At 60.3% G+C, this 56,424-nt stretch carries 52 protein-coding genes, 1 tRNA gene and 1 pseudogene (2 of these 54 running past the window's edge); 31 read left to right on the top strand and 23 right to left on the bottom strand.

Annotated elements, in window-relative coordinates; translation table 11 throughout:
* Together ACIP8I_RS01925 and ACIP8I_RS01930 are read left to right on the top strand one after the other, a co-directional pair.
* Positions 1 to 994 carry the 3' portion of a PAS domain S-box protein gene (locus ACIP8I_RS01925; RefSeq protein WP_400758246.1) on the top strand. It extends 929 nt beyond the left edge of the window, so the window shows 994 of its 1,923 coding nt (coding positions 930–1,923); the start codon falls outside the window, past its left edge; its stop codon occupies positions 992 to 994.
* 67 nt (positions 995 to 1,061) lie between these two features.
* The gene (locus ACIP8I_RS01930; RefSeq protein ID WP_007967008.1) at positions 1,062 to 1,598 is read left to right on the top strand and encodes a hypothetical protein; all 537 of its coding nucleotides are present in this window, start codon (positions 1,062 to 1,064) and stop codon (positions 1,596 to 1,598) included.
* Between the two features lie 53 nt (positions 1,599 to 1,651).
* Here ACIP8I_RS01930 and ACIP8I_RS01935 read toward each other — a convergent pair whose 3' ends face one another.
* The 5 genes from ACIP8I_RS01935 to ACIP8I_RS01955 all read right to left on the bottom strand — a co-directional run bounded on the left by ACIP8I_RS01935 (position 1,652) and on the right by ACIP8I_RS01955 (position 6,422).
* Positions 1,652 to 1,948, bottom strand: coding sequence for a hypothetical protein (locus ACIP8I_RS01935; protein ID WP_007967009.1), 297 nt, complete (start codon positions 1,946 to 1,948; stop codon positions 1,652 to 1,654).
* Positions 1,949 to 2,133: 185 nt separating this feature from the next.
* Positions 2,134 to 3,477 carry a cation:proton antiporter gene (locus ACIP8I_RS01940; protein ID WP_400758248.1) on the bottom strand — a complete coding sequence of 448 codons (1,344 nt, stop codon included), beginning with the start codon at positions 3,475 to 3,477 and terminating at the stop codon, positions 2,134 to 2,136.
* Between the two features lie 36 nt (positions 3,478 to 3,513).
* Entirely contained in the window at positions 3,514 to 4,125 is a 612-nt protein-coding gene (locus tag ACIP8I_RS01945) for a Yip1 family protein (RefSeq protein WP_400758250.1), read from the bottom strand.
* Positions 4,126 to 4,212: 87 nt separating this feature from the next.
* Entirely contained in the window at positions 4,213 to 5,070 is an 858-nt protein-coding gene (locus ACIP8I_RS01950; protein ID WP_400758252.1) for a glucose 1-dehydrogenase, read from the bottom strand.
* Positions 5,071 to 5,267: 197 nt separating this feature from the next.
* A complete protein-coding gene (locus tag ACIP8I_RS01955; RefSeq protein ID WP_400758253.1) occupies positions 5,268 to 6,422 on the bottom strand; it encodes a MalY/PatB family protein in 1,155 nt (384 codons plus the stop codon).
* Positions 6,423 to 6,742: 320 nt separating this feature from the next.
* Here ACIP8I_RS01955 and fdnG point away from each other — a divergent pair, with 320 nt between their 5' ends.
* The 7 genes from fdnG (at position 6,743) to ACIP8I_RS01990 (ending at position 15,814) form a co-directional block, all read left to right on the top strand.
* Positions 6,743 to 9,808 carry a formate dehydrogenase-N subunit alpha gene (fdnG, locus tag ACIP8I_RS01960; RefSeq protein WP_400758255.1) on the top strand — a complete coding sequence of 1,022 codons (3,066 nt, stop codon included), beginning with the start codon at positions 6,743 to 6,745 and terminating at the stop codon, positions 9,806 to 9,808.
* A complete protein-coding gene (gene fdxH / locus ACIP8I_RS01965) occupies positions 9,809 to 10,744 on the top strand; it encodes a formate dehydrogenase subunit beta (RefSeq protein ID WP_400758257.1) in 936 nt (311 codons plus the stop codon).
* Complete coding sequence (locus tag ACIP8I_RS01970) at positions 10,741 to 11,406, top strand: formate dehydrogenase subunit gamma (protein WP_367084489.1); 666 nt, start codon at positions 10,741 to 10,743, stop codon at positions 11,404 to 11,406. The genes fdxH and ACIP8I_RS01970 overlap by 4 nt, the downstream gene beginning before the upstream one ends.
* Positions 11,407 to 11,409: 3 nt before the next feature.
* On the top strand, positions 11,410 to 12,336 hold the full coding sequence (fdhE, locus tag ACIP8I_RS01975; RefSeq protein WP_400758259.1) for a formate dehydrogenase accessory protein FdhE: 927 nt from the start codon (positions 11,410 to 11,412) through the stop codon (positions 12,334 to 12,336).
* Positions 12,337 to 12,385: 49 nt separating this feature from the next.
* On the top strand, positions 12,386 to 13,798 hold the full coding sequence (selA, locus tag ACIP8I_RS01980) for an L-seryl-tRNA(Sec) selenium transferase (RefSeq protein WP_400758261.1): 1,413 nt from the start codon (positions 12,386 to 12,388) through the stop codon (positions 13,796 to 13,798).
* On the top strand, positions 13,795 to 15,711 hold the full coding sequence (gene selB / locus ACIP8I_RS01985) for a selenocysteine-specific translation elongation factor (RefSeq protein WP_400758263.1): 1,917 nt from the start codon (positions 13,795 to 13,797) through the stop codon (positions 15,709 to 15,711). Before selA ends, selB begins: the two co-directional genes overlap by 4 nt.
* 7 nt (positions 15,712 to 15,718) lie before the next feature.
* Positions 15,719 to 15,814, top strand: a tRNA-Sec gene (locus tag ACIP8I_RS01990).
* A 136-nt stretch (positions 15,815 to 15,950) separates the two neighbouring features.
* Here ACIP8I_RS01990 and ACIP8I_RS01995 read toward each other — a convergent pair.
* Positions 15,951 to 17,333 (bottom strand): aspartate aminotransferase family protein, encoded by a 1,383-nt coding sequence (locus tag ACIP8I_RS01995; RefSeq protein WP_400758265.1) that lies wholly within the window; start codon positions 17,331 to 17,333, stop codon positions 15,951 to 15,953.
* 159 nt (positions 17,334 to 17,492) lie between these two features.
* On the opposite strand from ACIP8I_RS01995, the gene ACIP8I_RS02000 reads away from it, so the two are divergent.
* Complete coding sequence (locus ACIP8I_RS02000) at positions 17,493 to 18,101, top strand: TetR/AcrR family transcriptional regulator (RefSeq protein WP_202368229.1); 609 nt, start codon at positions 17,493 to 17,495, stop codon at positions 18,099 to 18,101.
* Positions 18,102 to 18,107: 6 nt separating this feature from the next.
* Here ACIP8I_RS02000 and ACIP8I_RS02005 read toward each other — a convergent pair whose 3' ends face one another.
* The 3 genes from ACIP8I_RS02005 to ACIP8I_RS02015 form a co-directional block, all read right to left on the bottom strand.
* Positions 18,108 to 18,701, bottom strand: coding sequence for a hypothetical protein (locus ACIP8I_RS02005; protein ID WP_400758267.1), 594 nt, complete (start codon positions 18,699 to 18,701; stop codon positions 18,108 to 18,110).
* 346 nt (positions 18,702 to 19,047) lie between these two features.
* Positions 19,048 to 19,719 carry a DUF3313 domain-containing protein gene (locus ACIP8I_RS02010; RefSeq protein ID WP_400758269.1) on the bottom strand — a complete coding sequence of 224 codons (672 nt, stop codon included), beginning with the start codon at positions 19,717 to 19,719 and terminating at the stop codon, positions 19,048 to 19,050.
* Positions 19,720 to 19,754: 35 nt separating this feature from the next.
* Positions 19,755 to 20,078 carry a hypothetical protein gene (locus tag ACIP8I_RS02015; protein ID WP_007967036.1) on the bottom strand — a complete coding sequence of 108 codons (324 nt, stop codon included), beginning with the start codon at positions 20,076 to 20,078 and terminating at the stop codon, positions 19,755 to 19,757.
* A 166-nt stretch (positions 20,079 to 20,244) separates the two neighbouring features.
* On the opposite strand from ACIP8I_RS02015, the gene ACIP8I_RS02020 reads away from it, so the two are divergent.
* The 6 genes from ACIP8I_RS02020 (at position 20,245) to ACIP8I_RS02045 (ending at position 26,859) form a co-directional block, all read left to right on the top strand.
* Positions 20,245 to 20,955: a response regulator gene (locus tag ACIP8I_RS02020; RefSeq protein WP_367084497.1), complete on the top strand. Its 711-nt coding sequence runs from the start codon at positions 20,245 to 20,247 to the stop codon at positions 20,953 to 20,955.
* On the top strand, positions 20,952 to 22,280 hold the full coding sequence (locus tag ACIP8I_RS02025; RefSeq protein WP_400758271.1) for an ATP-binding protein: 1,329 nt from the start codon (positions 20,952 to 20,954) through the stop codon (positions 22,278 to 22,280). Before ACIP8I_RS02020 ends, ACIP8I_RS02025 begins: the two co-directional genes overlap by 4 nt.
* Positions 22,281 to 22,342: 62 nt before the next feature.
* A complete protein-coding gene (locus ACIP8I_RS02030) occupies positions 22,343 to 23,527 on the top strand; it encodes a DUF2252 family protein (protein ID WP_007967039.1) in 1,185 nt (394 codons plus the stop codon).
* Between the two features lie 93 nt (positions 23,528 to 23,620).
* Complete coding sequence (locus ACIP8I_RS02035; protein ID WP_400758273.1) at positions 23,621 to 24,910, top strand: NAD(P)/FAD-dependent oxidoreductase; 1,290 nt, start codon at positions 23,621 to 23,623, stop codon at positions 24,908 to 24,910.
* A gap of 23 nt (positions 24,911 to 24,933) precedes the next feature.
* Positions 24,934 to 25,491, top strand: coding sequence for a helix-turn-helix domain-containing protein (locus tag ACIP8I_RS02040; protein WP_400758275.1), 558 nt, complete (start codon positions 24,934 to 24,936; stop codon positions 25,489 to 25,491).
* Between the two features lie 21 nt (positions 25,492 to 25,512).
* On the top strand, positions 25,513 to 26,859 hold the full coding sequence (locus tag ACIP8I_RS02045) for a glutamine synthetase family protein (RefSeq protein ID WP_400758277.1): 1,347 nt from the start codon (positions 25,513 to 25,515) through the stop codon (positions 26,857 to 26,859).
* Positions 26,860 to 26,943: 84 nt separating this feature from the next.
* Here the strand turns inward: ACIP8I_RS02045 and ACIP8I_RS02050 are convergent, their stop codons facing one another.
* Positions 26,944 to 27,780, bottom strand: coding sequence for a PhzF family phenazine biosynthesis protein (locus tag ACIP8I_RS02050; protein ID WP_400758279.1), 837 nt, complete (start codon positions 27,778 to 27,780; stop codon positions 26,944 to 26,946).
* Positions 27,781 to 27,975: 195 nt separating this feature from the next.
* Here ACIP8I_RS02050 and ACIP8I_RS02055 point away from each other — a divergent pair, with 195 nt between their 5' ends.
* The 3 genes from ACIP8I_RS02055 (at position 27,976) to ACIP8I_RS02065 (ending at position 30,697) form a co-directional block, all read left to right on the top strand.
* Positions 27,976 to 28,800: an AraC family transcriptional regulator gene (locus ACIP8I_RS02055; RefSeq protein ID WP_367084501.1), complete on the top strand. Its 825-nt coding sequence runs from the start codon at positions 27,976 to 27,978 to the stop codon at positions 28,798 to 28,800.
* Positions 28,801 to 28,872: 72 nt separating this feature from the next.
* Complete coding sequence (locus tag ACIP8I_RS02060; RefSeq protein WP_007967046.1) at positions 28,873 to 29,259, top strand: cupin domain-containing protein; 387 nt, start codon at positions 28,873 to 28,875, stop codon at positions 29,257 to 29,259.
* A gap of 454 nt (positions 29,260 to 29,713) precedes the next feature.
* Positions 29,714 to 30,697, top strand: coding sequence for an LLM class oxidoreductase (locus tag ACIP8I_RS02065; protein WP_367084502.1), 984 nt, complete (start codon positions 29,714 to 29,716; stop codon positions 30,695 to 30,697).
* Between the two features lie 89 nt (positions 30,698 to 30,786).
* Here ACIP8I_RS02065 and ACIP8I_RS02070 read toward each other — a convergent pair whose 3' ends face one another.
* The 4 genes from ACIP8I_RS02070 to ACIP8I_RS02085 all read right to left on the bottom strand — a co-directional run bounded on the left by ACIP8I_RS02070 (position 30,787) and on the right by ACIP8I_RS02085 (position 33,608).
* Positions 30,787 to 31,089 carry a putative quinol monooxygenase gene (locus ACIP8I_RS02070; protein WP_400758281.1) on the bottom strand — a complete coding sequence of 101 codons (303 nt, stop codon included), beginning with the start codon at positions 31,087 to 31,089 and terminating at the stop codon, positions 30,787 to 30,789.
* 226 nt (positions 31,090 to 31,315) lie between these two features.
* On the bottom strand, positions 31,316 to 32,416 hold the full coding sequence (locus ACIP8I_RS02075; RefSeq protein WP_400758283.1) for a low temperature requirement protein A: 1,101 nt from the start codon (positions 32,414 to 32,416) through the stop codon (positions 31,316 to 31,318).
* 98 nt (positions 32,417 to 32,514) lie between these two features.
* The gene (locus tag ACIP8I_RS02080) at positions 32,515 to 33,054 is read right to left on the bottom strand and encodes a DsbA family protein (protein ID WP_400758284.1); all 540 of its coding nucleotides are present in this window, start codon (positions 33,052 to 33,054) and stop codon (positions 32,515 to 32,517) included.
* An 11-nt stretch (positions 33,055 to 33,065) separates the two neighbouring features.
* Positions 33,066 to 33,608 (bottom strand): redoxin domain-containing protein, encoded by a 543-nt coding sequence (locus tag ACIP8I_RS02085; protein WP_007967055.1) that lies wholly within the window; start codon positions 33,606 to 33,608, stop codon positions 33,066 to 33,068.
* Positions 33,609 to 34,116: 508 nt separating this feature from the next.
* Between ACIP8I_RS02085 and ACIP8I_RS02090 the strand changes: the two are divergent.
* Positions 34,117 to 34,230, top strand: a pseudogene (locus ACIP8I_RS02090) (FAD-dependent oxidoreductase); the annotation flags it as partial.
* A 341-nt stretch (positions 34,231 to 34,571) separates the two neighbouring features.
* Entirely contained in the window at positions 34,572 to 35,108 is a 537-nt protein-coding gene (locus ACIP8I_RS02095) for a hypothetical protein (RefSeq protein WP_007967058.1), read from the top strand.
* On the opposite strand, the gene ACIP8I_RS02100 is transcribed toward ACIP8I_RS02095, so the two are convergent.
* Positions 35,085 to 35,999, bottom strand: a complete 915-nt coding sequence (locus ACIP8I_RS02100) for a LysR family transcriptional regulator (RefSeq protein ID WP_400758287.1) — start codon at positions 35,997 to 35,999, stop codon at positions 35,085 to 35,087. The genes ACIP8I_RS02095 and ACIP8I_RS02100 overlap by 24 nt on opposite strands.
* 179 nt (positions 36,000 to 36,178) lie before the next feature.
* Here ACIP8I_RS02100 and ACIP8I_RS02105 point away from each other — a divergent pair, with 179 nt between their 5' ends.
* Complete coding sequence (locus tag ACIP8I_RS02105; protein WP_400758289.1) at positions 36,179 to 36,826, top strand: hydrolase; 648 nt, start codon at positions 36,179 to 36,181, stop codon at positions 36,824 to 36,826.
* A gap of 134 nt (positions 36,827 to 36,960) precedes the next feature.
* Here the strand turns inward: ACIP8I_RS02105 and ACIP8I_RS02110 are convergent, their stop codons facing one another.
* From ACIP8I_RS02110 to ACIP8I_RS02130, 5 genes are all read right to left on the bottom strand, one after another.
* Complete coding sequence (locus ACIP8I_RS02110) at positions 36,961 to 38,271, bottom strand: ArnT family glycosyltransferase (RefSeq protein ID WP_400758291.1); 1,311 nt, start codon at positions 38,269 to 38,271, stop codon at positions 36,961 to 36,963.
* A 349-nt stretch (positions 38,272 to 38,620) separates the two neighbouring features.
* Positions 38,621 to 41,242 (bottom strand): EAL domain-containing protein, encoded by a 2,622-nt coding sequence (locus ACIP8I_RS02115; protein WP_400758293.1) that lies wholly within the window; start codon positions 41,240 to 41,242, stop codon positions 38,621 to 38,623.
* 168 nt (positions 41,243 to 41,410) lie between these two features.
* Positions 41,411 to 42,349, bottom strand: a complete 939-nt coding sequence (locus ACIP8I_RS02120; RefSeq protein WP_400758295.1) for an AraC family transcriptional regulator N-terminal domain-containing protein — start codon at positions 42,347 to 42,349, stop codon at positions 41,411 to 41,413.
* 24 nt (positions 42,350 to 42,373) lie between these two features.
* Positions 42,374 to 43,207, bottom strand: coding sequence for an oxidoreductase (locus ACIP8I_RS02125; RefSeq protein ID WP_400758297.1), 834 nt, complete (start codon positions 43,205 to 43,207; stop codon positions 42,374 to 42,376).
* Between the two features lie 171 nt (positions 43,208 to 43,378).
* Positions 43,379 to 44,233, bottom strand: coding sequence for a type 1 glutamine amidotransferase domain-containing protein (locus ACIP8I_RS02130; protein ID WP_400758298.1), 855 nt, complete (start codon positions 44,231 to 44,233; stop codon positions 43,379 to 43,381).
* 101 nt (positions 44,234 to 44,334) lie between these two features.
* Between ACIP8I_RS02130 and ACIP8I_RS02135 the strand changes: the two genes are divergently transcribed.
* Entirely contained in the window at positions 44,335 to 45,249 is a 915-nt protein-coding gene (locus ACIP8I_RS02135) for a LysR family transcriptional regulator (protein WP_400758300.1), read from the top strand.
* A 30-nt stretch (positions 45,250 to 45,279) separates the two neighbouring features.
* Here ACIP8I_RS02135 and ACIP8I_RS02140 read toward each other — a convergent pair whose 3' ends face one another.
* Positions 45,280 to 46,023: an anti-sigma factor family protein gene (locus tag ACIP8I_RS02140; RefSeq protein ID WP_400758302.1), complete on the bottom strand. Its 744-nt coding sequence runs from the start codon at positions 46,021 to 46,023 to the stop codon at positions 45,280 to 45,282.
* Positions 46,016 to 46,528 carry a sigma-70 family RNA polymerase sigma factor gene (locus ACIP8I_RS02145; protein WP_400758304.1) on the bottom strand — a complete coding sequence of 171 codons (513 nt, stop codon included), beginning with the start codon at positions 46,526 to 46,528 and terminating at the stop codon, positions 46,016 to 46,018. Before ACIP8I_RS02145 ends, ACIP8I_RS02140 begins: the two co-directional genes overlap by 8 nt.
* A gap of 153 nt (positions 46,529 to 46,681) precedes the next feature.
* Between ACIP8I_RS02145 and ACIP8I_RS02150 the strand changes: the two genes are divergently transcribed.
* The 8 genes from ACIP8I_RS02150 to ACIP8I_RS02185 all read left to right on the top strand — a co-directional run bounded on the left by ACIP8I_RS02150 (position 46,682) and on the right by ACIP8I_RS02185 (position 55,081).
* A complete protein-coding gene (locus ACIP8I_RS02150; RefSeq protein WP_400758306.1) occupies positions 46,682 to 47,650 on the top strand; it encodes a metallophosphoesterase family protein in 969 nt (322 codons plus the stop codon).
* Between the two features lie 14 nt (positions 47,651 to 47,664).
* Entirely contained in the window at positions 47,665 to 47,973 is a 309-nt protein-coding gene (locus tag ACIP8I_RS02155; protein WP_007967109.1) for a plastocyanin/azurin family copper-binding protein, read from the top strand.
* A gap of 238 nt (positions 47,974 to 48,211) precedes the next feature.
* Positions 48,212 to 48,880: a GntR family transcriptional regulator gene (locus tag ACIP8I_RS02160; protein WP_007967111.1), complete on the top strand. Its 669-nt coding sequence runs from the start codon at positions 48,212 to 48,214 to the stop codon at positions 48,878 to 48,880.
* Positions 48,881 to 48,959: 79 nt separating this feature from the next.
* A complete protein-coding gene (locus ACIP8I_RS02165) occupies positions 48,960 to 49,766 on the top strand; it encodes an ABC transporter substrate-binding protein (RefSeq protein WP_400758309.1) in 807 nt (268 codons plus the stop codon).
* 11 nt (positions 49,767 to 49,777) lie between these two features.
* Positions 49,778 to 50,554, top strand: coding sequence for an amino acid ABC transporter permease (locus ACIP8I_RS02170; RefSeq protein WP_007967116.1), 777 nt, complete (start codon positions 49,778 to 49,780; stop codon positions 50,552 to 50,554).
* Between the two features lie 2 nt (positions 50,555 to 50,556).
* Complete coding sequence (locus tag ACIP8I_RS02175; protein WP_400758311.1) at positions 50,557 to 51,336, top strand: amino acid ABC transporter ATP-binding protein; 780 nt, start codon at positions 50,557 to 50,559, stop codon at positions 51,334 to 51,336.
* A gap of 168 nt (positions 51,337 to 51,504) precedes the next feature.
* Positions 51,505 to 53,115, top strand: a complete 1,611-nt coding sequence (locus tag ACIP8I_RS02180; protein ID WP_400758313.1) for a gamma-glutamyltransferase family protein — start codon at positions 51,505 to 51,507, stop codon at positions 53,113 to 53,115.
* A gap of 106 nt (positions 53,116 to 53,221) precedes the next feature.
* On the top strand, positions 53,222 to 55,081 hold the full coding sequence (locus ACIP8I_RS02185) for an ABC transporter ATP-binding protein (RefSeq protein WP_400758315.1): 1,860 nt from the start codon (positions 53,222 to 53,224) through the stop codon (positions 55,079 to 55,081).
* Here the strand turns inward: ACIP8I_RS02185 and ACIP8I_RS02190 are convergent.
* A protein-coding gene (locus ACIP8I_RS02190) for an amino acid permease (RefSeq protein WP_400758317.1) crosses the window boundary here: on the bottom strand, positions 55,072 to 56,424 show its 3' portion. 54 nt of this gene lie beyond the right edge of the window; only the last 1,353 of its 1,407 coding nucleotides appear in the window; its start codon lies beyond the right edge, outside the window — the gene reads right to left on this strand; it ends in the stop codon at positions 55,072 to 55,074. The two genes, ACIP8I_RS02185 and ACIP8I_RS02190, sit on opposite strands and share 10 nt — an antisense overlap.

Here is a 56,424-nt window from a genome sequence, read left to right on the forward strand (position 1 = left end):
CGGTGACGATCCGAAAAACAGTCGTCTGCTGGAGAACGCCACGCAGGGTGCATTGCGTGGCGTATCGCTGACCCAACGCATGCTGGCCTTCGCCCGCCGTCAGGAACTCAAGACCGAGCCGGTCGATATCCCGCAACTGGTGCAAGGCATCACCGGACTGTTGCGCAGCTCGATAGGCCCGGGGATTCGCATCGAGACACGCTTTCCCGAGGATCTGCAACCGGTGCTGGCCGACAGCAACCAACTGGAACTGGCGCTGCTCAATCTGGCGACCAATGCCCGCGACGCCATGGTCGACGGCGGCAGCCTGTGCATTACTGCGCAGCCGGAAGTCGTGCTTGAGCAAAGCCATTCGTCAATGGCGGCGGGACGCTATGTGTGCCTGAGCGTGATCGACACGGGGGAAGGCATGGACGAAGCCACACTGGGTTCGGCCAGGGATCCGTTTTTCACCACCAAGGGCGTGGGCAAGGGCACCGGGCTGGGCTTGTCGATGGTGCATGGCTTTATCGAGCAACTGGGTGGCCGTTTCATTCTCAAGAGCGAAAAAGGCCATGGCACCCGCGCTGAAATGTGGATACCGGTGGCGCTGGCCGGGGAGACGGCAAAAAACCTTTACCCGGCGGTCAAACCGGTGTTGGTGCCACGCCTCAGCGTGCTGGTGGTGGACGACGATTCGCTGGTGATGACCAGCACCACGCTGCTGCTCGAAGACCTAGGCCATCGTGTGATCAGCGCCACCTCCGGCGCCAGTGCGCTGGCGTTGTTCGAGCAGGGTGAAGTCATTGATCTGATGATCACCGACATGGCCATGCCGCAGATGAGCGGCGCGCAACTGGCGCATGCGGTGCGCCTGCTCAAGCCGGATCTGCCGATCATTCTGGCCACCGGTTACGCCGAACGCCTGGAAGGCTTTGCCGCGCAATTGCCGCGTCTGCCCAAGCCGTTCACCCAGCTCAACCTGGTGGAAATCATCGCGCAGTCGATGAAGTGAATCCGCCTGAACTTGTCCGTGGCGAGGGCCTTCTAAAGGGTTTCCCCCGCCACGGAGCGCGCGCCCCTTGCCACGCATACTGACTGAGCCCAGCGCTGAAGAGCACCTGACTGAACACGACGCCAAGATGTTCGGCTCACCCAAGGAACGGCTGGATTTCTATCGCAAGGAAATCCAGTACGAAACCAGCATCCTCGCCAACCGCACCGATGCCTATCTGGCGGCGCAGTCGTTCTTGGTGATTGCCTTTGCTTCGTGCATGGCCAACCTCAACCCCGAGTGGGGCAAGTTGTTCACGCTGGTGGTGCCGCCGTTTCTCGCGCTGCTTGGGTTGCTCAGCTCGCTCAACGCCTGGCCGGGGATACGGGCGGCGTACGACATCATTGATCACTGGCACTACAAGCAGAGCGAGTTGTTGCGCAGCGAGCCGATCATGGGCATGGCTTACGACGAGTCGCCGCTGTTCAGTGAAATGGAGTCGAGCCACAAGGGCTATCGCAAGTCGTTGTTGTTTTCGGTGCGCACGCCATGGATTTTCGCCACGTTCTGGATCTTGCTCGGGGCTTATGCGGTGTTCATTCAGGTGACCAACCCCGGGGGCTGAACGCCGCACAAGAAAAAGCCCGGACTTTGCAGCCGGGCTTTTTCTTGTGCGCGTTATTCGACGGTTTCAAGCTGTCGACGCAATTCCTGCGAGTGATGCGGTGACATTGGAATCGGCGGGAAGTCTTCGTTGAGGACGCACAGATGATCGATTGCTTCCTCGAACTTCGCATCGGCTTTGCGGCGCAGTGCTCGATAGTGCTCAAACTGTTCGAGGTCCAGATTGTCCGCTTCCAGCAGCTCGTAAGCCGCTCGGTTGAGGGCGTGGGCATCTTCGAACAGTTGACGATTGCGTTCCAGGGCCAAAGCCCTGCAAGCCTTGATTTGTGCAGGAGTCGAGCATTCTTTCATGACCGTGACCTTGTTATCCAAAGATTCCTATTCATGGGCTGCAAGCCGCAGGGGAACCGAACCTGCCGGACCCGCCGAGTGCTTACAGCGAGGGTTATGGTTGTGACTGCCGGTATTGGCCGAGGGATCCATTTATTTTCAGAAAAAACTTCGATGGATTTCCGGAGATATTGCCGCTGGAAAAATCAGTTTTTTCGTTTTTGCCGTTGTTCGTAGCGCGCCAGCAGCGGTTGCGTGCTGATGCCATGCAGCAAAATGCTCAATGCCACCACCGACAGGGTGATGTTGGTGCACAACGTCGCGACTGAAGGACTCAGGCCGTGGTTCAAGGCATAAAACAGATAGAACAGGCTGCCGATCCCGCGAATGCCGAACCAGCCGATCAACAGGCGCTGACCGCGGTCAAGCAAGGTGCCCCAAGGCATCAACGCCACGCAGAGCGGACGCACCACGCAGAACAGCACCGCGCCAATGACCAATGCGCGCCAGTCCCAATGCGGCACCAGCACCACGCCGAGCAGGGTCACCAGAAACACTTCCATGGCGCGTTCCACCAGACTGCCGAACGAGAGCATGTCGCCCATCATGATCCCGGCCGCAACCTGGCTGCTTTCCAGTCGTTCGGTATCACCGTGCACCGCGTGCTGCGGTTCGATGTTCTGATGGCCCACCACCGGTTGCACCAGATGTTCGGCGGGTGGCTGGCTGGCGCCGGTGGATTTGACTTCTTCCTGGCGCAAGCCGAGGCCGGCGGCGAATACTGACAGAAAACCATAACCGCCAATCGCATCCGCGCCGACGTAAGCCAGGGCAATCAGCGACAGCGCCAGATAATCATTCGGGCTCAGGGTGCTGTCGTCGTTGCGGATGCGCAGCGACAGGGTCAGCCGGCCAATGCCGCGTCCCATCCAGTAACCGGTGAGCAGACCGACCGGCACCGCCCAGAGCAAACCGTGCAGCACCCAATCGGTCAAGGCGCCGGGTTGCGCGTCGGCCTGCAACAGCAGCAAGCCGAGAATCACGAACGGGAACGCGATGCCGTCATTGAGCCCGGCTTCACCGGAAAGACCGAAGCGCACGCTGTCGACATCCCGCGCATCATTGACCTGCACCAGCGCGGCCAGTACCGGGTCGGTGGGCGCCAGCATCGCCCCGATCAGCAGCGACGGCCCCCACGACAGTTGCAGGCCCCAGTGCAGCAATACGCTGACCCCGGCGATGGTCAAGACCATCACCGGGCCAGCCAGCCCGAACGCAATCCGCCAGCGCTTGTCGCGCAGTGGCAGACGCAGCTTCAGCCCGCAGACAAACAGCGAAAACAGCACCGCGACTTCCGTGAGGTGTTCCATCCACACCGAGGCGTTTTCCAGGGGCAGCTTCAGCAGATCCAGACCGCTCGGACCGATGCCGATCCCCAGCAACAGGCACACGGCCGAAGTGGTGACCGGCATCCAGCGCAGGTACGACGAGGTGAGCGCCAGGGTCAGCAAGACGGCGCCAAGCACCGCGACCCAGATGACGAAGCTCATGTTCGGTCGCCCATCGACGACAGCGTCGGCACCGGGTTAAGCAACGGTAGTACGCAGGTACTCGGGCGCGAGCACGTTGAACCACAGCAGAATCATCGACACCAGAATGGTCACCATCACCAGCAGGCCGACGCCCCAAACGCAGGCCGAGTACAGCAGGCCCTGTTCCTTGCGTTCATGCATGAACGTCGGCAGACCAACGAACAACAGGAACGTCGAATACACCGAAGCGGCACCCAGTACCAGAATCGCCAGCCAGCGACTTGGATAAAGCCCGGCGATGCCAGCGACGAAAAACGGCGTCACGGTATAGGCGGCAAAGCCGATGCACTGGTTAAGCGTGGGGCGCGCGTCGAACGTACGCGACATCCAGCGGATGAACCCGCCGATGACCGCGACCCCGGCGACAATGGCCACATACAACATGATGCTCAGTTGCAGCGCACTGGCCGTGCTCAAGCGCACGATCTCGCCGGCTGCCAGACTCCAGCCGACATACGTGGTACCGAAGAACAGGCACACGGCGGGAATCAGCGCCAATAGCAGCAGATGCGCAAGGTAGTGACGGGGATGGGCCTCTTCCTCGCGGCGGATGTCGGTCCAGGCGAAGTTGGGCTGGGTGAAGAGTTTAATGAGAGGGGCGGACATGACGACCTCCTGATCCTGCGGACCGGTTGGGACTCTTAAAGGTATGGAGGGACGTCATGCCGCCAGGTTCAGTTTTTATCGCGCTGCTCAGAGCATCGGCTTGCCGCCGGTCACGCCATAGCGCTGCCCGGTGATGTAACTGGCTTCATCGGAGGCCAGCAGCACGTAAATCGGCGCCACTTCCACTGGTTGTCCGGGGCGACCGAGCGGGGTTTCGCTGCCGAAGTTCTGCACTTCTTCATCCGGCATGGTCGAGACGATCAACGGTGTCCAGATCGGCCCGGGGGCCACGCAGTTCACGCGGATCTCTTTCGGCCCGAGTATCTGCGCCAGACCGCCGGTGAAGTTGGCGATCGCGCCCTTGGTGGTGGCATAGGCCAGCAGGGTCGGTTTGGGCATGTCCGAGTTGACCGAGCTGGTGTTAATGATCGAGGCGCCGGGGCGCATGTGCTTGATCGCCGCCTGACACAGCCGGAAAATCGCCGTGATGTTGACGTCGAAGGTCATCACCCATTCTTCGTCGGGGATTTCTTCGAAAGTTTCGTGGGTCATCTGGAACGCCGCATTGTTGACCAGAATGTCGATGCGCCCGAAGCGTGCGACGGTCTTGTCCACCAGTTCCTGGCAATGGGCCTTTTGCGCCAGATCGCCTGACAGCAACAGGCACTGGCGGCCTGCCTGTTCGACCCAGCGTGCGGTCTCTTTGGCGTCGTCATGTTCATTCAGATAGGCCACGACCACGTCTGCGCCTTCACGGGCGAAGGCAATCGCCACGGCGCGGCCAATGCCGCTGTCGGCGCCGGTGATCAGCGCAATCTTGCCGGCCAGCCGCCCGGAGCCGACATAGCTTTGCTCGCCACAGTCGGGGTACGGCTGCATTTTGCTTTGCGCACCGGGGACGGCTTGGGCTTGTGCGGGGAAGGGTGGTTTTGGATAGTCGGTCATCATCAATCTCCGAGGTTCTCAGGGCAGGTATGGGTGGTTGACCCGGACGGTTTGCTGTGAGTTCGATCGGATTTTGGATGACCACAAAACCATTGTAGGAGTGAGCCTGCTCGCGATGGCGGTGTATCAGCCGACATTGATGTTGTATGTCAGTCAGCTATCGCGAGCAGGCTCACTCCTACAGATTGGTGGTGTTTTCAGGATTTGCGGTTGGTCAGGGCGCGCTCCATGCGGCTGATGCCTTCTTCGAGCAGCGAGCGCGGGCAGCCGAAGTTCAGGCGCACGAACTGTTGGTGCTGGTCACCGAAGTCCAGACCGGGGCTCAGGCCGACTTTGGCCTGTTCGAGGAAGAACTGCTGCGGATTGTCCAGCTCCAGCGCCGAGCAATCGAGCCACGCCAGATAGGTTCCCTGCGGCACATTGATCGTGACGCCCGGCAGGCGACTGCGCACCGCGTCCACCAGCCAGTCGCGGTTGGCTTGCAGATAGGTTTTCAGTTCGGCCAGCCATGGCGCACCTTCGCTGTAGGCAACGCGGGTGGCTTCCATGCCCAGCGGGTTGACGCTGTCGACCATGCCGCAACGGGCGTGGTTGACGCGCTCGCGCAGGGCGGCGTCCTGGATGATCATGAACGAGGTCTTGAGGCCAGCGATGTTGTAGGCCTTGCTCGCCGACATCAGGGTGATCGTGCGCCTGGCGATTTCCGGGCTCAGCGAGGCGGTCGGAATGTGCACGCGGCCGTCGAAGCACAGCTCGGCGTGGATCTCGTCGGAGATGATCCAGGCGTCCTGTGCCGCGCAGATATCCGCTACGGCTTGCAGTTCTTCACGATCGAACACTTTGCCGATCGGGTTGTGCGGATTGCTCAGGAGCAGCGCACCGCCACCGTTCAGCGACTCGCGCAGGGTCTCCAGCGGGGTGGCGTAGGTGCCATCGGCCTGGGCGACGAATTCCAGCTCGACCTTGTTCAACCCCCAATGCCCCGGCGCGTGACGCAGCGGCGGGTAGTTCGGCACCTGCACCACGACGTTCTGCTGCGGTTTGACCAGCGCCTTGAGGGCCATGTTGAAACCGGATTCGACGCCCGGCAGGAAGATCAACTCCTGCGGTTTGACCTTCCAGGCGAACTTGTTCCACAGATCAGTGACGATGGCTTCACGCAGGTTGTCCTGCGCCACGCTGTAACCCACCAACGGATGCAGCAGGCGCTGCTGCAATGCCTCGATGACGACCGGCGGCGCGGCGAAATCCATGTCAGCGACCCACATCGGCAACACGTCGGCCGGGTAGCGGCTCCACTTGGTGCTGCCGGTGTTGTGGCGGTCGAATAGCTGATCAAAATCGAAAGTCATGCGCGGTCTCGTGAAGGCGGGATGGGTCCTGGGCGCCATTCTAAGCCCAACGCGACCCATGTGGGAGCTGGCTTGCCAGCGATGGCGTCGTCACTGTCGCTATTGGTGTTGACTGATCCACCGCATTCGCTGGCAAGCCAGCTCCCACAGGGTTTTGTGTTCGTTGGCGAATAGACCGACAAACGGCCGACGGTCGGTTTTCACACAGAGTGTGTGGTCATTGTCTACAGTGAAAAAGTCGGCAGCCATTCTGCCGTAACCGTGTTTGTCCAGAAAAAGCCCGGCTCAAGTACCGGGTTCCACCTGATCAGGAGTGCACGATGGATCTCAGCCGTCGTCAATTCTTCAAGGTCGCCGGTATCGGCCTTGCAGGCTCTAGCCTGGGCGCGTTGGGCATGGCCCCGACGCTGGCCTTCGCCGAGCAGGTGCGTCACTTCAAGCTTGCCCACACTCATGAAACCCGCAACACCTGTCCGTATTGCTCGGTCGGTTGCGGCTTGATCATGTACAGCCAGGGCGATGCCGCGAAGAACGTCGCGCAAAACATCATTCACATCGAGGGCGACGCCGACCACCCGGTCAACCGCGGCACCCTGTGTCCAAAAGGCGCGGGCCTGCTGGACTTCATTCACAGCCCGGGCCGCCTGCAATATCCGCAGGTGCGCAAACCCGGCAGCAGCGAATGGACCCGGATCAGTTGGGACGAAGCGCTGGACCGTATCGCCGACCTGATGAAGGCCGACCGCGACGCCAACTTCATCGAGAAGAACGCCACCGGGCAGACGGTGAATCGCTGGCTGACCACCGGGTTTCTCGCCGCGTCGGCAGCGTCCAACGAAGCCGGTTACATCACCCAGAAGGTGATTCGCAGTCTCGGCATGCTGGGGTTCGATAACCAGGCGCGTGTCTGACACGGCCCGACGGTGGCAAGTCTTGCCCCGACGTACGGCCGTGGTGCCATGACCAATACCTGGACCGATATCGCCAACGCGAATCTGATCCTGGTAATGGGCGGCAACGCAGCAGAAGCGCATCCGTGCGGCTTCAAATGGGTGACCGAGGCCAAGGCGCACAACGCTGCCCGGCTGATCGTGGTCGACCCGCGTTTTACCCGGACCGCTTCGGTGGCCGACTATTACGCGCCGATCCGCACCGGTACCGACATCGCCTTCATGGGCGGGCTGATCAATTACCTGCTGACTCAGGACAAGATCCAGCACGAATACGTGCGCAATTACACCGACGTCTCGTTCATCGTCAAAGCCGGCTATGGCTTTGAGGATGGCATTTTCAGCGGCTATGACGCGGCCAAACGCAGTTACACCGACAAATCCGGCTGGGGTTACGAGCTGGGCGAGGATGGCTTCGTCAAAGTCGACCCGACCCTGCAGGATCCGCAGTGCGTCTATCAATTGATGAAGCAGCATTACAGCCGCTACAACATTGAGCTGGCGAGCCAGATCTGCGGGATGCCGGTCGATGCCATGCAAAAAATCTGGGATGAGATTGCCACGTGCTCCACGCCGGGCAAGACCATGACCATCCTGTATGCACTCGGCTGGACGCAGCACTCGATCGGCGCGCAGATCATCCGCAGTGCGGCGATGGTGCAACTGCTGCTGGGCAACGTCGGCATGCCGGGTGGTGGCGTGAATGCCTTGCGCGGCCACTCGAACATTCAGGGCCTGACCGACCTCGGGTTGTTGTCCAACTCGCTGCCGGGCTATCTGACCCTGGGCAGCGATGGCGAGCAGGACTACAACGCCTTCATCAAAAAACGCACACAGGTGCCGCTGCGTCCGGGGCAATTGTCCTACTGGCAGAACTACAGCAAATTCCACGTCAGCCTGATGAAGTCGTGGTACGGCGCCAACGCGACGCTGGAGAACAACTGGAATTACGATTACCTGCCGAAACTGGACATCCCCAACTACGACGTCCTGAAAATGTTCGATCTGATGAGCCAGGGCAAGGTCAACGGCTACATGTGCCAGGGTTTCAATCCGATCGCTGCGCTGCCGGACAAGAACCGGGTGATGGGCGCGCTGGCCAAGCTCAAATGGCTGGTGGTGATGGATCCGCTGGCTACCGAGACTTCGGAATTCTGGCAAAACGTCGGGCCGTACAACGACGTGAAAAGCGCCGAGATCCAGACCGAAGTGATTCGCCTGCCGACCACCTGCTTTGCCGAGGAGGACGGCTCGCTGGTCAACAGCAGCCGCTGGCTGCAATGGCACTGGAAAGGTGCCGACGGCCCGGGCGAAGCGCAGACCGACATTCGCATCATGAGCGAACTGTTCCTGCGCCTGCGCAAGCGTTATCAGGCCGAGGGCGGCAAGTTCGCCGATCCGCTGCTGAACCTGTCGTGGCCGTACAAGATTCCCGACGAGCCATCGCCGGAGGAGCTGGCCAAAGAGATCAACGGCAGCGCCATGGTCGATTTCACCGATGCCAGCGGCGTGGCGGTCAAGGCCGGCTCGCAACTGGCCGGGTTCGGCCTGCTCAAGGATGACGGCAGCACCGCGTCCGGTTGCTGGATCTTCGCCGGCAGCTGGACCGAGGCCGGCAACCAGATGGCCCGGCGCGACAACGCCGACCCGTATGGCATGCACCAGCATCAGGGCTGGGCCTGGGCGTGGCCGGCCAACCGGCGGATCCTCTACAACCGCGCCTCGGCGGATGTCGCGGGCAAACCGTGGGATCCGAAAAAACGCCTCGTATGGTGGAACGGCAAGGCCTGGGGCGGCACCGATGTGCCGGACTACAAGGCCGATGTGCCGCCGGAAGCCGGGATGAACCCGTTCATCATGAACCCCGAGGGCGTGGCGCGGTTCTTCGCCGTCGACAAGATGAACGAAGGGCCATTTCCCGAGCACTACGAACCGTTCGAAACGCCGATCGGCATCAACCCGCTGCACCCGCAAAACAAGAAAGCCACCAGCAACCCGGCGGCGCGGATCTTCGATTCGGTCTGGGAAAGCCTCGGCGAAGCCAAGGATTTCCCCTACGCCGGCACCAGTTACCGGCTGACCGAGCACTTTCACTTCTGGAGCAAGCATTGCAAGTTGAATGCGATTGCCCAGCCCGAGCAGTTCGTCGAAATCGGCGAAGTGCTGGCGAAGGAGAAGGGCATCGCGGCTGGAGATCGGGTGCGGGTCAGCTGCAAGCGCGGGTTCATCGAGGCGGTGGCGGTGGTGACCAAACGCATCCGGCCGCTGCAGGTCAACGGCCAAGTGGTGCATCAGATCGGCATCCCGCTGCATTGGGGGTTCACCGGCCAGACGCGCCACGGTTACCTGACCAACACCCTGGTGCCGTTCCTCGGCGATGGCAACACACAGACCCCGGAATCCAAGTCATTCCTGGTCAACGTGGAGAAACTGTAAATGGCCAGCCAAGACATCATTGCCCGCTCGGCCACCACCACGGTGCCGCCCTCGGTGCGGAATCAGCAGGCAGTCGCCAAGCTGATCGACACCACCAAATGCATCGGCTGCAAGGCCTGCCAGGTCGCCTGCTCGGAATGGAACGAGCTGCGCGACGAGGTCGGCCACAACCACGGCACCTACGACAACCCGCAGGACCTGAGCGCAGAAACCTGGACCCTGATGCGCTTCACCGAACACGAAACCGACGCCGGCAACCTGGAGTGGCTGATCCGCAAGGACGGCTGCATGCATTGCGCCGAGCCGGGGTGCCTCGCGGCTTGCCCGAGTCCCGGGGCGATCATCAAACACGCCAACGGCATCGTCGATTTCGATCAGGATCATTGCATCGGCTGCGGCTATTGCATCACCGGTTGCCCGTTCAACATTCCGCGGATTTCGCAGAAGGATCACAAGGCCTACAAATGCACATTGTGTTCCGACCGCGTCGCGGTAGGGTTGGAGCCGGCCTGCGTGAAAACCTGCCCGACCGGGGCCATCGTCTTCGGCAGCAAGGAAGACATGAAGGAACACGCCGCCGAACGCATCGTCGACCTGAAAAGCCGGGGCTTCGACAACGCCGGGCTGTATGACCCGGAAGGCGTCGGCGGCACTCATGTGATGTACGTGCTGCACCACGCCGACACGCCGAAGATCTACGCCGGGTTGCCGGATGCACCAGCCATCAGCCCGCTGGTGGGTCTGTGGAAAGGCATCAGCAAACCGCTGGGTCTGCTGGCAATGGGCGCGGCGGTGCTGGCCGGGTTCTTCCACTATGTGCGTATCGGGCCGAATCGCGTCGAGGAAGATGAACATCCGGCGCCACCCGATACCTCAGTGCATGTCGTTGATCCGGCGGTGCACACCTTCGATCCACGCGGGGAGAACCGGCCATGAGCAACAAGACGATCCTGCGTTACACCGCCAACCAGCGCACCAATCACTGGCTGGTGGCGATTCTGTTCTTCATGGCCGGGCTGTCCGGGCTGGCGTTGTTTCATCCGTCGATGTTCTGGCTGACCCACCTGTTCGGCGGCGGGCCGTGGACACGGATTCTGCACCCGTTCATGGGCGTGCTGATGTTCGTGTTGTTCCTCGGTCTGGTGTTCCGTTTCTGGCGTTCGAACTTCTTCATCGACAACGACTGGAAGTGGATGCGCCGCATCGATCGGGTGCTGGTCAACGATGAAGAAAGCGTGCCGCCGGTGGGCAAGTACAACGCCGGGCAGAAGATGCTGTTCTGGACTTTACTGCTGTGCATGCTTGGCTTGCTGTTCACCGGGCTGGTGATCTGGCGCGCGTATTTCAGTGCGTACTTCGGCATCACCGTGATCCGCTGGGCCATGCTCCTGCATGCGCTGGCCGGGTTTGTGCTGATCCTCAGCATCATCATTCACATCTACGCCGGCCTGTGGATCAAGGGCTCGGTGGACGCGATGCTGCATGGTTGGGTCAGCCGCGCCTGGGCGAGGAAACACCACGAACTCTGGTATCGCGACATCACCCGCGATGAACGCAATCCGGACGTGCCGGAGCGACCGATCACCAAAAAGGGCTGACCTTTGGCAACCATTCTTGAACCCGGGGAAATCGAAGCGGCGGCCAGTTCGCCGCCGTTTCTGCACCTGCCACCGCACAACCTGTTCACCTTGCGCGCCCAGCGTCTGGAGCAATTGGCTCAGGGGCATCCGCTGGCCGATTACCTGCGGCTGATCGGCGGATTGTGCCGGGCTCAGCAGCAGGTTTTCGACGATCCACCGCTGACGGCACCGTTTGATCAGCAAAGGATCGAAGCCTGTCAGCAACATGGTTTACCGCCGTTTGCTGCCGACACATTGGTGCGCGAAGATGCCTGGCAGGCTTATCTGGATGCTTTATTGCAACGTTACGTGGCGCCCGATCAACCCGCCGTAGTCGACGCGCTCGCTACACTGCGTGGCGCCAGTGCCGGGCAGTTGCGTGCGTGGGCCGTGGCGCTGGTCAGCGGCCAGTATTCGATGGTGCCGGCGCAGTTGGTGCCGTTTCTCGGTGCCGGGTTGCAAGCGGCGTGGAGTCACTGGCTGCTCAGCGCACCCAACCTGCAACTGAAACCCGGCGACAGCCTCAGCCAGTGCCCGGGCTGCGGGTCGCCGGCGATGGCCGGGGTCATTCGTCATCGCGGCAAACACAACGGCCTGCGCTATCTGGTGTGTTCGTTATGCGCCTGCGAATGGCATGTGGTGCGGGTCAAGTGCGTGTATTGCGAGTCGAGCAAGGGCCTGGATTACCTGAGCCTTGAGGATGATCGGCATGCGGCCAATCAGGCGCCGATTCGGGCGGAGGTCTGCCCCAGCTGCAACAGCTACCTGAAACTGGTCTATCTGGAGAACGATGCCGAAGGCGAAGCGCTGTCGGCTGACCTCACCAGCCTGCTGCTCGACATGCGTCTGGCGCAGGACGGTTATCAGCGCCTGGCACCGAATCTGTTGCTGGCGCCGGGAGACGAATGACCAGAGCGTCTACACTCGCCGGACAGTCTTGTTTTTTCGGGAGTGGCTGATGTCTTCGAGCGTTGCCCTGCGGTTGCCTTCCATTGATGGGTTGTTGCGTCACCCGGCCTGTGTGCCGTTGGCCGAGCGTTATGGCCGCGAGTCGTTGCTGGCCAGCTTGCGCCAGTTGCTTGATGAGTTGCGTTCCAGCGTGTTGAACGGGCAATTGTCAGCCGTCGAAATCAGCCCTGACGTGCTCGCCGGGCGGGTTGGCGAGCGTCTGGCCCAGCAGCAGCGCAGCAACGTGCGGCGGGTGTTCAACCTGACCGGCACGGTGCTGCACACCAATCTTGGCCGGGCGCTGTTGCCGGATGAAGCCATCGATGCGGTGCAGATGGCCGCCCGTTATCCGCTCAATCTGGAATTCGATCTGGCCAGTGGCAAACGCGGTGATCGCGATGACCTGATCGAAGGCCTGATCCGCGAACTGACCGGTGCCGAAGCCGTTACCGTGGTCAACAATAATGCAGCTGCGGTGTTGCTGACGCTGAACAGCCTCGGCGCACGCAAGGAAGGCATCATCTCGCGCGGCGAGTTGATCGAAATCGGCGGCGCGTTCCGCATCCCCGACATCATGGCCCGCGCCGGCGTGCGTCTGCACGAAGTCGGCACCACCAACCGCACCCACGCCCGCGACTACGAAGCGGCGATCAGCCCGCGCAGCGGTTTGATCATGCGCGTGCATGCGAGTAACTACAGCATCGAAGGTTTTACCGCGCGGGTGCCCACCGCCGAACTGGCCGAGCTGGCTCATCAACACGGCTTGCCGCTGCTGGAGGATCTGGGCAGCGGCAGTCTGCTGGACTTGACCCGCTGGGGTCTGCCGGCGGAACCGACGGTAAGGCAGGCGCTGCTTGATGGCGCGGACATCGTCACCTTCAGCGGCGACAAATTGCTCGGCGGGCCACAGGCCGGGTTGATTGTCGGGCGCAAAGATTTGATCGCGAAGATCAAGAAGAACCCGTTGAAGCGCGCCTTGCGGGTGGACAAGTTGACCCTGGCCGCACTGGAAGCGGTGCTCGGCCTGTATCGCGATCCCGATCGCCTCGCCGAACGTCTGCCGAGTTTGCGCCTGCTGACTCGCCCGCAAGCGGAGATCCTCGCCCAGGCTTCTCGCCTGCAACCGGCGATGGCGGAAGTCTTGGGCGAACCGTGGCAGGTCAGCGCCGTGCAGGCCTTGGGCATGATCGGCAGCGGCAGCCAACCGGTGGCGCGTTTGCCGAGTGCAGCGCTGTGCCTGCGCCCGCAAGTGTCCAAGCGACTGCGCGGACGCTTTCTGCTCAATCTGGAGACCGCGTTGCGTGCGTTGCCGATCCCGGTGCTCGGGCGCATTGACGACGATGCGCTGTGGCTCGATCTGCGGCAACTCGACGACGAGCCGGCGTGGCTGGCGCAGTTGCCGCAGTTGCAGGTCGAGTCGTGATCGTTGGCACCGCCGGGCACATCGACCACGGCAAGACCTCGCTGCTGCAAGCCCTGACCGGGCAAACCGGCGACCGCCGCCCGCAGGAGCGCGAGCGCGGAATGACCATCGACCTCGGTTATCTCTACGCGGAGCTGGAACCCGGCGCCGGGCTGACCGGGTTCATCGATGTGCCGGGCCACGAGAAATTCACTCACAACATGCTCGCCGGGGCGCAGGGCATCGATCTGGTGTTGCTGGTGGTGGCGGCGGACGACGGGGTGATGCCGCAGACCCGCGAGCATTTGGCGATTGTCCAGTTGCTGGGCATTCCCCGGGCGCTGGTGGCGATCACCAAGTGCGATCGGGTTGAAGCGGGCAGGGTGGCGCAGGTTCAGCGGCAGATTGTCGACCTGCTCGAGGCCGGGCCGTATGCCGACGCGCCGATCCTCGCCGTATCGAGCGTGAGCGGGCAGGGTGTCGATGAGCTGCGCCAGAGCTTGCTGCAGTTTCAACGCGAAATACATGAACGCAGTCGCGAGGGTGGTTTTCGCCTTGCCATCGACCGCGCCTTCAGCGTGGCGGGCGCCGGGATTGTGGTCACTGGCACGGCGTTGTCGGGCACGGTGTGTATCGGGGACAAACTGACCCTCGCAGCGTCCGGCAAATCGGTGCGGGTGCGAGGCTTGCACGCGCAAAACCAGCCCGCCGAACAGGCCTTCGCCGGGCAGCGGGTGGCGCTGAATATCAGTGGCGATCGACTGGCGCTGGAACAGATCCATCGCGGTCAATGGCTGTTGGCGGAGTGGCTGCACGCACCGACGCAACGGGTCGATATCGAGTTTCAGTTGTTGCCCGGTGAGCGCACGTTCGAACACTTTCACCCGGTGCACGTGCACCTCGGTACGCAAGACGTCATCGCCCGCGTGGCGTTGCTCGAAGGTCCGCGTTTGCGTCCCGGCGAACGGATGTTTGCGCAACTGCTAATCAATGCGCCGGTGCATGCGGTAAAGGGCGATCGCTTGATCCTGCGGGATCAGAGCGCGCAACGTACCCTTGGCGGCGGTCAGGTGCTTGACCCGTTCGCCCCGGCCCGACAACGCCGCAGCCCGGAACGGCTGGCGCAACTGCAAGCGCTGGCCGGCAGCGACAGTCTTGAACAGGCGCTGCCGCTGTTGCTCGACCACAGCGCTGGCGGCCTCGATCCGCAACGGCTGGAGCGTCAGTTCAATCGCCCGCGTGAAGACTGGGCGTTACCGGCCAACGTGCGCCTGATCGACACCCGCCAGGGCCCGGTGCTGTTCAACGTGCAGCGCTGGGCGCAGCTGAAGTTCACCCTGTTGGAGCAGTTGGCCAAGTTGCATGAACTGGAACCGGACCAGATGGGACCGGATCGCGATCGCCTGCGCCGCTTCAGTGGTCTGGCGCTGGAGCGTTCGACCTTCGGCAGCCTGCTGGAAGAACTGCGCGCCGCCGGATCGATCAACGCCAGCGGGCCGTGGTTACATCTGCCGGATCATCAGGTGCGCTTGAATGCTGAAGACGAAACCCTGTGGCAGCGTATACAGCCGCTGCTCGAACAGGCCGGGTTTGATCCGCCGTGGGTGCGCGATGTCGCCAAAGTGTTGGGCGTGGACGATGCCGTGGTGCGCCTGTTGCTGCGCAAACTGGCGCGCCTGGGGTTGATGCATCAGGTGGTGCGCGACCTGTTTCTGAGCGATGTGCAACTACGGCGCATGGCCGACATTCTGTTGCAGCTGGAGCAGGAAAATCCGTCGATCCAGGTGACAACCTTCCGTGATGCGCTAGGCTTGGGACGCAAACGCTGTATTCAGTACTTGGAATACTTCGACCGCCTCGGCCTGACCCGACGCATCGGCGAATCCCGGGTGATCCGCCATGACAACGCGCTGGCCAGTGCCGACGCACCCTGAGTTCAAAGGAAGGCAATCGCGCCCGGTGGCGCGGCCGGGCTTCAAACCCGGTTGGGGACGGCATCCGTTCCCGGGCAGGTTCGACTCCGGCTGCCTTCCGCCAATTACTACAGCATCCTCGACGCACTGAATTCCCTGTGGGGGGCGAGCCTGCTCGCGAATGCGGTACGTCATTCAACATCTATGTCGACGGATCGACCGCTTTCGCGAGCAAGCTCGCTCCCACAGTGGGTTATGGGTTAGAGGCGGCCGTATTCGCGGGCTGTGCGATCCACGGCGATGCGCGTCTTGTCCACCAGTTCATCCAGCTCCGCCCGCGTGGCGATCAGCGCGGGAGCCATGATCATCCGGCCCAGCGTCGAACGAATGATCAGGCCTTCTTCAAAGCCAATGGTGCGGCAGCGCCAGGCGATGTCGTTCTCGTTGGCGAAACGCTTGCGGGTGGCTTTGTCTTCGGCGAACTGCAATGCCGCCACCAGCCCCACGCCCTGAATCTCACCCACCAGCGGGTGGTTGCCGAACACCTCGCGCAGGCAGTTCTGCAGGTACGGGCCGGTGTCGGTTTTCACCTGAGTGACCACGCCTTCATCGCGCAACGCCTTGAGGTTGGCAATCGCCACCGCAGCCGCCACCGGGTGGCCGGAGTAGGTCAGGCCGTGAGCGAACACGCCGCCTTTTTCCACCAGTGCCTCGGCCATGCGCCGCGACAGGATCAAGCCGCCCATGGGGATGTAGCCGGAGGTCAGGCCCTTGGCGATGGACAGGGTGTCCGGCTCGAAACCGAAGGCCTGATGCGCGAACCATTCGCCGGTGCGGCCAAATCCGCCGATGACTTCGTCAGCACACAGCAGCACGTCGTATTGGCGGCAGATGCGCTGGATTTCCGGCCAGTAGGTGGCGGGCGGGATGATCATGCCGCCGGCGCCCTGGAACGGTTCGGCGACGAACGCGGCAACCTTGTCGGCACCCAGTTCGAGGATCTTGTCTTCCAGTTGCCGCGCCGCCCGCAGGCCGAATTCTTCGGGGCTGAGGTTGCCTTCGTGGGCGAACCAGTACGGTTCGTCGATGTGCGCGACGTCCGGGATGGTACCGCCCATTTCGTGCATGAATTTCATGCCGCCCAGCGCCGTGGCGGCCAGGGTCGAGCCGTGGTAGCCGTTCCAGCGGCCGATCATGATTTTCTTCTCGGGCTGGCCCATCACCTGCCAGAACTTGCGCACGGTGCGGATCAACACCTCGTTAGCTTCGGAGCCGGAGTTGGTGTAGATCGCGTGGCTGTAGTGCTTCGGTAGCAGGCTGAACAGCAGCTCCGACAGCTCGATCACTTGCGGGTGAGTGGTGTGGAAGAACATGTTGTAGTAGGGCAGTTGTTGCAGCTGCGCGGTGGCGGCAGCGGCCAGGTCCTTGCGCCCATAACCGAGGTTGGTGCACCACAGGCCGGACATGCCGTCCAGGTAGCGATTGCCGTCGTTGTCCCACAACGCCAGGCGGTCACCGCTGACCATTACCCGCGGGCCTTCTTCGTTGAGGGCTTTCTGATCGACGAACGCGTGAATGTGGTGGGCGGCGTCGGCAGCCTGGTAATCGCGGGTGCTGCGGGTCGGATCGAATTCGGCGGACATGGCGGTTCTCCAGAGAAACGGGGCAAGTGGGTGCGCGTTCATTCCAGCGGTGCACGGTTTATATTTGTCACTTAAAAATATTTTTGTAAAGAAAATATTTGTCGGTGAAAAAATAAATCCGTAGGCTGACGACCATCAGCAAGTCAGGACAAAGGCACCATGAGCGGGCTCAGAGAGCGGCAGAAGGAACAGCGCAGGGAAGTCATCGCGCAGGCAGCGCTGGAGCTGTTCAAGACCAACGGTTTTGCGGCCACCACGCTGGACCAGATCGCGGTCCAGGCCGGGGTGTCTGCGCCGACGGTGGTCAATTACTTTGGCGGCAAGCAGGAGATCTTGCTGGCCTTGCTCAAGCAACCGGACGAGCAGGCCATGCGCGAGGCGCGGGCCAATCTGGATGACGACAGCGATCCGCTGGAGGCGTTGTGCGAGTTCGAAGGCTTGATGACCGACTATCAACTGCAAGCCATGCCGGCCTCGCTGTGGCGTGAATTGGCACCGTTTCTACTGACCGGTGAGTTGGCGCTGGCGTTGAGTCCGTGGAATGCGGCGGTGATCGAAGAGACCAAGGCCCTGCTCGGGCATTTTCAGGCGCAGGGAAAGGTGCGGGCGACGGTAGATCTGGACGTGGCGGCGACGTTGTTCAATCAGTACGCGAACATGGCGTTTATCCGTCTGGCGACCGAGCCTGAGCCGGACCGGGCGGCACATGCCGAACACATGCGCGGTGTGCTGGGTTTGATCTGTCATGGCATTTTGAGCAGCGAGTAGTGGTTTTCAGGTTTTCGGCAACCACGGCTGCATCAACTCCAGCATCCCGCGTCCGCCTCGGCGGAGCCCGGCGGCCATGGCCAGCCACGACAGCTCGGTAATGATCACTTCGCGGGCGTGCAGCAAGCGCACTTCGCCCGCCGTGCCACCGGCCGTTCCGCCATCGGGCATGTACACGGTCATCCAGTCACCGAGACTTTCCACCACCAGACACAGGCGCCAGCCCTGTTCCTCGGCAATCAGGCCAACCTTCGAGCCGTCAGGGTTTTCCATCCCGGCAAAGCGTGTGGTGGTGTCCTTGAGCAACTGGTAACCCGGCAGATTGCTCAAGACCTTGTCTACGCCGTTTTCGATCGCTCGGGCGGCGGTGGAAGTGCGGGCCAGCAGCCCGGCGAGAAAACACAGCACAATCAAACCGAACAACGTCGCCAGCGTGATCAGGGTCACGCCGGCAACGTCGTGCCCGGCAAACATCGGCAGCAGCTTTTCCACGGGGCCACGCAACAGGTGGATGGCTTTTTCCAGCAGGACGAAAACCAGCACCAAAGGCAGAATGAACAGCAATCCGCCAATCACGGTGGTTTTGATGAACTTGAACATGGCAGCTCCTTGCTGAATTCCTTCAGTGACACAAAGCAAGGCTAGCTGAATAAAATGCCGAGACAGATCGGCAGCGAACAAGGAGCGGGGCGCATGAGCGCTGGCGCGACATCTGGCTCGATTGCACCCAGAGCATGAGTGGATTCAGCGATTGCGACCGACTGAAAAATACTCCCAACTCAACGAATGACTGTGGCGAGGGAGCTTGCTCCCGCTGGGTGCGCAGCAGCCTTCTCTGAGAAGCGGGACCGCTTCGCGCTCCAGCGGGAGCAAGCTCCCTCGCCACAGGCTACTTCTGTTCAGCAAGCTCCCTCGCCACAACAGACTTGTTCATCAGTAGATATGGCTAACGACGGGTCGCCAGGTAGGACTGCCCAAGATCGCTGGCCCAACTGTCCAGCACCGCTTTGACGTCATCGGCGGTCAGCACCTGTTTGTCGTTTTCCAGCGGCAGCCCGGTGCCCTTGCGCACGACTTCGGCGACCACTTCGCCGGTGGAGCCGTCCTCGAACGAGACTTCGGTGGTGATTTCGCTGTCCTGATCGCGGATGCCGGTGGCGGTGCTCACACCTGCAGCGACCAGCGTCACCGGTAGCCATTCATAAAAGCGCAGGCCCTGGGTGCTGGCGGCGACGCGGGTGATCGCCGGTCTGACCGTCAGGGTGTTCGGGCCGGGTTGCGGCACCAGGCGCATGACCTTGCCCAGTTCCAGCCTGAGCGCGGCGTCGTAGTACTCGGTGACGCCGGACAGCGTGCTCAGCGGGATCCGCTCGCTCGGCGCGGCGCTGGGGTAGAACTGGCTGGGCGCCAGATAGACCTGGGTGTAACGCCCCCGGGCCAATGCCGGGCTGACCCAACTCAACACCGTCTGCCCCGATGGCGACTGGTGCTCGCTGAGCACGCTGTAATCGTGCAGGAATCCGGTGTACTTCTGCGGTTCGACGGTTTTGCTGCTGCAGGCCGACAGGCTCAGGGACGCCGTACACAGCACCGACATCAAGCAATGGCTTCTGATCATGCGAATCCTTGTTTTGCGCTGTTGCCCCGCGTGGTTCAAGCGCGGGCAGTGATGGGGGAGGAGAGCGGCGGGGTGTTGTCCGAGCATTCGATGTGCAGACGGCCGTGGCTCATGATCCATTGGATGAGGTCGGCGGTCGGAATCGAATGCACGTACTCGACCCATTGCGAATCGCTGGGGCCGTACTGCTCGAAATAGCGGCGCAAGACGATACGGCTTTGGTCATCTGACAGGCCCAGGCAAAACTCCTGGAACAGCAGCGGCGTATCCTGCTCGGGCGCGCTGGTGCGCTGGCTGAGAATCAACGGATAGCGGGCGTCGTGGCCCTCGGCGGTATAACGGTTGTGCAATGCGCTCATTGAAAGCCCCCCGGTTGTCGATGGCGTGCAGGGTGCCCGAGGGGTTTTGCCGCAGAATGTCCGCTTGATGTCCGGGACGACGGAATGTTGCTCGATTGAAATATATGACCCGCCCGCCAGAATAGTTTTAGATGCGTTCTTTTTTTGGCCTGAGGATCCTGTGCCCGTGAGCAGATTGCTGATCGTCGACGATGATGTGGAAATTCTCGCCCTGCTGAAGAAGTTCTTCGTCCAGCACGCCTACGAGGTCGATGTTGCCGCCGACGGCGCAGCGATGTGGGCGGCAATTGCCCAGCAGCGCCCGGACACGATCATTCTCGACCTGATGCTGCCCGGTGAAGGGGGCCTCAGCCTGTGCCAGAAAGTGCGGGCGCAGATGGGCATTCCGATCATCATGCTGACCGCCATGGGCGAATTGAGCGACCGGATTGTCGGCCTCGAACTGGGCGCCGATGACTACGTCACCAAACCGTTCGCCCCGCGTGAACTGTTGGCCCGTCTGCGCGCCGTGCAGCGTCGCGCCGGTGAGCAGGTCAGCCCGGCGAGTGAACCGGCGCGGCCGGTGATCGCCTTCGCCGGTTGGCATCTGGATATCACCTGTCGCGAGTTGCGCTCCCCGGAAAACGTGATGATTCCGCTGTCCGGTGGCGAGTTCGATCTGCTGGTGGTGTTTCTCGAACACCCGCAGCGCATTCTTACCCGCGAACAATTGATCGACCTGTCTCGCGGTCAGGGCCACGACGCCTTTGATCGCAGCATCGACGTGCAGGTCAGCCGCCTGCGGCGCAAGATCGAGCCGGACAGCAAACGCCCGGACCTGATCCGCACCGTGCGCAACGGCGGTTACATGTTCACCGCCAAGGTCACTCGTTCATGATCCATCGATTCCTGCGCCGTGATCCGCTGAGTCGGCGGATCGCCCTGACCATCGTCGCGGCCATGCTCGCTTCGCTGGCACTCAATTTCCTGTTCGTGGAGGTGGCCGGGACTTGGGCGCGGCCGCCGATTGAACGCACCGGGTTGCTGGAGCAGATTGCCGCGACCGTCAAAGTGATCGAGGCTGCACCAGCGCCTTTACGCCCGAAACTGGCGCAGGCGGCAACCGGCCCGGCGCTGGAGGTGACGTGGCATGCACAACGGGGCGAGTTCGGATTGCCAACGGCGGGTACGCAGCTTGTCGCCGACAAGACGTCGGGCTTGCATCAGTTGTTGGGCGATGAGCGAGACATTCGGGTGTTCAATCCCGCTGACTGGCCGAGCGGCAGCCCGCTGGGCCGCTATGCGGCACTGATTCAACTGCCGGATGCCAGCTGGTTGCTGTTCTCTTCGCCCGAGCGCTCCTGGGGCCTGGATATCGGCACGCGCATCGCGATCATCATCGCCCTCGGCCTGATCGCTACCGTGCTGGTGGCCTGGCTGGCCACGCAGCAACTGGCCAAGCCACTGCAACGCTTTGCCAGCGCCGCCCGGCGCTTTGGCGGTGATCTGCGCGCACCGCCGATCAAAGTCGAAGGCCCGGACGAGATCCGTCAGGCGATCATCGCCTTCAACACCATGCAGGCGCAGATTCAGCACTACATCAGCGAGCGCACGCACATGCTCGCGTCGATTTCCCACGACTTGCGCGCACCGCTGACCCGCATGCGCCTGCGCAGCGAGTTCATGGAGGATCTCGATCATCAGGACAAACTGATTCGCGACATCGAAGAAATGCGCCTGATGATCAACTCCGCGCTGGCGTTTTTCCGGGAGGACACGCAGCCGGAACCCACCACCGCGTTCGACCTGTCGGAACTGCTGCAGACGATCGTCGACGACTATCGCGACCAGAACATCGCAATCGACTTCAGCGGCCCTGCGCATCTGGTCTACGAGGGCCGCCCGCTGGCGATCAAGCGAGTGATCGTCAACCTGCTGGAAAACGCCGAAAAGTACGCGCAGCAGCCGGCGATTGCCTTGAGCCGTGATGGCCTCGGCGTCTGTATCGACATCACCGATGACGGGCCGGGGATTCCCGAGGCGTCATTGCAGCAGGTGTTCGATCCGTTTTTCCGTCTGGAAACTTCACGCAATCGCGAGACCGGCGGGGTCGGGCTTGGGCTGTCGGCGGCGCGGGCGATTGTGCGCGAGCAGGGCGGTGAACTGACATTGAGCAATCGCAGCAGCGGTGGTTTGCTGGCGCGGGTTGAGTTGCCTTTGTAATACTTTGAAACATTTGCGAGCGGCCGGCGGTCAACAGGAAACATTCACTGCAAGAAGCGTCCATGAAAACCCCACGGCCCTCCGCACGTCTTGAACCGCTGTCGCAACTGCGCAATCTGAAAATGGCCCGTTCTGCCCACGCCTATGTCCGTGGCAGTACGGTGCAGTTTTATGAGTGGCTGCACAGCCAGCCCGGGCGCAGCCTGCCGAAAGGGCCGGCGGTGTGGATCTGCGGCGATTGTCACGCCGGCAATCTCGGACCGACCGGCGATCTGAAAGGGCGCATCGACATTCACATCCGCGACCTCGACCAAACCGTTATCGGCAACCCTGCGCATGACTTGGTCCGGCTGGCACTATCGCTGGCCACCGCCGCCCGTGGCTCCGATCTGCCGGGTGTGGCCACGGCACGAATGCTCGAAGAGATGATGCGCGGCTATGAACAAGCATTCGAAGACGACGTCGACAAAGAGCCGCCAAGGCCCGCGCAAGTCAAGGCCGGGATGCGCAGCGCGGTGCAGCGCACCTGGAAGCATCTGGCGCAGGAACGCATCGAGAACACCAAACCGACCATTCCGCTGGGCAAGCATTTCTGGTCGCTGTCACGGGAAGAACGCAGCGCGCTGAAGTCGCTTTGCGCGACACCTGACGTCCATACGCTGGTGACGTCCTTGAAGGGCCGCTCAAAGGACGACCGAGTGAAAATGCTCGACTCGGCCTATTGGGTCAAAGGCTGCAGCTCACTGGGGCTCAAGCGCTATGCGGTGTTGCTGGGGGTGGGCGAGGGCGATGATCAGGAATATTGCCTGCTCGATATCAAAGAGGCGGTTGCCGCCGCAGCACCCCGGGTCGCCCGCGCCGCGATGCCCCGCGACAACGGCAAACGTGTGGTCGAAGGCGCACGTTTTCTTTCGCCGGGACTGGGCAACCGGATGATTGCGACCCGCGTGCTCGACCATGGTTTCTTCATCCGCGAACTGCTGCCACAAGACATGAAACTGGAACTGGATCAGTTGAGCCAGACTGACGCGATGCTCGCCGCCGGGTATCTGGCCCGGGTCGTGGGGCTGGCCCATGCGCGGCAGATGGACATGAGTACCCGCGCCGAATGGATGCGTGAATTGCAGACCTGTCGCTCGAAAACACTGGATGCGCCGTCGTGGCTGTGGACGAGTGTCGTGCAGTTGGTGGGCAGCCATGAGAAAGGCTATCTGGAGCATTGTCGGCGCTATGCGCTGGAGCACTGATTTGCGTGCGTGAAACAGTTGCCGGTTGCCGGTATGAAATTTGTTCTGTAGATTTTCATGAAATTACAAGAACAGAATTTCACGAGGCGGCAAATGTTTCAGCACTCCCAGCGCCATGTCGACAGCTATTACGCGCACAGTTGCGCCGATATCCTGAGTCACCGACCTGCACTCGAAGGCGCGCAGGCCTGCGATGTGGTGATCATCGGCGCGGGGTTCAGCGGTTTGCACACAGCGTTACGACTGGCGCTGGCCGGCAAGCGCGTCACCGTACTGGAAGCCAGTCGCGTGGCGTGGGCCGCGTCCGGGCGCAATGGCGGGCAGGCGATTCTGGGCTGGTCGTGCGACATGCCGCCGCTGGAAGCAGCGCTCGGATATGAGCGCGCCCGGCGTCTATGGGACGGCATGCGCTGGGCCGCACAGGAGCTGCGTGAATTGCCCGGGCGACACGGCTTCGATTGTGACTATCGCCGCGGCCATTTGTGGACGTCGGTGATGCCGCGTCGTGTCAGCCTGCTGACTGAATGGCAACACGAAGCCAGTCACAAGTGGGGCCATGACGGGTTGCAATTCATTCCCCGTGAAGACTTGCCGCAATGGGTCGCCAGTGATCGTTATCAGGCCGGGCTCTTTGACGCCGAGGGCGCACACCTCAATCCGCTGAAACTCGCGCTCGGGCTGGCCGCCGCCATCGAACGCGCCGGCGGGCATATCTACGAACAAAGCAAAGCGCTGAGCTATCAGCGCGAAGGCGACGGTTACCGGGTCAACACCGAGTACGGTTCGGTGAAGGCCGATGTGCTGGTGCTGGCCTGCAATGCCTATCTCGATGAACTCGATCCGCAACTCTCAAGCTGCATCCTGCCGGTCGGCACTTATCAAGTCGCCACCGCACCACTGGCACCGGAGCAAGCCACCGCGCTGCTGCCGAGCAACGTCTGCGTGACTGACAACCAGTTCGTTCTCGATTACTTCCGTCGTACCCCCGACAACCGCCTGTTGTTCGGCGGTGGCTGCACTTATCTGGGCGGTATGCCCAAGGACATTGCGGCGGCTACCCGACCGTTTCTCGAACGGGTGTTTCCGCAACTCAAGGGCGTCGAGGTGGAATTCGCTTGGGGCGGGCACATCGATCTGACCATGAACCGTACGCCGGATGTCGGCGGCGAGGGCAATCGTTATTGGCTTCAGGGGTATTCGGGCCACGGCGTGCTGCCGACGCTGGCCGCCGCCCGTGCGGTGTCCGATGCGATTCTTGGCAAGGATGATGAGTTGGCGTTGTACCAGGGCCTGAGCAATGGCCGTTTCCCCGGTGGCAAGCACTTCGCCGCACCGCTGGAGGCCATCGGCAAGGCCTGGTATCGGCTGCGCGACAGCATTTGACGAAATTTTCTGGGAACCCCGGCATGAACAAGCAAGAAGAAATCGCTGCGCTGGCGATCCTGATCCACGACCTGCGCAAGCACAAGAAATACACCCTCAAGGATCTGGCCGACAAGATCGGCCGTTCGGTGGGTTTTCTCTCGCAGGTCGAACGTGGGCTGTCGCGCCCGACCGTGGCCGACCTCACCGCGATCAGCGAAACCCTCGGTGTGCCGACCACTTATTTCTACAGCCTGCCCAAGCCCAAGGAGTTGCCTTGGGTCACCCGCCCGGACGAACGCCGCACGTTGTATTACGCCAACGGCATCACCGACATTCTGGTGTCGCCGCAGATGCGTGCCTCGTTCTCGATGCTCGAAAGTCATCTGGAACCGGGCGCGAGCAGCGGCGACCGCCACATGAGCGACAGCTCGGAGCAGGGCGGTTACGTGCTCGAAGGCGAACTGACCTTGTGGCTGGGCAACGACGACGAGCCGGTGACCTTGAGGGCCGGCGACAGCTTTCAATTCGACAGTCACACCCATTGTCGCTACGGCAACCTCACCGGGCAGCTCACCCGTGTGCTCTGGGTCTACACCTGATAACAACAAAGGATGAACACGATGGACGCTGTCTGCTCTGACCTGCTCGCCGAAGTGCGCGCGTTTCGCCAACGCTACCCCGAGGTGCGTTATGTCGACCTGATTTCCCTGGACATCCCTGGGCACTTCTACGGCAAACGTTATCCGGTGGACATGCTCGAAAAAGTTGCGGCGGGCAGTGCGCTCAAACTGCCGCAGAATTGCGTGCTGCTCGGCGTGCAGGGTGGGTTGTTCAAGATCGGCGATTACTGCTTCAACGACGGCGACCCGGACGCTGTGCGTCGCTTGGTGCCCGGCACCCTGAAGCCCGTGACCTGGGAAAGTCAGCCGCTGGGGCAGATGCTGATTACCTCCGACGGCACCGCCAAACCGATCGAATTCGAACCCCGCGAGGTATTGGCGAAAGTGCTGGATAGACTGGCAGCCAAGGGTATTCATCCGGTGGTGGCCTTCGAACTGGAGTTCTATCTGTTCGAAAAAAAACTGCGCAACGGGCTGCCGCAATTCCCTCGGGATACGCTGAGCGACGATGCCGATGATCAGCCGAACATGCACATCGAACGCCTGTCGCGCTTCGCTCCGGTACTCGATGAAATGGTGGAAGCAACGCGGGCTCAGGGCATCGACGCCACGGTGATCACCTCCGAGCTGGGGCCGGGTCAGTTCGAGATCAATTTCGGCCATCTGGACGACGGCTTGCGCGCTGCGGACTGGGCGGCGCTGTTCTGTCGCAGCACCCGTGGAGTCGCGCTCAAGCACGGCTACCGCGCCAGTTTCATGGCCAAGCCGTACGTGGAGCATCCGGGCAGCGGCATGCACGTGCATGTCAGTTTGTATGACGCCGCCGGCAACAACCTTCTGGCGGCCAATCACCAGCAAGCACTGCGCCATGCGGTGGCCGGTTGCCTGGATCTGCTGCCGCACAGCATGCCGATCTTCGCCCCGAACCAGAACGCCATGCGCCGCCTGAGCGGCACGGTGAACACCGCGACCAAGGCGAGCTGGGGTTACGAGGATCGCGACGCCTGCCTGCGCATCCCCGAATCGGACACGAAAAACCTGCGCATCGAATACCGGCTGGCCGGCGCCGACGCCAACCCGTATCTGGTGCTGGCGGCAATTCTGGTGGGTCTGGAACATGGTCTGGCATCAGGCAAGGAGCCGATCTCGCCACTCAACGACGATCGCAACAGCGGTATCGATTTTCCGACGGAAATCCTCGACGCGGTGCGCGCTCTGCAGCACCAGCCGCAACTGCGTGCGGGACTGGGTGCCGAGTTCGTCGACGTGTATTGCGAGAACAAGCGTCAGGATCACCTGGCATTCATGCAGGAGATCAGTGCGCGGGAGTATCGCTGGTATTTGTGATTACTGGTTCAGCGCCACACTTGAGTCAGGTGCGGGGGCCGCGATGACCGGATGGAATTCAGTACCGGTGAATTCCATGGTTCATCAAAAGACCACCCGCCCCGAAACACAGTGCTGTACTGCTCCGCCAACCCATACGGTACCGTCGACGTTTTCGATGTGCAGTCGCCCGCGGCGCCCGATGGCGCTGCCCTGGCTCACGCTGTAGCGGTCGTTCAGGATGCCCGCGCCGATCAGCCACTGAGCCAGGCTTGCATTGAGGCTGCCGGTGACCGAGTCCTCGTTGCATTCTTCCCCCATGAAGGCTCTGACTTCCACGTCGGTTTCGGCCTGCGGCCCATTCCATGGCGCAATAACCCCGACATTCAACCCCTGCAGCGCCGCGTAATCGGGCTTGATCGCCAGCACTTCTTCGCGACTCCCCAGCAATACGCCCGCCCAGCCGGGGCCGTTGTCTACCCACTGGCTGGCCCGGATCTGCCCGGCGGCGAGTCCGAGCCCTTGTTCGATCAGGTTTGACGTCATCGCATCCAGCGGCCCGCTGCGCACCAGTGGCGGCGCGCAAAACGCCAGGTGAGGGCCTTGCCTGCGTACCCGAATCAAGCCTGCCGGGCATTCCTGAATAATCTCGACTTGCCCGGGATTTCCATTTCGGGCCAGCCATACTTTGCAGCTGCCCAGGGTAGGGTGGCCAGCAAAGGGCAGCTCGCGCAGCGGAGTAAAAATCCGTACGCGGTACTGCGCTTGCGGCGTTTGGGGTTTCAACAGAAAAGTGGTCTCACTGAGTTGCGTCCACCGGGCGAACGCCTGCATCTGCTCGGTTGTCAGCTCATCGGCATCCGCCACGACGGCCAGCGCGTTACCTTCGCAAGGGTGATCAGCGAATACATCGACTTGTTCGAACGGCAAAGAGAGCGGCATTAAGTATCCTTCACAGGTAGAGGCGGTGCACATCTGCACTCGGCGGCCAAGGCTAGTCGTTGCACGGTAATAATTAAAGAATGCGTGGGTTCTGAGAGGTGGGTTTCGGCCAGAAGCAGACATCCAAATCCTGCACTTGTATATTCCCGACAGGGTCTTCACCAGCACCGTGCAGAAGCGGGAGGCGACAAATTCATGGATCAGAAAAAAGGCCAACCTGGCGGCGCCGACTGGATCATCCGCAGTGTTCAATCCGAAGGGATCGAGTGTATTGAAGCGTGGTTCGGCAGCCACGGCTACGATCCCCATCGACACGACACCTACTCGATCGGCCGTACTTTGGCGGGCGTCCAGAGCTTTCACTATGCAGGTTCGCTGCGCCATGGCGTTCCCGGCAACACACTGGTGCTTCACCCCGATGAACTCCACGATGGTATGGCCGGCACCGATGCAGGCTTTCGTTATCGTATGGCCTACGTTGATCCGGCATTAATCCAGAACATCCTGGGGGGAGAACCGTTGCCCTTTATCGCGGGGGGAATTTCCAGTGATCCGCGTCTGTTCCATGCCAGTGCGGCGTTCGTACAAGCAGTGGATCATCCACTGGAAACACTGGAGCAGCAGGACGCGCTCTATGACTTGGCAATGGCATTGCGTGCCGTCGGTGGTAAGCCGCGCGGGCGCAAGCGCCTGGATTATCGCGCAGCCGAGCGCGCCAGAGCGTTTATCCTGGAACATCTGCATTCATCCATTACGCTGGAGATGCTGGAGCATGCCAGTGGACGCGAATGCTGGAGCCTGTCACGCGACTTCAGAACACTTTACGGTACCAGCCCTTACCGATTTGTCACCCTGCGCCGCCTGGATCGGTTCCGCGCATTGGTGCTTGAAGGGTTCACCCTGGTGGATGCGGCCCTCGTCGCGGGTTTCCACGATCAAAGTCATATGACGCGACACTTCACCCGTTGCTACGGAATACCGCCCATGCGCTGGCTGGAGCGATTGCGAGCTGCACGCTGACTTGCAGGATCGTACAAGAACCCTCTGCTCAATGCTCTATAGGCTGGCAACTTCAACCACAGAGGATTTGTCATGTCAGAGCTGCATCAGCAACACTCATCGTTTCCTGTAAACCTGGCTCATAAGGCTTCGCTCATCGAACAGCACTGGAGCCCCAGAGTTGTTGCGGAAATGAATGACTACCAGTTCAAGGTTGTGCGAATCGAAGGCGAATTCATCTGGCACTCACATCCCGAGACCGACGAAGCATTTCTTGTCCTGGAGGGCACCTTGCGCATCGACCTGCCGGAAGGCTGCGTCTATGTGAATCCGGGTGAACTGTATGTGGTGCCCCGTGGCGTTAAACATCGCACGGCTGCCAAAGGTGAAGTAAAACTGATGATGATCGAGCCACGAGGGATTTTGAACACCGGGCATGAAGAGGGCGAAAGAACAGCGTTGAACGACGTCTGGATATAAACCAGCGTCATCCCGGGCAAGGTCTGCGTCGAGTTGAAAATAGTGGGCTTTGGTTGGCTGCTATCGGCCAATAGCGGCCGTTCTGGAATGGCAGGAAACGACCGATAACTGCCTTCGATACGCGACTTTCGCCCGCCAGCGGCTCGATTGTAAGAATATGGCGGAGAGCTGCAAAACCGCCTACGCTTATAGAATGATTCCTCGAACGCCTTGCCCATCTGGTGCTATAGAGCCGAGAGATCTGACTTCCTTTGACCGTCCACTTAACACCCACCCGGACCGACCCGCGCCTATCGCCAGCAACTGCCCCCTGAATCCGGTCCACACGACCAGCAGTACGGCGCAACGGGTAAAAGCCAGACCCAGTCCCCCACCTGTCGTTCAAAAGCGACCGATGCCGCAGCACCTCTGGAAACGGGGGCGCTGTTCACGTTCTGCCATGAGGTCAATCCGTATGTATCGGCCGAGCACGATTCCTTACCAGCAGCATCGAGGGTTCAGCCGAACCTTCACTCAGGGGCATTTGAGCCTTGGATTATTCTTTCCCATGGAGGCGTTCGACGGGGACACTCCGAGCATGCTCAACCAGGTCACACTGGCTAAACAAGCCGAGGCGCTGGGCTTCTGCGCGCTCTGGTTTCGCGACGTGCCGCTTCGCGACCCTGGCTTCGGCGATGTCGGCCAAGTCTTCGACCCCTGGGTGTACCTGGGCTATATGGCTGCCCATACCTCGGAGATTGCGCTTGGCACCGCTTCCATTGCCATCCCTTTGCACCATCCCCTGCACACGGCCAAGGCGTCAGCCAGCGTCGATCAGTTGAGCACAGGTCGCTTGATTCTGGGGGTGGCTTCGGGAGATCGACCGGTGGAGTTTTCGGCTTTTGGTGTCGATCCCGAAAGGCGTGGAGAGATCTTTCGAGAACACTACGAAGTGATTCGGCAAGCCCACAGCACCAGCTTTGAGCCCATCCACTGGAGCACTGGCGAAATGCACGGCGCAGACCTGATTCCGAAACCCACCACCCAATTCATTCCAATGCTGGTGACCGGCAACAGTCGCCAGTCACTGGATTGGATCGCGCGTGAGAGCAACGGATGGATCAACTATCCACGCATACCGAATATGCAGCGGCTGGTCGTGGAAGATTGGCGGCTGGAGGTCACCAGGCAATGTGGCTCTGTGTACAAGCCCTTTACTCAGTCGCTGTACATCGATCTCGATGAGAATCCGTCCACGCCACCCACACGTATCCATTTGGGGTTCAAACTTGGACGTTACCATCTACGTTTTTTGCTGGAGTCGCTTGAGGAAATCGGCGTGGACCACGTCATTCTCAATCTCAAATATGGCAAGCGCCCTGCGGCGGAGGTTATTGAGGAATTGGGTACGCACATCGTTGCGCAGTTCGGAGTGCAGCCGCGTCCGGCAGCGCATTGAATATCGGTCACTGCTACGCCGACGGATGCTCACTTGACGAAACCATCGTGAGCCTCCCCGAACTGAATGGAACTTCCTGTTGGATTTGCTTAACCGGGCAGCTTGGCCGCAAGGACGTCAACCTTCTCGATTGATGGCGGTTCGGCAAACAGCTCGGCAGCGGTTGCCATAAGCGCCGCCGCGACCTTGCCCGAAAGATGAGCCTGCCGGCCCGCTTCATCCGGGAATGCGTCAAAGATGCCAAAGGTAGACGGCCCCAAGCGGATTCCAAACCAGGCTGTAGTGGCTGGCTCCTCCTCCACTAAAGGAAGGCCGCTCAAGAGAAAGCGCTCCACCTCTTTCTCTTTCCCAGGTTTTGCTTCCAGACGAACGAACAACGCTACTTTGACCATGACGTGGCTCCTGTTGTTACGATGCGGCTGGTGCTATCTGGTCGCAATAGCTAAAAGGGGCATCCGGCTATTAACTATGGTCGACGACACCAGGATTACAAACCCAAAGAGACCAAGGGTAGCGTCGCATGTCGCTCGGACACTGAGAATGACGTAGTAGGCAGCGCGCAAACCGCAGACCAGCCGCGTGATCACTTTTCCCGAGCTGTGGCCTGATAATCAAGACTCAACGATATCTGAAATTCAGGAGAACATAACAAATCATGGTGACTGTCAAGCCGACCAATATGTACTCGACACGTGGTAGAAATATAACTAACCCACCTAAAGAAAACACGATCAAGGTGTTTTGCAGTATGTATTTCCTTATTCGACTCACAGCTATGAAATAGCCATATTGCTTCCCCAGGAAGAACAAGACCATGCCGGTGATCGACATAATCTGGAAATCGCGCATCGCAATGTCGTTCAGGATCGCATGCCTGATCAAATTTGCCAGAAGTGCCAGCCCCATAAAAAGAAAAAGGTGCGAGTAGATTAAGGCGTGCCCACTCATAATGCTTTTATGTTTGTTCAATAAGTAAAAACTATCAAAATAGATCCACCAGATACTGCAAATCATGATGAATCCGGTGATGGCCGCCATCACATTGTAATAACCCCAATGAATGTTAGATAAGCCTCCGGAAAGGCTAATAATTGACTCCCCCAATAAGATTAGGGTGAGTAGGCCTATGCGCTCAACCAAGTGCTCTGTGTGTGCTGGCAACGGTTTTAATTTAGTCCAGAAAAATACAGGAAACAGAATATCAAGAACAATCCCAATATAAGCAACAAGGTAACGCAAGGGCGGGTCAAAAATAACGGATGAAAGGCTAATAACTGCGCTAACTAATAGGGCGAAGCCGAGCCTTGAGGAAAGCTCGCCGCGAGAATCGAGTTTACTAATGGACGAAATATACATAACACTGATGATCGCACGTATACCAAAATAGCAGGCAATAATAAGCGGGTAGTTCACTTCCAGGTCTTCCCCGATCCGTGCCGATAGCACAATGAGCAGGAGCATTATGAATAATGTTGCCAAACGGTGAAGATTGCTGTCTGTATCAAACCTGTTGGAGTAAATCGTGTGACTGGACCAGATCCACCACAACGGTACAAAAAGCAGTAAGAATGTCCATAATTGCTTATGTTCAAAGTGGCCGTCATGAACATGTCCGAGCGTGTGCGTAACCTGGCCTATCGTAACAACGAAAGTCAGGTCAAAAAACAACTCCAACCATGTGGCGTGTCGATTTTCTTCATAATACTTCAAAGATTTCATTAGTTGCCGGCTCCGTGTCCACCTCTTTAATGTAAAAGGAAGCTAACGTTGGTTTTTTCTCGGCTCCGATGTGGGTGATGCCAAGCCGATTTGGCTCTCTAGCGATTTCGTCCACGCACTAACAAAAGCTCAATCATCTGACTCATCCCGATGAACTCTGGAACTCCGTCATAGCGAAGCCCGTCAATGTAAAACGCTGGGGTGCCATTCACGCCGCTGCGTACACCGCCATTGAAGTCGGATTGTATTTTGGGGATGTAAGTGTCCTCTCGCATGGCAACGTCGAGTTCCTCGCTGGAAAGGCCGTGTTTTAGAACAATGGCGCGATACAGCGGCAGGCCCAATCGATCTTGATTTTCATACAATTCGTCGTGAGCCTCCCAGAAGAACCCTCGACTCCCGGCATGCTCCGCGGTGACCGCTGCACCCAGCGCATGCGGGTGAGCGGTGGTCAGAGGAAAGTTACGGAACACGAACAGCAAATCATCGCGAAAATGCTGTTGCAGATTCTTGACCATCCAATACGCTTCACCGCAATAAGGACATTCATAGTCACCAAATTCCACCAAGGTGACCTTGGCATGCGCACTTCCCTGGCGATGGTCGTTGGCACTTACCGGGACTTTGAGAGTGGCCATGTAATCACCTGTTAATTTTTGGTTGGCGTGCTTTGTGGTGAATTCGCCAGAGCATCCAGCGCATCCAGAATGCCGTCCGCCCCAGGGTTGATTGCCATTGGTGAGATGTAGCTCCAGGCGACCACCCCCTCCTTGTCAATCACGAACAGTGCCCTCTTACAAACTCCGAGCTGGGACTCGTACGCTCCATACTGTCGTGCCACCGCCCCTTTGGGCTCGAAATCGGCCAGCAGGCTGAAGTGGAAATTTCGATCTTTGGCAAAGGCCTGATGACACCAGGCGCTGTCAACCGAGATACCCAATAGCACCGCACCGTATTCTCTGAATGTGGGTAGCAACTGGTTGTACAAGGTCAGTTGGTCACCACACACCGAAGTCCAGTCAGCGGGATAAAACGCCAATATCACGGGATTTCCCTTTAGCTCACGCAGCGACAACTGTTGATCAGGGGTTGCGTGAAGAGTGAAGTCGGGCGCGACAGTACCGGCCGGCAGCGGACCCTGAACCAGGTCGCCATTGGTTTTTTGTGCATCATCGAACTCTAAAGTATTCATTGCTTGAACCTTGATAGATGGGTGGTTGGGACGTGCTCAGTGGGATGTGACGTGCCCGGCGGGATAACTCCATCCACCATCAAGGGGTTCAAAAAAGACAACGCTGCCTCGAACTCAGCCTGAGCCTGAGTGATTTCGGCAGCGAAACGTTGACGTTCCGCATTAAGGAACACAAGAAGATCCGCCGTGTAATCGCGGAATTGGATTAGGCCAGGTTGGCAGGGGAATGGTCGGATTCGCTCTGGCTCACCAATGACTATAGTCGTTGATGACGCTTACCGTAGTCGCTGAACGAATTTTCGATACCCTCACGTGCCAACAACACTCACGCGCTTATCTTGCTGCCATTTCAGGCGGCGTTTTAACACGATGATTTTGGCAGCTATTTCGCCACTTCAGACAAATCTACATCTGCTTTCTGGACGACAACTGCTGCCCGTTACGACAAGCAGAAATCGACCAGAGGCAGACAATGAACCGCCTCCAGGTCGACATAATGAAGGTTGATATGGGAAATGCTCTGGACAAACGAATCGTTGTCATTAGCGCCGGCATCGTGGGCGCTTCGCTGGCGTATCACGTGGCTGATAAAGGCGCGAATATCACCTTGGTTGAGGCTGAAGGTAATCAAAGATGCGGCTCGTGCAGCGATGGTGCTGTACCTAACGAATAGTCGAGATCGGTCTTCGGGAAGCTGAGCGGTAGCCTATGCGAATATTGTCACTGACCGCTTTTGGCCGGAAGCAGTAGTTCCCGGATGTCCGCTACTGGCCGGTAGCGGTCGCCTGCCGACGTCCGCTTTTGGCCGAAAGCAGCCACTCAACGATGGCGGCACGTTGCCCGACCTGCAAAAAACAAAACAGCCCGCAAAAACTTACGTCGATGGCGCGGTTATCTATCAGTCTTTAACTGACCCTGCAAAAACCGCACAATTGCCGGCTTTTTTCTCGACAGGAAGTTCCCATGCAACGGATTGTAATTCTTGGCAATGCCGGCAGCGGTAAATCTACCCTTGCCCGCGCCTTGGGCAGGCGTCTCGATCTGCCCGTGGTGCATCTGGACACTTTGTTTTGGGAACCCGGCTGGATCGAGCCAGACGCCGAGCAGTTTCGCGCACGCGTCAGAGAAGCGATATCAGCAGATGTCTGGATCTGTGAGGGCAACTATGCCCGGCGCACATTCGACCTGCGCCTGCCTCGTGCCGATCTGGTCATTTGGCTCGATACGCCGCGGTTCACCTGCTTCACTCGGGTGATCTTGCGCAGCGTATTGAATCGACCTCGTGCAGACCTTGCTGCAGGTTGTACGGAGAAGCTTGATCGGGCGTTCCTGACCTTCCTGAACTTTGTATGGAATTTCGATCGTGGTTATCGCCCTGGTATCGAGGCCGTGCGTCAGGCCATTGGCCCGCAGGTCCCGACGGTGCACTTGCGATGCAAGCGCCAGATTGGCGCATTTCTGGATAGCTTGCCCGCATCACCTGAAGTCTGCCTGATGTGACAGCGGCTGCACCGCCAAGTGTGGCGTTTCGCCGAAGAACTCGATCAGCAGTTCTGTGAGCACACGGATTTTGCGCGCAGGGTGGGGACCCGGCGGGCGGATGATGTAGGCACCGGCCGGAGGGGGAGGATGGTTTGTCATGATCGGCACCAGTGCGCCGGATGCCACCTGTTCATGGGTGAGGCAGTCGGGCAGGTAGGCGCCGCCGAGGCCTGCGGTCGCGGCGGCGACCAGGGCAATGCCGTTGTCGGCCTTGAAGCGGCCTTGCGGACGAACCGTGATGACGTTGTCGCCATCCATGAATTGCCAGGCTTCGGTGCCCTGCATGAGCGCCTGATGGGCCATCAGTTCATCCGGCGTCTCGGGCTCGCCGTGCGCGTTGATGTAGGCGGGGCTCGCGACGAGCTTGCCGTAGACCGGGCCAATTCGTCTGGCGATCAGATTGGAGTCCTGCATATAGCCCACCCGGATGGCGCAATCGTACCCCTCGGCAATCAGGTCAACGAAGCGATCGCTGTAACAGGTCTGGATGTGCAGCTGCGGGTGCCGACGCGCCATTTCTGCCAGCATCGGGGCGAAGTGACTCGGGCCGAACGACAGCGGCACGGCCACGCGCAAGCGGCCGCGGAGGGCGCCGGCAGGCAGGATCGTTTCCTTGGCGATGTCGATCTCGGTGCAAACCCTGGCGGCGTAGTCCCGGAACGTCGCACCGGCCTCGGTAAGCGCCGCCCCGCGCGTGGAGCGTGCCAGCAATTGCACACCCAATTCGGTTTCAAGCCGAGCCAGGCGGCGGCTGACGATCGATTTCGACACGCCAAGCCGCAGGGCTGCCTGTGAAATGCCCCCGGCATCAGCCACTTCCACGAAGGTCTGCAGTTCTTCGATATCCACTTTTGCGTTCCTCTTTTCGCGACACAGCACGTCGCGCAATGCTACTACTGCGTCGAACATGGGAACAGCACAATGGATTTTCCGGGCATGGCGTCATTCGCACATGTTTCGGAACCCATCACCCGCACAGGCTCCGGCCTGATTCACAAACGTGCGTCACCCATGAAAAGGATTTGCCAATGGCAAGCGAGACTCTCCGCAACCCCCATACCGATCAACTACTGACCCCGGAAAACTCGGCGTTGATCATCATCGATTATCAGCCTGTTCAGGTTTCTTCGATCCGCTCGATGCCGCGTGATGAACTCGTCTTCAACATAACCAGCGTCGCGAAGGCGGCGGTCAACTACAACCTTCCGATCATCCACTCGACAGTCAATGTCGCGACCGGCCGCAACAAGCCGCCGATTCAGGAACTGCAGAAGGTCCTCGGCCATCTGCCGACCTATGACCGCACATCGATCAACAGTTGGGAGGACACGCAATTCAAGCAGGCGGTCAAAGCGCTCGGGCGCAAGAAGCTCATCATGACTGCACTCTGGACCGAAGCGTGCCTGACATTCCCGGTGCTCGACGCGATCCAGGAAGGTTATGACGTTTATGTGCCGATTGATGCGGTCGGCGGCACATCGCTCGCCGCGCACGAGGCGGCGTTGCGCAGAATGGAACAGGCGGGGGCGAAGCTCATCAGCCGGGTGCAAATGTACTGCGAACTACAGCGCGACTGGGCGCGGGAAGTGACCGTACCGGGCTTTCTGGGCGTATTCGAGAACTTCGACGGGTTCAACGCTGAAAAAGCGCTGGAAGAGGCGAACAACAAGGCCTGATTAGCGGGCAGTGGATGAAGGTGTCGCTCGCGAAAGCGGGCGATACCTTTATTTTTTTCCTGCTGCAGATGACTGCTTTTGTGTCGGCCCTATCGCCGATTCAGTGTCGCTAACTCATGTGTCAGGAAGAGGCTTCACCAAAACCAATATGGCAGAAACTTTGGCGTGGGTTCGATCATGAGTTCCAAGTGGTAGGTGATCGGGTTGAAGAAAAACATGTCCAGTATCAAAAAGGCTCCTACCCCATAGGAAAGTGTCATGAACTCACGATAGGGGTGTTCGACAAAGTACTCCTGTTTAACACGGTAGAAGCTCAACAACGCAGACAGCCCCAGGCCTGCGCCGAGGTAGTTGGGCTGTAACGGGACTTCGGCGAAGTTGTTATAGACCAGCACCGCAACCAGCATCCCCAACCCCAGCAGGGGCAACTTCAGGCAGAAATTCATCAGACCGTTTCTGGCGCGGACGAAGCTGGCTTCCTTGCTGACGAAGAGGTAAGCGGCCAGCAACGAAATCGCCGGGGTGATTGCCAGGATGTAGCGCGCTTTCTTCGAGCTTGGAATTGTGAACAGCACCAGCAGCACCAACAGCCACCCGGTTAGATACAGCAGCAGGTCGATGTCTTTATCGCGGGTCGAGCGGAAGAACTGTTGGTACTTCTTGAGAATTACATTAATGGCGTAAAACACCGTGATGCCGTAGGTAAACAGGCCTGCGGAGAAGTAGAAGTAATAGCGTGGCGCGTGGTCGGAACCGAAACGTCCGATGCCTTGCATGTTCAGCACGTCGTCGAGGAACGCTTGCCCCCCTTGCAAGTAGGCCGCCCATGCCAGCAGCGCAACCCCCAAAGCCAGAATCACGCCCGAGAGCAATGAAAACAGTAGCAACATGCGCCACTGCCGGCTCAGCAAGTAATAAGCGCCAATGACACTCGCCGGTCCGATCAAGCCAATAGGCCCACGAAAGGCGAAACCCAGCGCCAGGCCGAGGTACAGAAACACCAGGCGCCGCGGGTCCTTTTTCATTTCCGCCGAATAGGCAAAATAGAAGCACATCACCGTTAACAGCGCCGGATAGATATCCAGGGCCAGCGAGTTGACGCCGTCAAGAAAGGCCCAGGTCAGCAGGCTGAAAAGCACACCATACGCACCCCATTTCTTGCTGTGCAGCGCCCCCAGCCGATAAATGAATACCAGCATCAGCGACGCGGCTACGCAGGACGGAATACCCATGGAAAGAACGGACACCCGGCCGAACGGCAAGGAAACCAGATAGACCAACAAGGTATTGAGGACCGTGTAGTCGGGATAAGGCTTGAGATCGTCGGCAATCGGGAACAGCGTGACGCCGTGCTGCAACATGTACTCGGCAAAGTCGACAAAGCGTGTTGTGTAGTTGAGGACAGCGGGTTTGTACTGCAACGCCATGAACACGGCCAGTGTCATGAAAAAAATGCTCAGGCATGGATTTCTCGTAATCAATCCCGTCAACATTCCAGCCCGCGAAGTGCGTTCTACAACAAGCGGGGCATCATATCGATCCATCGTTAACCCTTTAGTGAAGTTGTTCTTTTGACCGTAATCCTGACAGTCCGGTGACGCCTGCATTGAACTTGTGTGTGGCGCGAAATAGACGTTGAGCCTGGCCCGCGGCGAGGACTATTCAAACATGACGGCCCTAAACACACCCTGAACAAAACCCATTGAAGTCAACACGAACACCGTATTAACGAAGCGTGTCGAGCCGGGCTGTGTGCATTTCGATGATTGATTATTGCCGGCGATGCAAGGCCGGCTAAATGACGCGTCCTTTCTTTGGCGACGGATGATCGGCCGGTTCGGCCCTGGCGCTTTTCAACAACTGCGCAAACGCGCTCTTGTCGATCGGCCTACTCATGAAATAGCCCTGCACCTCGTTGCATTGATCCTTGCCGAGAATCTCCAGTTGCTCCTCGGTTTCCACGCCTTCGGCGGTCACGGTCAGACCCATGGCTTTGCCCAGGCCGATGATCGCCTGCACCACCGCGCGGTCATTGGCGCCGTGGCTGATCGAGGCGATGAAACGCTTGTCGATCTTGATCCCGTCGAACGGGTAGGCGCGCAGGTAACCGAGGGACGAGTAGCCGGTTCCGAAGTCATCCATGTTCAGGCGCACGCCCAGTTGCTTGAGCGCATTCATCGTGGCCAGCGCGCCGTCGGTGTCGACCAGCATCACGTTTTCGGTGATTTCCAATTCCAGGCGACTGGCCGGGAAACGGGTCTGGATCAGCGCTTCGCGAACGTCTTCGACGACATCGCTGAGGGCAAATTGCGCCGGGGACAGATTGACCGAAAGCAGAATGTCCGACGGCCAGCTCAGTGCCGTTTCACAGGCTTCGCGCAATACCCAGCGCCCCAGCGCCACGATCAGGTCGGTTTGTTCCGCCAGGCCGATGAACACGTCCGGCCCCAGCAGGCCCTTGGTCGGATGCTGCCAGCGCACCAATGCCTCGACCGAAACGATGTGCTTGCCGTCGACGGTGTAGCGCGGCTGGTAATGCAGGATGAATTCGTCGTTCTTCAGCGCACCGCGCAAATCGCTTTCCATTTGCCGGCGGGTCTGGATCTGGTCGTTCATGTGCGCTTCGAAATAGCACCAGGTGCTCTTGCCCTCGGACTTGGCCTGATACAGCGCGATGTCGGCGCAACGGATCAACTCGCTGGGCACGAAGCCCTGGCGGCGGCTCAGCGCGATGCCAATGCTGGCGCCGACGTGCAACGGATGGTGCTCGAAGACCATCGGCTGATGCAGGCTCTCGACCAGCCGGGTGCAAAAGCGGTCGACCTCCTGTCGAGTGTCCATACCATTGAGCACCACGACGAATTCGTCACCGCCCAGGCGCGCGACAATGTCGAGCTCACGGGTGCATTCGCGCAGGCGACTGGCGACTTCCTGCAACACGGCATCGCCGGCCGGGTGGCCGAGGGAGTCGTTGATCGGCTTGAAGTTGTCCAGATCGATCACCAGCAGCGACAGCGCTGGCGCATGCTCCTTGAGCTGCAGCGCATCATCCAGATAACGCGCCAACTGGTTGCGATTGGGCAGGCCGGTGAGGGCGTCGTGCATGGACAGGTGCTGGATCTGCGCATGGGCGGCGACTTCGTCGGTGATGTCGCTGGCGGTGCCGCGATAGCCGCTCACGGTGTGCTTGTCGAGGATTGGGCGTGCCGACAACCGGCAATGACGTTGCTGCCCGGCGTGATCGCGGTAGGTGCAGCGCAGGTCGCTGGCATTGCTGTCTTCGGTGAGTTTTTTCAGCCACAGCTCCAGCGGCGTGGTATCGCAGGACACCAGTTGCCCGATGCCTTGCCCCAGCCACTCGGTTTGCGGGTAACCGGTCACCTCGCTGAAGCGCGCTGAGAGATAGGTCAGGCGCAGTTGATTGTCGACCTCCCAGATCCAGTCCGACGCTGCTTCGGCGACCGCGCGAAAACGTTCTTCACTGGCTTCCAGCGCATGATTGGCCGCTTCCAGCGCCTGATTCGAGGCCTGCAGCGTGCTGAAGCTGTGGTCGACGTAGGTCGAAGATCGCAAGGCGTGACGCAAGAAATACCCGGTCAACAGCATCAGCACCGCCATTACCCCGCCGAGCGTTGGCAGCAGCGACCACAGCAGTTGCCGGCCCGGGCGTTCGAGGTCCGCGCTGAGGCTGTAACCGGTGCTGTCCAGCGGCACCCGAGGCTGTTCCTCGCCGAGCGTGTCATCCGGGGCAAGTTTCAGGTTCTGCAGGCCATAGGCAGTGCCGATCGCCTGCAGTTTGCTCGGCGTCAGCTTGTCGACGAACACCAGCACCGAGGTCTGTTTCGGATCGCCCAGCGGCCGCTCGTCGTTGGGCAGGATCGCCGCGGCCGTGACCAGTGCCGGCGAGCCGTCGAACAGCGAGTAAGCACTGATCGGCACCGTCAGATCGGTCTGGGTTTGCACCTGATCGATCAGTGACGCGGCAGAGACCTTGAGCAGGGCGTTGATGTCGACGTCGTCGAGTTGACCCTGCACGACGGCGTACTTCGTGCGGCCCCGATCCAGCACAAACACACCGTCATAGCCGTCGCTGGTGAACAGGGTCTTGCCGATGTTCTGCTGGGTGTAAGCCCAGTCGGTATCGATTTGGGTATGCAAGTGTTCGTAAGCCGTGGTCCAGTCGGCGTAGCTGGTGATGTAGCTTTTGGAGGCGGCGATGCGATTCTCCAGCGCACGGGCCGTATAGAAACGGGTTTGTTCGACATCCTCGCGATCCAGGCGAGCGGCAATGCCGAGCAGGGTGCCAATGGCGGCAATCACCCCGACGATAAACAGCGCACCGACCGCAAACGCCAACCGGCGGGTGATTGTGCTTTGCTGAGGCGGAACAGGCGCAGCGGGAGCGAAGACATCCATATGTTCGTCCTTGACTCTCTGTCTGAATCATCTGGAACAGCGGCCCGCGTGCAATGTTCAATGTGTTTGCCGGGCTTGCACCGAGGCGGATTTCTCAAGCGTAGTGAATGCGCGGGGATTTTGCCTTGAGACTGCGGCGGGCGTGCGATGGCCGGGAGCGATTGGTGCTCAGTGCGAAGACACGTACAGGGAGGGCGTGGTGGATTGGGGCAGCGCATACGTGGCTTTCATCCACGCAATCTCGGCCAGCGGTGTGCGGCCGAAGAAGCGCTTGAATTCGCGGCTGAACTGCGAGGCGCTTTCATAACCGACGTTGAACGCTGCCGTCGCGGCCGGCATGGCGCCACGCAGCATCAGCAAGCGCGCCTGATGCAGGCGCGTGGCCTTGAGGTATTGCATCGGCGATGAGTCGGTGACGTTGCGAAAATGCACATGAAAGCTCGGTACGCTCATTCCCGCTTCCTCGGCGAGGGACTCGACATCCAGGCGTTGCTCATAGCTGCTGTGAATCCGCCGGATCGCCCGGCTGACCTTGCCGAAATGCCCTTGCTGCTGGAGCGCCGCACGCATCGAACCGCCCTGGGCACCGGTCAGGATCCGGTAGTAGATCTCCCGAACCAGCGCCGGCCCGAGGATCTGCGCGTCGCCCGGATCGCTCATCGCTTCGAGAAAACGCAGGGTCGAGGCGCGCAATGGATCATCCATCGGCGAGGCGTACATGCCCTTTGGCGGAGCGTCGCTTGGCCCAAACACCTCGTCGACCTGCAGCATCAACTCGCTGGCCAATTGCAGGTCGAGGCGCATATACACCGCCAGCATCGGCTCAGCCCCACTGGCCTCGGTTTCCATGGTGAACGGCACCGGCACCGAGACCACCAGATAATGCTGAGCGTCATAGACGTAGACGTCATCGCCCAGAAAGCCGCGCTTGCGCCCCTGACAGATAATCACGATGCCCGGGTCATACAGCACCGGGGTGTTGCTCAAAGGCCGATTCGAGCGCAGAAACCGCACGTCCTCCAGCGCACTGAGGTTGTAGCCCTCCAAGGGTGCGAGTTGTTCGAGCAACTGCACCATGCGCGCGGTGTACGGATCGGATGGACTCATGGGCATTGATCTCTGTGCCGGGACTCAGCCATCGGTGGAGCGGGTCAGGGTTTCCCATTGCTCGATGTCGCTGAGGCTGCGTTGCAGTTTATCGCGCACCAGATTCAGCGCATCGCTGCCCAATAGCAAGTGTGCGGGCGGTGCGGCGCTGGCGATCAGTTGCAGCATGGCCTGCGCAGCCTTGCGCGGATCGCCCAACTGCTTGCCGCTTTTCTCCTCGCGGGCCTTGCGCACCGGGTCGAAACTGGCGTCATAGTCGGCAATGCTACGCGCCGTGCGCTGCATCGAACGCCCGGCCCAATCGGTGCGAAACGAACCAGGTGCCACCGCCGTGACAAAGATGTTGAACGGCTGCAATTCCTTGCTCAGCGTATCGGAGAGCCCTTCGAGGGCAAACTTGCTCGAACAGTAATAGGCAATGCCGGGCATGGTGATGGTGCCGCCCATCGAGGTGATATTCAGAATGTGCCCGGCTCGCCGCTGCCGGAAATACGGCACGAACGTCTTGATCATCGCTGCCGCGCCGAACACGTTGACGTCGAACTGTCGCCGCATGTCCGCCAGCGGTGACTCCTCGAAAACGCCCTCATGCCCGTAACCGGCGTTGTTCACCAGCACATCGACCGGACCCAGTGTGGCTTCGACGTCGGCGATCACCCCGTCGATGCGTTCGAAATCGGTGACGTCGAGCAACACCCCGTGTGCCCGATCCGCTGACAGGGCCTCGAATGACTTCAGGTCGGCGTCATTGCGCACGGTACCGATCACCCGGTGACCGGCGCTGAGGGCCTCCTGTGCGAGCGCGCTACCGAAGCCGCTGCTGACACCGGTGATAAACAGGGTTTTGCTGCTGTGCATGGCAATCTCCGACGGATAAGTGAGAGGCCATGGTAGGCAGCCTGGGGCGAGAGGGGTATGCCGGTTTATCTGTGAGGATTGCCTGTTCCTATTGGCAGACCGGTGGGGAAATGGCGCTCCACCAGATAACAACGCCGCTCATTGAGCGGCGCGGTAACAGAAGAATCAGCCCTACGCTGGGTCAAGGGGCTTGAGCCGTTCGAGGATGACGTTGCCCACATCCAGCGCCGAGCCAGGATTCTGGCCGGTAATCAACTCGCGGTCAGTGACGACGTGAGACGTCCATGGCGCCGTGTTGCTGCTGAAGATGCCTCCGGCTTTTTCCAGCGCCGTTTGTGGATAGAACTTCATCGCGCCGCCATTCAACAGTCCCTTGGCGAGTTCTTCCTCCTGATTACTGATGACCGTGAACTTGTAGCCTGCGTAGGCCCAACCGGCGGCCGTGGTCTGGCTGCCAGTCTCGAGCTGGCGGGTGAAGGTTGTCGGGTCGTTGAGCGTCGACAGCAAGGCGATCGGCCCATGGCAGACGAGGGCAGTGGTCTTGTTGTTGGCGTGGAAGTTGTTCAGCAGCTTACCCAATGCCGCGCTGTGCAACAGGTCCTGCATGGGAGCGTGGCCGCCGGGTACGTAGACCGCATCGAAATGCTCGTAGCCGATCTGTTCGACACGCGACAGGCTGATGACCGGGGATTCGCCCGGCGCGGTGATCCGCAGTTTCTCCAGCAGCGCCTTGTGCTCCTGCAGTGCCGCGACATCGTTGTTGAAATACATCTTGTCATTTGACGACGGGTCCAGCGTAGGCGCCTTTCCCGTCGGCGTTGCAAAGGTCACCGAGTGCCCGGCATCGAGCAGCAGCTTCACCGGTTGCATCAGTTCGTTCAGGTAGAAACCGGTCGCAAAGACTTTACCGTCCTTGAGGTCGAGGTGGTTGGCGTCAGACAACACGACCAGTACGTTGCCGGCCTGGGCGTTGAAGGCGCCAGTGCAAAGGGTCATTGCCAAAGCGATTCGGGTGATGGGGCGCATGGGATTTCCAGGGGGGGAATGAGCGTTGCGACAACTGTATTCATGCCCATGCAGGCGATAAACTGGCTCGCGGGAACATCACTTGTTCTTTGGAGGTAAAGGTGAGCCGGCGATTCGATTATCTTGCGGATGTTGAGGTCTTCGTCACCGTGGTGGAGAAAGGCTCACTGAGCGCGGGTGCCGTGTCACTGGCCACAACGCCGTCGGTGGTCAGTCGGGCGATTTCGCGTCTGGAAACGCGTCTGGGCGTTCAGTTGCTGCGGCGCACCACGCGACGCCTGAGCCTGACTGATGCGGGTTTGCTGTACCTCGAACAGTCCCGTACGGCGTTCTCGTTGATCGATGACGCAGAGCGGGCGATTCTCGGGCAGGAAGGTACGTTGAGCGGTCGGGTACGACTCAGTGTCCCGACCACTTACGGGCATTACCGGCTACCGGCATTACTCTCTCGCTTCAATCGCCAGTATCCGCAAGTGCGCATCGAACTGAGCATCAGCAATCGCAATGTGGATCTGGTGGCCGAAGGGTATGACCTGGCCATTCGCCTTGGGCCATTGCCGGATAGCGGCCTGATTGGACGCAAGCTTGAGGACGCGAATCTGTGCGTGGTCGCCTCGCCGGATTACCTGCAGCGTGCCGGCATTCCTCGCAGCGTCGATGAGCTGGCCGGGCATGCCTGTCTGTCGTTTGTGATGCCCAGCACCGGCCGGGTCGGGCCCTGGCTCTTCCGCGAGCATGGCGTTGACCGCGATTGGATACCGCAGGCGAACGTTCAACTGTCTGATGACGTGCTCGGCACTGTCTCGTTGGCCGAGCACGGTATGGGCATTTGCCAGACGTACGACTTTATTGTTCGGGAACGGATTAAGAGCGCACGTCTGATCCCGTTACTCGAACAGGCTGGCGGTCGCTCCCGACCGTTCTCGGTGATATACCCGCCCCATCGCCAGTTGTCGGCGGCGTCCCGGGCGCTGATCGACTTTCTGACCCAGGAAGTGGCAGACGAAGCACTCTGAACGTGATGCTGACTCGGCACGCCGCCCGGATCAGGAGCCATTCCGGAGCAACTGCCCCAGCGCCTCCAACTCAGTTTTCTCTACGTCCGACACCAGCACGAAACGCATGTGAGCGGATTGCCACGACACCACGTTGAACCCGCGCAGGCTCTGGCTCTGCACGGCTTTATCAGCCTCGCTCGTCGGCAGGATGAACACGTTGATGATGTGCTTGGCATGCCCATAGCTCAGGGCAGCGGTGGTCTGGTGCTGCAGGTAATCCAGGCGCCCGCCGAGCAGGGGAAAGCCCTGCGCCGAGTAGTCGGAAACCGGGGGCGAGAAGTCGAGTTTGCCGGTGAACCAGGGCTTGACGGTGTGGCGGTCGGAGGACACCACGTCGTTGAGGTGTTCGCCCATCAACGAGCGCACGTGGCTGGACACGGCCTCGTCGATCAAGGGTTGCTCGCTGCCCGGAGTGGCGACATACAGCACCATCGCCAGGGCCAGCGCTGCGGCGGAAAAGGCCGGAGCCAGCCATTTTTGCCAGCGCTGGATCAACCCCGGCGCAGGTGTGTCGGCGGCGAACACGCTGGCCGTCAGTGAGGCGGGGGCGCGGTAATAGGGGGCATGGCGCTTCACGCTGACCTTGAGCAACTTCGCTTGCTCGTGCAGCCGCGCGCACTCGGCGCAGATGCTCAGGTGCGCGGCCACCTGCGCCGTCGTCGCCGGATCCAGCTCCTGATCCAGATAGCCGTGCAGTTGGGTCTGGCAAACCTTGCAGTCGAGTTCATTCATGATCGTGCAACTTCAGCAGTTCGAGCTTGAGCAGGGCCCGTGCCCGGGCCAGCCTGGACATGACGGTGCCGATGGGAATATCGACCACCAGGGCGATGTCCTTGTAGGGCAGGTCTTCGAGTTCCTTGAGCACGATCACCTCGCGAAACGCCGGCGGCAGAGCGCACAGCGCTTGCTGCAGCAACGCGGCGTTTTCCGTATGAATGGCCAGCAGTTCCGGGGTCTGGCCATGGCTCAGGGGGCCGTCGTCAGTCACCATGTCGTCATCGATGGCGACCCAATGGCGTCCGGCCGAGGCCTTGAGCCAGGTGTAGCTTTCGTTGCGCACGATAGTCAGAAACCACGCTTTGGCGTTGCCATCGGCGAAACGCTGCAAAAACCGGAAGGCGCGCAGAGCGCTTTCCTGCACCACATCGCGCGCAGCGCTGTCGTTGCCGGTGAGCCAGCGCGCAAGGTTGTAGGCCGCGTCCAGATGGGGCGCAATCAATTCCTCAAATCGCTTCATGGTCGGTTCCGCACCGTCACACCCCTATAACCGTGCAGCGGCAGGTTTTATTCGCGCAAAAACATTTATTTTTTGCCGTGGAATAAAGCCTCGCGCCGCCAGGTTTACCTCGTGTCAGCTACCTCACTGTAGTTCGCCCGCGAGGACATACCGATGGACATTCAAGCAAAACATCCGCTGCGTACCGACGGCCCGCTCAACCCGGACCGGCGAACCCTGCTCAAATGCTCGGCGTGGGCCGGGGCCGGGGTCCTCTGGGCCTTGAGTGGCGGCATTCCCAAAGCCTTTGCGCTGGACGAAGCGGGCAACGTCAGCGACCCCAAGGCGCTGGCCAGCACCTTTCACTTCGTGCAGATCAGCGACTCGCACATCGGCTTCAACAAGGAGGCCAATCCGGAGCCGGTCAAGACCCTGCAGGTGGCGATCGACAAGGTCATCGCGCTGCCCAAACGGCCGTCGCTGATCCTGCACACCGGCGACATCACTCACCTGTCCAAGCCCGAGGAGTTCGACACCGCCGCGCAATTGCTCAAGGGCCTGCCGTCCACCGTGCATTACATACCCGGTGAACACGACACCCTCGACGAGGGCGGCGGCAAGCTGTACCTGGAGCGTTACGGCAAGGGCACCAAAGGCAACGGCTGGTACAGTTTCGATGACCATGGCGTGCACTTCATCGCGCTGATCAATGTGTTCAATTTCCAGGCCGGCCATGAGGCCAACCTCGGCGCCGAGCAACTGGCCTGGCTGGCGGATGACCTGCGTGCGGTTTCCACCAGTACGCCGATCGTCGTATTCACCCACATCCCGCTGTGGACGATTTATCAGCCGTGGGGCTGGGGCACCGGGGATGGCGATCAAGCAATAGCGATGCTGCGCAAGTACGGTTCAGTGACGGTGCTCAACGGGCACATCCATCAAGTGATCCAGAAAGTCGAAGGCAATATCACCTTTCACACCGCCCGTGGCACGGCCTATCCGCAGCCGGCACCGGGCGCGGCACCGTCGCCGGGGCCGATGACGGTGGCAGCCGATCAATTGCGCAATTACCTGGGGATCACCGACGTGCGCGCGACCCAAGGCGAGCATCCGCTGGCCCTGATTGATTCGACACTGGTGTAACCGAGGGCGAACCGATGAAAACGCGACTGTTGGCGCTGATGGGCCTGTTGCTGGCGATGCCGGTGTGGGCCGCGGAAGTGAGGATCGACATCAAGGAATTCATGTTCGCCCCCAAGGACCTGACCGTGGCCGTCGGCACCAAAGTGACGTGGGTCAATGACGATCAGATTCCGCACACGGTGGCGGAAACCCACAAGGTGTTTCGCTCGGGGGCGCTGGACACCAATGACAGTTTTTCCTGGGTGTTCGATACGCCGGGGGCGTTTGAATATTTTTGTGTGTTGCATCCGCAGATGATTGGCAAGGTGGTGGTGACGCAATGATGCATGCCGCAGGGTGCGGTTGAGGCGAGTGTTACTCAGCTACCAATCTGCACCTTTGCGGGGCTCGCCATGGGCCATCGGGTAGCACCACTCAAGTTTGGAGCTGCAGGATCTGCTCGCTGTTGTTTTCTTAAATCATTCAAATCAAGCGCTTGGCACGGTGCGGCGAAATCTGGCATGCATCGTGCTTTTTTTGTATCCGTGGATAATTGGATACAAAAAGACAAAAGGTGCTGCCATGCAATTCGCTCCCGCCTACGACCAGCGTCAACCGATGACCGCCGAGGAAGAGGCCTACAACTTTCTGTTGGAAGGCATTTGCGGCGGTCGTTATCGCAAGGGCGACCGGTTGATCGCCGAGGACATCGCCAGTGAAATCGGCATGAGCCGCATGCCGGTGCGCGAAGCCTTTCGCCGCCTCGATGCGCAGGGCCTGGTGACGCTGCGGCCTAACCGCGGCGCGGTGGTCAGCGGTCTGGATGTCGAGCAAATGCATGAAGTCTTCGAGATGCGCAGCGCCCTGGAAGGACTGGCGATTCGCATCGCCGTGCCAAAGATTAGCGAGCGCCAGTTGACCGCGCTGGAGCGGCTGCTCGATGAAATGGATGACTACCGCGAGGAGAGTGCGGCGTGGGTCAGCCGCCATCGCAAGTTCCATGAATACCTGTGCAGCCTCAGCGATCGGCCACGGCTGCTCAAGCAGATCGGCGCCCTCTACTCATTGATCGAAGCGCCGATGCGCCTTTGGCTGCAGCACATCGAAAAGCCCCTGAGTGCGCGCCAGGAACACCAGATGATCCTCGATGCGATTCGCGCCGGCGATGCCAGCAAGGCCGAAGCCGTGGTGCGCGAGCACATCGAAGGCACGGTCCCCGAGCTGATCAAATTTTTGCAATCGGAAAAATAACCACAGGGCGGAACACGAGTCCGCCGATGTTTTGACTTTGAGTACTGCCCCGTTACTAACCGAACTGGAGTGTCTGGTCATGCATATGTCTCGCCTGTTACTGGCTGCAATTTCCCTCGGACTCTGTACGCAGTGGGCGCTTGCCGCACCCACAGTGCCAGAGCGTCTGGTCAAGGTCGACAAACTGACCTATTGCTCGGGCATGGATTCGCCGCCACTGGTGTCCTTCGACGAAGCACAAAAGCCCAAAGGGCTGACCGTCGATCTGGGCCTGGAAATCGCCAAGCGTCTGGGCGACAAAAAGGTCGATTGGCGGGTGATTCCATTCTCCGGATTGCTCCCGGCCTTGCTCGCCAAACAGTGCGACATGATCGTCGACCAGTTGTTCGACAAACCCGAGCGCCGTGAGGTGATCGACATCGTCAACTACATGTATTCCAGCCAAGCGGTGGTGGTGCCCAAGGGCAATCCGAAGGCGCTGAAAACCCTACAGGATCTGAGCGGGCACAAGATCGCGGTGCTCAACGGTTCGACCATCAAGACCTTGCTCGACACCGAGAATGAAAGCCTGACCAAGGCCGGCAAGCCGCCGATGAAACTGGTGGTCTACAACACCGACACCGATGCCTTCCAGGCCCTGCGCATCAATCAGGTCGACGCTTACGGCACCACGGTGGAAACCGCCGGTTATTACGCGGCTATGGCGCCGGACCTGTTCGAGGAAGGCGTGCCGGCCTTCAGCCGGATCCTTACCGGGCTGGGCATTCGCAAGGACGATGCGCAACTGAGCGCCGCCGTGCAGCAGATCATCACCGACATGCGCAGCGATGGCAGCTACAACCAGTTGTTGAACAGGTGGCACGTCTCCAGCGACACACTCGATTGAGGTAAGCGTTGATGAACTTCAATTGGGATGTGTTCTGGCAGTACCTGTTGCAGCCCAGCGGCGTGTACCTCACCGGCCTGTGGCTGACGTGCCTGATCAGTGTGCTGGCGATGTTGCTGGGCTGTGTGCTGGGGCTGGCCGCCGCGCTGCTGCGTTTGTCGAAGAATCCGTTGTTGCATCTGCCGGTGCGTTTTTATGTGTGGCTGATGCGCGGCACACCGTTACTGGTGCAGATCGTTTTCCTCTACACCGCGCTGGCGGCGGGCGGGATTTTTCGCTTCGAAGACATTGAGCTGTTCGGGCTGGTGGTGCCCGGCAACATTCAGGCCGCGATCATCGCCCTGGGCCTCAACGAAGGCGCGTACATGGCCGAGATCATCCGTGCCGGGATCGGCGCCGTGGACAAGGGCCAATACGAGGCCGGCCGTTCGCTGGGCATGACCTTCGCCAAACTGATGCGCCGCATCGTGCTGCCGCAAGCGTTTCGGGTGATCGTGCCGCCGCTGGGCAACGAGTTTAACGTGATGCTGAAAAACACCACGCTGGTTAGCGTGATTGGTGTGCAGGAGCTGTTGCTCAGCACGCAGATGGTCACCTCGGCGACTTTTCGGGTGTTCGAGCTGTACTTGGTGGTGGCGATCTATTTCCTGTTGCTCACCACGCTGTGGGGCTTCTTTCAGCGCTGGCTGGAGAACCGTTTCGGCCAGTCCGACCGACCTTCTGCGCCACCGCCGGCCTCCAGCCGGATGTTCGGTCGCAGCACGCTGAAACTGCTGAGGGGGCGTTAATCATGGCGCAGCAAAGTGACGAACTGATCATCGAGGCGCTGAACATTCACAAGGCCTTCGGTGACCTGCAGATTCTCAAGGGCATTTCCCTGCAAGTGCGACGCGGTGAGGTGGTGGTACTGATCGGCGCCTCGGGTTCGGGCAAAACCACGCTTATCCGCTGCATCAACCTGCTCGAAGACATTCAGGGCGGAGAGATCCGGGTCAACGGCCAGCCCATGGGTTATCGCACTCGGGCGGACGGCAGCCTGGTGCGCGACTCGGAGCGCAACATCGCCCGTCAGCGCCGCGACATCGGCATGGTGTTTCAGCGCTTCAACCTGTTCCCGCACATGACTGCGCTGGTAAACATCATCGAAGCACCGATTCAGGTACTGGGCGTGCCGCGCCAGGCTGCGCTGGATCAGGCGCACGCATTGCTCAAGCGAGTCGGGCTGGCGGACAAGGCCGGGCATTACCCGTCGATGCTTTCCGGTGGTCAGCAGCAACGGGTGGCAATCGCCCGAGCACTGGCGATGAAGCCCCAGGCGATGCTGTTCGACGAACCCACCAGCGCCCTCGACCCGGAAACCGTCGGCGAGGTTCTGCAGGTCATGAAGGAACTGGCCGAGGAGGGCATGACCATGGTCGTGGTCACCCACGAAATGGGCTTTGCCCGCGAGGTGGCCGACCGGGTGGTGGTGCTCGATCAGGGTGAACTGATCGAACAAGGCCCGCCGGAACAGATTTTCAGCCGTCCCACCCATCCCCGAACCCAGGCCTTTCTCAGCCGCGTGCTGTGATCTTCACAAGGATTTTGACGATGCGTTTATCGAGCTTATGCGCGGAGCCGCAGCCCCGACACGTTGAAGATCTTCGAGAAGATCCCCGGAAAACATCCAGCGCCTGATCACCCGCGAATGGAACCGGATCAAGTCCGGCCAATGAATTTGATTTGAAGAGCCTTTGCCATGTTGAAATTTTCTGCTCACGAATATCCCTATCCGTCGCAACGCCAAAGCGTGTTCGCCCGTCGTGGCATGGTTGCAGCGTCTCAGCCTTTGGCCGCACAGGCCGGCATCGAGATGTTGCAGAAGGGCGGCAACGCCATCGACGCCGCCATCGCCACGGCGGCGGCGCTGACTGTGGTCGAGCCTACGGGTTGCGGCCTGGGCGGCGATGCGTTTGCGCTGGTCTGGTTCAAGGATCAGTTGCATGGCCTCAATGCCAACGGCCATGCCCCGGCGGCTCTGAGTATCGAAGCGGTAAAAGCAGCCGGCCGTGAGCAGATGCCGCTGTATGGCTGGACACCGGTGACGGTGCCCGGTTGTCCATCGGCCTGGGCCGAGCTGTCGCAACGCTTTGGTGTGCTGCCGTTCGCCGATTTGCTGCAACCGGCGATCAGTCTGGCCAGAGACGGTTTTCCGCTGTCGCCGGTGGTTGCTCATCAATGGCAGATCGCGCTGGATGAGTTCGGCCCGCAGCGTGATGAGGTGTTGCAGGCCTGGTTCGATACGTTCCTGATTGACGGTCGCGCGCCGAAGGCCGGGGAAGTTTTCCGTAACCCGGCCCAGGCAAGAACCCTTGAAGAGTTGGCGTCGAGCCGTTGCGAAAGCCTGTATCGCGGCGCGCTGGCGCAACGCCTGGATGCGCATTCACGGGCAACGGGCGGCTATCTGCGCGCCACGGATCTGGAGCATTACCGCGCGCAGTGGGTGGAGCCGATCCGCGTCAATTACCGGGGCGTGGATGTCTGGGAAATCCCGCCGAGCGGGCAAGGCCTGGTGGCGCTGATGGCGCTGAAGATTCTTGAAGGCTTCGACTTCGATCACCGTGACAGCCAACAGACCTGGCACCGGCAACTGGAGGCGATGAAGCTCGCCTACAGTGATGGGCTGCACTACATCACCGATCCGCTGCACATGCGCGTGGCCGTGGCCGATCTGTTGAGTGACGGCTACAGCGCCCGCCGCCGCACGCAGATCGGCGAACAGGCGCAACTGCCGAAGCCGGGCGATCCCCATGCCAGTGGCACGGTGTATCTGGCCACGGCGGACGGGCAGGGCAACATGGTCTCGTTCATTCAGAGCAATTACCACGGCTTCGGCTCAGGCGTGGTGCTGCCCGACAGCGGCATTGCCCTGCAGAATCGCGGCCAGGAATTCAGCTTGGATCCCGAGCATGCCAACGCGTTGGCACCGGGGAAAAAGACCTTTCACACGATCATTCCCGGCTTCCTCACCAAGGATGGCCAGGCGCTAGGGCCGTTCGGTGTGATGGGCGGCTACATGCAGCCGCAGGGTCATGTGCAGATGGTGATGAACCTGGTGGATTTCGGCTTGAACCCGCAGTCGGCACTGGACGCGCCGCGCTGGCAGTGGCTGGGCGGCATGAAGGTCGGCATCGAACAGGGCGCTTCACGGGATCTGGCCAATGCGTTGGCGCGTCGCGGGCACGAGGTGCAGATCGCCAGTGACCTGACGGATTACGGACGAGGGCAGATTATTCTGCGTGATCCAGTGACGGGGGTGCTGTGTGGCGGGACTGAGCCGCGGGCGGATTCGCATATCGCAGTCTGGTAGAGACGGCAGGCACTCGTCAGGTCAGGAGCACACACTTTTTCACAAAGACCTCGCAGGATCCGATCGGTGGCAGAATCTCCCTGACTTGTAAGTTCAGGAGAACACCATGCTTCGTCTGTTTGAACGAAGACTCGACCCTTTCCCGCCCGACGAGGTGCCACCGCCACCCAACGGTCTGGCTAAATTTCTCTGGGCCTGCACCCGGGGTGCACGCTGCTACGTGCTGGCGCTGGCGTTGCTCAGTGCCGCTGTGTCGATTTATGAAGCGTGGCTGTTTTCCTTCCTCGGTCAGGTCGTGGATCTGCTCTCGACCTGGCAGGCCGGTGGTGAGGCGGCCGCGCAGGAGCGCCGCGTGTTGTGGGGCATGGGCATCGTCATGGTGCTCAGTGTCGGGCTGGTGGCGTTGCGCACCATGGTTCAGCACCAGATTCTGGCGATCAATTTGCCGTTGCGTCTGCGTTGGGATTTCCATCGACTGATGCTGCGGCAAAGCCTTTCGTTTTTCTCCGATGAGTTTTCCGGCCGGGTCACGACCAAGGTCATGCAGACCGCGCTGGCGGTGCGTGACGTGCTGTTCACCATGATCGAGATCTTGCCCGGGATCGGCGTGTACTTCATCGCGATCATCGCCCTGGCCGGCGGTTTTGCGCTGAAACTGATGCTGCCGTTCCTCGCCTGGGTTGTGCTGTTCGGGCTGGCCATGTGGTACTTCGTGCCGCGTCTGGGCAAGGTCGGCCAGGAACAGGCCAATGCGCGCTCGATGATGACCGGGCGTATCGCCGACGCGTACACCAACATCACCACGGTGAAGTTGTTTTCCCATTCCAATCGCGAAGCGCACTTCGCGCGGGCGGCGATGGAAGATTTCAAGCTGACCGGGTTTCGCCAGATGCGTCTGGTCAGCCTGTTCGAGATCGTCAATCAGGCCTTGGTGGTGGCATTGATCATGTCTGCCGGTGGTTATGCCCTGTGGCTGTGGCACCAGGGTGATGTCGGCGCCGGTGCGGTGGCGGCGATCACTGCCATGGCGTTGCGGATCAACGGCATGTCGAACTGGATCATGTGGCAGATGACCTCGCTGTTCGAAAGCATCGGCACCGTTCAGGACGGCATGGCAACGCTGACCCAAGGCACCAAGGTGCAGGACGCACCGGATGCCGGCGTGCTGGTGACCTCTGGCGGCGCGGTGACGTTCGACAAGGTGAAGTTCAACTACGGTGGCGAGCGTCAGGTGCTCGATGGCCTGAGCCTGAGCATTCGACCCGGTGAAAAAATCGGTCTGGTAGGGCGCTCAGGTGCCGGCAAATCGACGCTGATCAACCTGTTGCTGCGTTTCTATGACGTCGACAGCGGCGAGATTCGTATCGACGGTCAGAACATTGCGCACGTGACCCAGGACAGCCTGCGCAGCGCGATCGGCATGGTCACCCAGGACACTTCGCTGCTGCACCGCTCGATTCGCGACAACATCGCCTACGGTCGCCCCGATGCCACCGACGCGCAGATCCGCCGCGCCGCCGCCAATGCGCAGGCTGATGAGTTCATCAGCCAACTCAGCGACCGCCAGGGCCATACCGGCTACGACACCCTGGTGGGCGAGCGCGGGATCAAGCTATCGGGCGGCCAGCGCCAACGGGTGGCGATTGCCCGAGTGATGCTGAAGAACGCGCCGATCCTGCTGCTGGACGAAGCCACCAGCGCGCTGGACTCGGAAGTCGAAGTGGCGATTCAGGAAAGCCTCGATGACATGATGCAGGGCAAGACCGTGATCGCGATCGCACATCGACTGTCGACGATTGCAGCGATGGACCGGCTGATTGTCATGGACGACGGGCGCATCATCGAGCAGGGCACCCACGCCGAACTGCTGGAGAAGAACGGCGTGTATGCGCGGCTGTGGGCGCATCAGAGCGGCGGCTTTCTGGGCGAGGACAAAGGCGTGGTCGAGGCGATGGATCAGGCCTGACCCACCGACGTTGCCTGTGCGGCCGATGCAGGCTGACGCGACGTGATCAGGCCGATAAAGGAGATTGCCAGCGCCAGGCCAATGGTGGTGGTGACTTCGGTGCGATGCTGCGGGGTGATCATCATGACCGCCAGCGCCGCGCAGATGAACCCGATCACCAGCCACGTCAGCCATGGGAACAGCCACATGCGGAAGGTCAGCTCGACCTTGCGCTGTTGCAATATCCGCCGCATGCGCAGCTGCGACACCGCAATCGCCAGGTACACCAGCAAGGCAATCGCCCCGGAACTGGCCAGCAGGAACTCGAACAGCCCGGCGGGCATGAAGTAGCTCCACACGGTGATCGACGCACCCAGCACGGTGCTGGCGATCACGGCGGCCCGTGGCACACCGGGCGCGGAAGTCGCCTTCAGCGCTTTCGGTGCATCGCCGCGACGGCCCAGCGAGTACAGCATGCGCGAGGCAATGTAGATCGAGGAGTTCATGCAACTGGCCACGGCGATCAGGACGACGACGTCGACCATGAACTTGGCGTTTGGAATATTCATGATGTCCAGGGCGCGCTGATATGAGCCCACCGAGGCCAGCAGCGGATCATTCCAGGGCACCACGGAGATGACCACGAAGATCGACAGCAGGTAGAACACGCCGATGCGCCAGATCACCGAGCGGGTAGCCTTGGCAATGTTCTGCGCCGGATTATTCGATTCGGCGGCCGCGATGGTCACCGCTTCCGTACCGATGAAGCTGAACATGATCGTGATGAAAGCACCGACCACTGCCGACAAACCGTTGGGCGCAAATCCGCCGTGCTCGGCCATCACACCGCTCAACCCGCTGACTTCGCGGTCGGGCACCCAGCCCATCAACACGGCAAAACCGACCCCGATGAAACTGATGATCGCCACAACCTTGGCCATCGCGAACCAGAACTCGAATTCACCGTATTTGGACACGCTGAACAGGTTGGTCACCACCAGCGCAATGATCGATCCCAACGCGAACAGCCAGGCATCGACCTGGGGGAACCATTGGTGCAGCACATGCCCGGCCGCCAGTGCTTCGATGGGAATCACCAACACCCAGAACCACCAGTACAGCCAACCGATGGTAAAACCGGCCCAGCGGCCGATGGCTTGGTCGGCGTAGGTGGAGAACGAACCGGTGTCCGGATTGGCCACCGCCATCTCGCCAAGCATGCGCATGACCAGCACGACGAGCAAACCTGAAAACAGATAGGCGAGAAGCACCGCCGGCCCTGCAGCGGCAATCGCGTGTCCTGAACCGACAAACAAACCGGCGCCGATAATCCCGGCGATGGACAGCATTGTGACGTGACGAGG

It is taken from the genome of Pseudomonas sp. NPDC088414 (assembly GCF_044753325.1).
GTDB lineage: Bacteria > Pseudomonadota > Gammaproteobacteria > Pseudomonadales > Pseudomonadaceae > Aquipseudomonas.

Excerpts from the sequence above, each read along its gene's own strand:
- ACIP8I_RS02110 (WP_400758291.1), bottom strand. The coding sequence starts at position 38,271 with ATGACACTGGCCGTGTTCATGGCGTTGCAGTACAAACCCGCTGTCCTC.
- ACIP8I_RS02115 (WP_400758293.1), bottom strand. The coding sequence starts at position 41,242 with ATGGATGTCTTCGCTCCCGCTGCGCCTGTTCCGCCTCAGCAAAGCACA.
- ACIP8I_RS02140 (WP_400758302.1), bottom strand. The coding sequence starts at position 46,023 with ATGAATGAACTCGACTGCAAGGTTTGCCAGACCCAACTGCACGGCTAT.
- ACIP8I_RS01940 (WP_400758248.1), bottom strand. The coding sequence starts at position 3,477 with ATGAGCTTCGTCATCTGGGTCGCGGTGCTTGGCGCCGTCTTGCTGACC.
- ACIP8I_RS02075 (WP_400758283.1), bottom strand. The coding sequence starts at position 32,416 with ATGAAATCTTTGAAGTATTATGAAGAAAATCGACACGCCACATGGTTG.
- ACIP8I_RS01955 (WP_400758253.1), bottom strand. The coding sequence starts at position 6,422 with ATGACTTTCGATTTTGATCAGCTATTCGACCGCCACAACACCGGCAGC.
- ACIP8I_RS02150 (WP_400758306.1), top strand. The coding sequence starts at position 46,682 with ATGGACATTCAAGCAAAACATCCGCTGCGTACCGACGGCCCGCTCAAC.
- ACIP8I_RS02060 (WP_007967046.1), top strand. The coding sequence starts at position 28,873 with ATGTCAGAGCTGCATCAGCAACACTCATCGTTTCCTGTAAACCTGGCT.
- ACIP8I_RS02015 (WP_007967036.1), bottom strand. The coding sequence starts at position 20,078 with ATGAGCGCATTGCACAACCGTTATACCGCCGAGGGCCACGACGCCCGC.
- ACIP8I_RS01995 (WP_400758265.1), bottom strand. The coding sequence starts at position 17,333 with ATGTCCGCCGAATTCGATCCGACCCGCAGCACCCGCGATTACCAGGCT.
- ACIP8I_RS01935 (WP_007967009.1), bottom strand. The coding sequence starts at position 1,948 with ATGAAAGAATGCTCGACTCCTGCACAAATCAAGGCTTGCAGGGCTTTG.
- ACIP8I_RS02030 (WP_007967039.1), top strand. The coding sequence starts at position 22,343 with ATGAAAACCCCACGGCCCTCCGCACGTCTTGAACCGCTGTCGCAACTG.
- fdxH (WP_400758257.1), top strand. The coding sequence starts at position 9,809 with ATGGCCAGCCAAGACATCATTGCCCGCTCGGCCACCACCACGGTGCCG.
- ACIP8I_RS02065 (WP_367084502.1), top strand. The coding sequence starts at position 29,714 with ATGTATCGGCCGAGCACGATTCCTTACCAGCAGCATCGAGGGTTCAGC.
- selA (WP_400758261.1), top strand. The coding sequence starts at position 12,386 with ATGTCTTCGAGCGTTGCCCTGCGGTTGCCTTCCATTGATGGGTTGTTG.
- ACIP8I_RS01970 (WP_367084489.1), top strand. The coding sequence starts at position 10,741 with ATGAGCAACAAGACGATCCTGCGTTACACCGCCAACCAGCGCACCAAT.
- ACIP8I_RS02155 (WP_007967109.1), top strand. The coding sequence starts at position 47,665 with ATGAAAACGCGACTGTTGGCGCTGATGGGCCTGTTGCTGGCGATGCCG.
- ACIP8I_RS02035 (WP_400758273.1), top strand. The coding sequence starts at position 23,621 with ATGTTTCAGCACTCCCAGCGCCATGTCGACAGCTATTACGCGCACAGT.
- ACIP8I_RS02145 (WP_400758304.1), bottom strand. The coding sequence starts at position 46,528 with ATGAAGCGATTTGAGGAATTGATTGCGCCCCATCTGGACGCGGCCTAC.
- ACIP8I_RS01950 (WP_400758252.1), bottom strand. The coding sequence starts at position 5,070 with ATGACCGACTATCCAAAACCACCCTTCCCCGCACAAGCCCAAGCCGTC.
- ACIP8I_RS02180 (WP_400758313.1), top strand. The coding sequence starts at position 51,505 with ATGTTGAAATTTTCTGCTCACGAATATCCCTATCCGTCGCAACGCCAA.
- ACIP8I_RS01945 (WP_400758250.1), bottom strand. The coding sequence starts at position 4,125 with ATGTCCGCCCCTCTCATTAAACTCTTCACCCAGCCCAACTTCGCCTGG.
- ACIP8I_RS02055 (WP_367084501.1), top strand. The coding sequence starts at position 27,976 with ATGGATCAGAAAAAAGGCCAACCTGGCGGCGCCGACTGGATCATCCGC.
- ACIP8I_RS02175 (WP_400758311.1), top strand. The coding sequence starts at position 50,557 with ATGGCGCAGCAAAGTGACGAACTGATCATCGAGGCGCTGAACATTCAC.
- ACIP8I_RS02045 (WP_400758277.1), top strand. The coding sequence starts at position 25,513 with ATGGACGCTGTCTGCTCTGACCTGCTCGCCGAAGTGCGCGCGTTTCGC.
- ACIP8I_RS02165 (WP_400758309.1), top strand. The coding sequence starts at position 48,960 with ATGCATATGTCTCGCCTGTTACTGGCTGCAATTTCCCTCGGACTCTGT.
- ACIP8I_RS02025 (WP_400758271.1), top strand. The coding sequence starts at position 20,952 with ATGATCCATCGATTCCTGCGCCGTGATCCGCTGAGTCGGCGGATCGCC.
- ACIP8I_RS02130 (WP_400758298.1), bottom strand. The coding sequence starts at position 44,233 with ATGCGCCCCATCACCCGAATCGCTTTGGCAATGACCCTTTGCACTGGC.
- ACIP8I_RS02070 (WP_400758281.1), bottom strand. The coding sequence starts at position 31,089 with ATGGTCAAAGTAGCGTTGTTCGTTCGTCTGGAAGCAAAACCTGGGAAA.
- ACIP8I_RS02000 (WP_202368229.1), top strand. The coding sequence starts at position 17,493 with ATGAGCGGGCTCAGAGAGCGGCAGAAGGAACAGCGCAGGGAAGTCATC.
- ACIP8I_RS02185 (WP_400758315.1), top strand. The coding sequence starts at position 53,222 with ATGCTTCGTCTGTTTGAACGAAGACTCGACCCTTTCCCGCCCGACGAG.
- ACIP8I_RS02160 (WP_007967111.1), top strand. The coding sequence starts at position 48,212 with ATGCAATTCGCTCCCGCCTACGACCAGCGTCAACCGATGACCGCCGAG.
- ACIP8I_RS02125 (WP_400758297.1), bottom strand. The coding sequence starts at position 43,207 with ATGCACAGCAGCAAAACCCTGTTTATCACCGGTGTCAGCAGCGGCTTC.
- ACIP8I_RS02040 (WP_400758275.1), top strand. The coding sequence starts at position 24,934 with ATGAACAAGCAAGAAGAAATCGCTGCGCTGGCGATCCTGATCCACGAC.
- ACIP8I_RS02005 (WP_400758267.1), bottom strand. The coding sequence starts at position 18,701 with ATGTTCAAGTTCATCAAAACCACCGTGATTGGCGGATTGCTGTTCATT.
- ACIP8I_RS02085 (WP_007967055.1), bottom strand. The coding sequence starts at position 33,608 with ATGAATACTTTAGAGTTCGATGATGCACAAAAAACCAATGGCGACCTG.
- ACIP8I_RS02010 (WP_400758269.1), bottom strand. The coding sequence starts at position 19,719 with ATGATCAGAAGCCATTGCTTGATGTCGGTGCTGTGTACGGCGTCCCTG.
- ACIP8I_RS02095 (WP_007967058.1), top strand. The coding sequence starts at position 34,572 with ATGCAACGGATTGTAATTCTTGGCAATGCCGGCAGCGGTAAATCTACC.
- ACIP8I_RS02120 (WP_400758295.1), bottom strand. The coding sequence starts at position 42,349 with ATGAGTCCATCCGATCCGTACACCGCGCGCATGGTGCAGTTGCTCGAA.
- ACIP8I_RS02050 (WP_400758279.1), bottom strand. The coding sequence starts at position 27,780 with ATGCCGCTCTCTTTGCCGTTCGAACAAGTCGATGTATTCGCTGATCAC.
- ACIP8I_RS02105 (WP_400758289.1), top strand. The coding sequence starts at position 36,179 with ATGGCAAGCGAGACTCTCCGCAACCCCCATACCGATCAACTACTGACC.
- ACIP8I_RS02170 (WP_007967116.1), top strand. The coding sequence starts at position 49,778 with ATGAACTTCAATTGGGATGTGTTCTGGCAGTACCTGTTGCAGCCCAGC.
- ACIP8I_RS02080 (WP_400758284.1), bottom strand. The coding sequence starts at position 33,054 with ATGGCCACTCTCAAAGTCCCGGTAAGTGCCAACGACCATCGCCAGGGA.